The 57,671-nt window shown below is 62.3% G+C and carries 49 protein-coding genes and 1 tRNA gene (2 of these 50 running past the window's edge); 16 read left to right on the forward strand and 34 right to left on the reverse strand.

The window, feature by feature from the left end:
• On the reverse strand, positions 1–741 hold the 5' portion of the coding sequence (mshC, locus tag J2Y68_RS01365) for a cysteine--1-D-myo-inosityl 2-amino-2-deoxy-alpha-D-glucopyranoside ligase (protein ID WP_309988743.1). The gene continues 537 nt to the left of window position 1, outside the view; 741 of the gene's 1,278 nt are visible here — the first part of the coding sequence; it begins with the start codon at positions 739–741; the stop codon falls past the left edge of the window.
• Positions 742–756: 15 nt separating this feature from the next.
• A complete protein-coding gene (locus J2Y68_RS01370) occupies positions 757–1,590 on the reverse strand; it encodes an undecaprenyl-diphosphate phosphatase (RefSeq protein ID WP_309988744.1) in 834 nt (277 codons plus the stop codon).
• Positions 1,591–1,642: 52 nt separating this feature from the next.
• Between J2Y68_RS01370 and J2Y68_RS01375 the strand changes: the two genes are divergently transcribed.
• Together J2Y68_RS01375 and J2Y68_RS01380 are read left to right on the forward strand one after the other, a co-directional pair.
• Positions 1,643–2,575: an aldo/keto reductase gene (locus tag J2Y68_RS01375; protein ID WP_309988745.1), complete on the forward strand. Its 933-nt coding sequence runs from the start codon at positions 1,643–1,645 to the stop codon at positions 2,573–2,575.
• A gap of 126 nt (positions 2,576–2,701) precedes the next feature.
• A complete protein-coding gene (locus tag J2Y68_RS01380) occupies positions 2,702–4,027 on the forward strand; it encodes a hypothetical protein (protein WP_309988747.1) in 1,326 nt (441 codons plus the stop codon).
• Between the two features lie 13 nt (positions 4,028–4,040).
• Here the strand turns inward: J2Y68_RS01380 and rfbA are convergent, their stop codons facing one another.
• Entirely contained in the window at positions 4,041–4,907 is an 867-nt protein-coding gene (gene rfbA / locus J2Y68_RS01385) for a glucose-1-phosphate thymidylyltransferase RfbA (protein WP_309988750.1), read from the reverse strand.
• A gap of 52 nt (positions 4,908–4,959) precedes the next feature.
• Here rfbA and rfbB point away from each other — a divergent pair, with 52 nt between their 5' ends.
• Positions 4,960–5,958: a dTDP-glucose 4,6-dehydratase gene (gene rfbB, locus J2Y68_RS01390; RefSeq protein ID WP_309988753.1), complete on the forward strand. Its 999-nt coding sequence runs from the start codon at positions 4,960–4,962 to the stop codon at positions 5,956–5,958.
• Positions 5,959–5,960: 2 nt separating this feature from the next.
• Positions 5,961–7,373, forward strand: coding sequence for a bifunctional dTDP-4-dehydrorhamnose 3,5-epimerase family protein/NAD(P)-dependent oxidoreductase (locus tag J2Y68_RS01395; RefSeq protein ID WP_309988756.1), 1,413 nt, complete (start codon positions 5,961–5,963; stop codon positions 7,371–7,373).
• Here the strand turns inward: J2Y68_RS01395 and J2Y68_RS01400 are convergent.
• On the reverse strand, positions 7,365–8,225 hold the full coding sequence (locus J2Y68_RS01400; RefSeq protein WP_309988759.1) for a glycosyltransferase: 861 nt from the start codon (positions 8,223–8,225) through the stop codon (positions 7,365–7,367). The two genes, J2Y68_RS01395 and J2Y68_RS01400, sit on opposite strands and share 9 nt — an antisense overlap.
• A gap of 288 nt (positions 8,226–8,513) precedes the next feature.
• Between J2Y68_RS01400 and J2Y68_RS01405 the strand changes: the two genes are divergently transcribed.
• Positions 8,514–11,174, forward strand: coding sequence for a WecB/TagA/CpsF family glycosyltransferase (locus J2Y68_RS01405; protein WP_309988762.1), 2,661 nt, complete (start codon positions 8,514–8,516; stop codon positions 11,172–11,174).
• A gap of 17 nt (positions 11,175–11,191) precedes the next feature.
• Here J2Y68_RS01405 and J2Y68_RS01410 read toward each other — a convergent pair whose 3' ends face one another.
• The 13 genes from J2Y68_RS01410 to J2Y68_RS01470 form a co-directional block, all read right to left on the reverse strand.
• A complete protein-coding gene (locus tag J2Y68_RS01410) occupies positions 11,192–12,346 on the reverse strand; it encodes a glycosyltransferase family 4 protein (protein ID WP_309988765.1) in 1,155 nt (384 codons plus the stop codon).
• Positions 12,343–13,743 (reverse strand): O-antigen ligase family protein, encoded by a 1,401-nt coding sequence (locus tag J2Y68_RS01415; protein WP_309988768.1) that lies wholly within the window; start codon positions 13,741–13,743, stop codon positions 12,343–12,345. The genes J2Y68_RS01410 and J2Y68_RS01415 overlap by 4 nt, the downstream gene beginning before the upstream one ends.
• Positions 13,697–14,410: a hypothetical protein gene (locus tag J2Y68_RS01420; protein ID WP_309988771.1), complete on the reverse strand. Its 714-nt coding sequence runs from the start codon at positions 14,408–14,410 to the stop codon at positions 13,697–13,699. The genes J2Y68_RS01415 and J2Y68_RS01420 overlap by 47 nt, the downstream gene beginning before the upstream one ends.
• Entirely contained in the window at positions 14,407–15,177 is a 771-nt protein-coding gene (locus J2Y68_RS01425) for a hypothetical protein (RefSeq protein ID WP_309988773.1), read from the reverse strand. The genes J2Y68_RS01420 and J2Y68_RS01425 overlap by 4 nt, the downstream gene beginning before the upstream one ends.
• 38 nt (positions 15,178–15,215) lie before the next feature.
• Positions 15,216–17,276: a glycosyltransferase gene (locus J2Y68_RS01430; RefSeq protein WP_309988776.1), complete on the reverse strand. Its 2,061-nt coding sequence runs from the start codon at positions 17,274–17,276 to the stop codon at positions 15,216–15,218.
• Positions 17,273–18,541: a glycosyltransferase family 4 protein gene (locus tag J2Y68_RS01435; protein ID WP_309988777.1), complete on the reverse strand. Its 1,269-nt coding sequence runs from the start codon at positions 18,539–18,541 to the stop codon at positions 17,273–17,275. The genes J2Y68_RS01430 and J2Y68_RS01435 overlap by 4 nt, the downstream gene beginning before the upstream one ends.
• Entirely contained in the window at positions 18,538–19,941 is a 1,404-nt protein-coding gene (locus J2Y68_RS01440) for an oligosaccharide flippase family protein (RefSeq protein WP_309988780.1), read from the reverse strand. The genes J2Y68_RS01435 and J2Y68_RS01440 overlap by 4 nt, the downstream gene beginning before the upstream one ends.
• Positions 19,942–19,994: 53 nt before the next feature.
• Positions 19,995–20,657 carry an acetyltransferase gene (locus J2Y68_RS01445; RefSeq protein ID WP_309988782.1) on the reverse strand — a complete coding sequence of 221 codons (663 nt, stop codon included), beginning with the start codon at positions 20,655–20,657 and terminating at the stop codon, positions 19,995–19,997.
• Positions 20,654–21,820, reverse strand: coding sequence for a DegT/DnrJ/EryC1/StrS family aminotransferase (locus J2Y68_RS01450; RefSeq protein WP_309988784.1), 1,167 nt, complete (start codon positions 21,818–21,820; stop codon positions 20,654–20,656). The genes J2Y68_RS01445 and J2Y68_RS01450 overlap by 4 nt, the downstream gene beginning before the upstream one ends.
• Positions 21,817–22,836 carry an NAD-dependent epimerase/dehydratase family protein gene (locus tag J2Y68_RS01455; RefSeq protein WP_309988786.1) on the reverse strand — a complete coding sequence of 340 codons (1,020 nt, stop codon included), beginning with the start codon at positions 22,834–22,836 and terminating at the stop codon, positions 21,817–21,819. The genes J2Y68_RS01450 and J2Y68_RS01455 overlap by 4 nt, the downstream gene beginning before the upstream one ends.
• The gene (locus tag J2Y68_RS01460; protein WP_309988788.1) at positions 22,833–23,942 is read right to left on the reverse strand and encodes a Gfo/Idh/MocA family protein; all 1,110 of its coding nucleotides are present in this window, start codon (positions 23,940–23,942) and stop codon (positions 22,833–22,835) included. The genes J2Y68_RS01455 and J2Y68_RS01460 overlap by 4 nt, the downstream gene beginning before the upstream one ends.
• Positions 23,943–23,999: 57 nt before the next feature.
• Positions 24,000–25,679, reverse strand: coding sequence for a sugar transferase (locus J2Y68_RS01465; protein ID WP_309988790.1), 1,680 nt, complete (start codon positions 25,677–25,679; stop codon positions 24,000–24,002).
• Between the two features lie 270 nt (positions 25,680–25,949).
• Entirely contained in the window at positions 25,950–26,207 is a 258-nt protein-coding gene (locus J2Y68_RS01470; protein WP_211712681.1) for a hypothetical protein, read from the reverse strand.
• A 39-nt stretch (positions 26,208–26,246) separates the two neighbouring features.
• On the opposite strand from J2Y68_RS01470, the gene J2Y68_RS01475 reads away from it, so the two are divergent.
• Positions 26,247–26,480: a DUF5703 family protein gene (locus J2Y68_RS01475; RefSeq protein WP_017200923.1), complete on the forward strand. Its 234-nt coding sequence runs from the start codon at positions 26,247–26,249 to the stop codon at positions 26,478–26,480.
• Positions 26,481–26,499: 19 nt separating this feature from the next.
• On the opposite strand, the gene J2Y68_RS01480 is transcribed toward J2Y68_RS01475, so the two are convergent.
• Together J2Y68_RS01480 and J2Y68_RS01485 are read right to left on the reverse strand one after the other, a co-directional pair.
• Positions 26,500–27,660, reverse strand: a complete 1,161-nt coding sequence (locus J2Y68_RS01480; RefSeq protein WP_309988794.1) for an acyl-CoA dehydrogenase family protein — start codon at positions 27,658–27,660, stop codon at positions 26,500–26,502.
• 27 nt (positions 27,661–27,687) lie between these two features.
• Positions 27,688–28,992, reverse strand: coding sequence for a M20/M25/M40 family metallo-hydrolase (locus tag J2Y68_RS01485; protein ID WP_309988795.1), 1,305 nt, complete (start codon positions 28,990–28,992; stop codon positions 27,688–27,690).
• 264 nt (positions 28,993–29,256) lie between these two features.
• On the opposite strand from J2Y68_RS01485, the gene J2Y68_RS01490 reads away from it, so the two are divergent.
• Both J2Y68_RS01490 and J2Y68_RS01495 read left to right on the forward strand, forming a co-directional pair.
• Positions 29,257–29,342: transfer RNA gene (locus J2Y68_RS01490), tRNA-Leu, on the forward strand.
• Positions 29,343–29,459: 117 nt separating this feature from the next.
• On the forward strand, positions 29,460–30,431 hold the full coding sequence (locus tag J2Y68_RS01495; RefSeq protein WP_309988797.1) for an alpha/beta hydrolase: 972 nt from the start codon (positions 29,460–29,462) through the stop codon (positions 30,429–30,431).
• 85 nt (positions 30,432–30,516) lie between these two features.
• Here the strand turns inward: J2Y68_RS01495 and J2Y68_RS01500 are convergent, their stop codons facing one another.
• The 3 genes from J2Y68_RS01500 to J2Y68_RS01510 are packed head-to-tail and all read right to left on the reverse strand — an operon-like array spanning position 30,517 to position 34,141.
• Complete coding sequence (locus tag J2Y68_RS01500; protein ID WP_309988800.1) at positions 30,517–31,443, reverse strand: MaoC family dehydratase; 927 nt, start codon at positions 31,441–31,443, stop codon at positions 30,517–30,519.
• Complete coding sequence (locus J2Y68_RS01505; RefSeq protein WP_309988803.1) at positions 31,440–32,780, reverse strand: 3-oxoacyl-ACP reductase; 1,341 nt, start codon at positions 32,778–32,780, stop codon at positions 31,440–31,442. Before J2Y68_RS01505 ends, J2Y68_RS01500 begins: the two co-directional genes overlap by 4 nt.
• 8 nt (positions 32,781–32,788) lie before the next feature.
• On the reverse strand, positions 32,789–34,141 hold the full coding sequence (locus J2Y68_RS01510) for an acetyl-CoA C-acetyltransferase (protein ID WP_309988806.1): 1,353 nt from the start codon (positions 34,139–34,141) through the stop codon (positions 32,789–32,791).
• On the opposite strand from J2Y68_RS01510, the gene J2Y68_RS01515 reads away from it, so the two are divergent.
• A complete protein-coding gene (locus J2Y68_RS01515) occupies positions 34,140–34,904 on the forward strand; it encodes a TetR/AcrR family transcriptional regulator (RefSeq protein WP_309988808.1) in 765 nt (254 codons plus the stop codon). The two genes, J2Y68_RS01510 and J2Y68_RS01515, sit on opposite strands and share 2 nt — an antisense overlap.
• Positions 34,905–34,950: 46 nt before the next feature.
• Positions 34,951–37,053: an acyl-CoA dehydrogenase family protein gene (locus tag J2Y68_RS01520; protein ID WP_309988812.1), complete on the forward strand. Its 2,103-nt coding sequence runs from the start codon at positions 34,951–34,953 to the stop codon at positions 37,051–37,053.
• 118 nt (positions 37,054–37,171) lie between these two features.
• On the opposite strand, the gene glgA is transcribed toward J2Y68_RS01520, so the two are convergent.
• On the reverse strand, positions 37,172–38,368 hold the full coding sequence (gene glgA / locus J2Y68_RS01525) for a glycogen synthase (protein ID WP_309988815.1): 1,197 nt from the start codon (positions 38,366–38,368) through the stop codon (positions 37,172–37,174).
• Between the two features lie 93 nt (positions 38,369–38,461).
• On the opposite strand from glgA, the gene glgC reads away from it, so the two are divergent.
• Together glgC and J2Y68_RS01535 are read left to right on the forward strand one after the other, a co-directional pair.
• Positions 38,462–39,874, forward strand: a complete 1,413-nt coding sequence (gene glgC, locus J2Y68_RS01530) for a glucose-1-phosphate adenylyltransferase (protein WP_309988816.1) — start codon at positions 38,462–38,464, stop codon at positions 39,872–39,874.
• A 67-nt stretch (positions 39,875–39,941) separates the two neighbouring features.
• Positions 39,942–41,393 (forward strand): SDR family NAD(P)-dependent oxidoreductase, encoded by a 1,452-nt coding sequence (locus tag J2Y68_RS01535; protein WP_309988818.1) that lies wholly within the window; start codon positions 39,942–39,944, stop codon positions 41,391–41,393.
• 66 nt (positions 41,394–41,459) lie between these two features.
• Here J2Y68_RS01535 and J2Y68_RS01540 read toward each other — a convergent pair whose 3' ends face one another.
• Genes J2Y68_RS01540 through J2Y68_RS01550 form a run of 3 tightly spaced genes read right to left on the reverse strand, consistent with a single transcriptional unit; the run spans position 41,460 to position 44,848 of the window.
• Positions 41,460–42,311: a transglutaminase family protein gene (locus J2Y68_RS01540; protein WP_211712669.1), complete on the reverse strand. Its 852-nt coding sequence runs from the start codon at positions 42,309–42,311 to the stop codon at positions 41,460–41,462.
• A complete protein-coding gene (locus J2Y68_RS01545; protein ID WP_211712668.1) occupies positions 42,308–43,234 on the reverse strand; it encodes an alpha-E domain-containing protein in 927 nt (308 codons plus the stop codon). The genes J2Y68_RS01540 and J2Y68_RS01545 overlap by 4 nt, the downstream gene beginning before the upstream one ends.
• 57 nt (positions 43,235–43,291) lie before the next feature.
• Positions 43,292–44,848 (reverse strand): circularly permuted type 2 ATP-grasp protein, encoded by a 1,557-nt coding sequence (locus J2Y68_RS01550; RefSeq protein ID WP_309988824.1) that lies wholly within the window; start codon positions 44,846–44,848, stop codon positions 43,292–43,294.
• Between the two features lie 111 nt (positions 44,849–44,959).
• On the opposite strand from J2Y68_RS01550, the gene J2Y68_RS01555 reads away from it, so the two are divergent.
• Positions 44,960–46,009 (forward strand): YeiH family protein, encoded by a 1,050-nt coding sequence (locus tag J2Y68_RS01555; protein ID WP_309988828.1) that lies wholly within the window; start codon positions 44,960–44,962, stop codon positions 46,007–46,009.
• Between the two features lie 4 nt (positions 46,010–46,013).
• Positions 46,014–48,620, forward strand: coding sequence for an aminopeptidase N (gene pepN / locus J2Y68_RS01560; protein WP_309988831.1), 2,607 nt, complete (start codon positions 46,014–46,016; stop codon positions 48,618–48,620).
• A 21-nt stretch (positions 48,621–48,641) separates the two neighbouring features.
• Here the strand turns inward: pepN and J2Y68_RS01565 are convergent, their stop codons facing one another.
• From J2Y68_RS01565 to J2Y68_RS01585, 5 genes are all read right to left on the reverse strand, one after another.
• The gene (locus J2Y68_RS01565) at positions 48,642–49,742 is read right to left on the reverse strand and encodes a lipoate--protein ligase family protein (protein ID WP_309988834.1); all 1,101 of its coding nucleotides are present in this window, start codon (positions 49,740–49,742) and stop codon (positions 48,642–48,644) included.
• Between the two features lie 86 nt (positions 49,743–49,828).
• Positions 49,829–50,086, reverse strand: a complete 258-nt coding sequence (locus tag J2Y68_RS01570) for a type B 50S ribosomal protein L31 (RefSeq protein WP_017200906.1) — start codon at positions 50,084–50,086, stop codon at positions 49,829–49,831.
• Between the two features lie 141 nt (positions 50,087–50,227).
• Positions 50,228–51,037 carry a TrmH family RNA methyltransferase gene (locus tag J2Y68_RS01575; RefSeq protein ID WP_309988838.1) on the reverse strand — a complete coding sequence of 270 codons (810 nt, stop codon included), beginning with the start codon at positions 51,035–51,037 and terminating at the stop codon, positions 50,228–50,230.
• Between the two features lie 6 nt (positions 51,038–51,043).
• Positions 51,044–51,829, reverse strand: a complete 786-nt coding sequence (locus J2Y68_RS01580; RefSeq protein ID WP_309988840.1) for a sulfite exporter TauE/SafE family protein — start codon at positions 51,827–51,829, stop codon at positions 51,044–51,046.
• Positions 51,830–51,846: 17 nt separating this feature from the next.
• Positions 51,847–52,632: an ABC transporter ATP-binding protein gene (locus J2Y68_RS01585; protein WP_309988846.1), complete on the reverse strand. Its 786-nt coding sequence runs from the start codon at positions 52,630–52,632 to the stop codon at positions 51,847–51,849.
• A 111-nt stretch (positions 52,633–52,743) separates the two neighbouring features.
• Between J2Y68_RS01585 and serB the strand changes: the two genes are divergently transcribed.
• Together serB and J2Y68_RS01595 are read left to right on the forward strand one after the other, a co-directional pair.
• Positions 52,744–53,637, forward strand: coding sequence for a phosphoserine phosphatase SerB (serB, locus tag J2Y68_RS01590; protein WP_309988849.1), 894 nt, complete (start codon positions 52,744–52,746; stop codon positions 53,635–53,637).
• 213 nt (positions 53,638–53,850) lie between these two features.
• Complete coding sequence (locus J2Y68_RS01595; protein WP_309988852.1) at positions 53,851–54,501, forward strand: hypothetical protein; 651 nt, start codon at positions 53,851–53,853, stop codon at positions 54,499–54,501.
• An 83-nt stretch (positions 54,502–54,584) separates the two neighbouring features.
• On the opposite strand, the gene J2Y68_RS01600 is transcribed toward J2Y68_RS01595, so the two are convergent.
• The 3 genes from J2Y68_RS01600 to J2Y68_RS01610 all read right to left on the reverse strand — a co-directional run.
• The gene (locus tag J2Y68_RS01600; RefSeq protein ID WP_309988854.1) at positions 54,585–56,084 is read right to left on the reverse strand and encodes a sugar ABC transporter ATP-binding protein; all 1,500 of its coding nucleotides are present in this window, start codon (positions 56,082–56,084) and stop codon (positions 54,585–54,587) included.
• 277 nt (positions 56,085–56,361) lie between these two features.
• Complete coding sequence (locus tag J2Y68_RS01605; protein ID WP_211712658.1) at positions 56,362–57,114, reverse strand: SDR family oxidoreductase; 753 nt, start codon at positions 57,112–57,114, stop codon at positions 56,362–56,364.
• A 108-nt stretch (positions 57,115–57,222) separates the two neighbouring features.
• Positions 57,223–57,671, reverse strand: the 3' portion of a protein-coding gene (locus J2Y68_RS01610) for a beta-ketoacyl-ACP reductase (RefSeq protein ID WP_257368117.1). The gene runs 277 nt beyond the window's last position; 449 of the gene's 726 nt are visible here — the last part of the coding sequence; the start codon falls outside the window, past its right edge; it ends in the stop codon at positions 57,223–57,225.

Here is a 57,671-nt window from a genome sequence, read left to right on the forward strand (position 1 = left end):
TATCACCGTACATTCGATGTGCCAACCGGGTCGGCCGGCGCCGAGGCTCGCGCCGGGCCAACTTGGCTCGCCCTCGCGGGCCACACGCCAGAGGAGCGGGTCCAGCGCGTGGCGTTTGCCGGGCCGGGCCGGGTCGCCGCCGCGCTCCGCGAAGAGGGCCAGCATGTCGTTCTCGCCAAGTCCCGACACGTCGCCCAAGGTCCAGGCGTCTGTGGCATCGGACCGCTTCCCCGCCGTTTTGACGTCGTAATAGACATCGCCGTCAGGTTCCCCATCGGTGCCGGGGACACGATAGGCAACGCCGTCGGCTATGAGCTGCTCGATGGCCGGCACGATGTCCGGGATGGCTTCAACGGCGCCGATGTAGTGATCCGGTGCGAGGACGTTCAGTGCGTCCATGTCGGTCTGGAACAGTTCGATCTGGCTCTGGGCAAGGTCTTTCCAGTCAACGCCCGTGGCGTTGGCCCGCTCAAGCAGGGGGTCGTCGATGTCCGTGACGTTTTGCACGTAGGACACCTGGATTCCCGCATCGCGCCAAGCACGGTTCAGGAGATCGAAGGCAACGTAGCTCGAGGCGTGGCCCATGTGCGTGGCGTCGTAGGGCGTGATGCCGCAGACATACATGGATTGCTCCGGTTGCCGCTCTACCTCCACGACACGGCCCAAGGCAGTGTCGAAAAGGCGTAGTTGCGGCATGCTGCCGGGCAGCTCAGGAACAGGGCGGGAAGTCCACGATTTCACGACTCAACCTTAGTGCTAGGCACTGATGACACCGAAACCGAGCAGGACATACAAGGCCAGGCCGAGGAGTATCCGGTACCAAACGAAAAGCCGATAGCTCCTGGTCGACACAAATTTCAGGAACCACCCAATGATGACGTAGCCCACGACGAAGGCTATTACGGTGGCCAAAGCGATCTCGGGCAGGCCGTATGGTCCGGCCAAACCTTCTTTCGAGACCGTCTTGTACAGCTGGTAGAGGCCACTTCCGAACACGGCGGGGATGGCAAGCAGGAAGGAGTACCGGGCTGCGGCTTCACGCGTGTAGCCCATGAGCAGGCCTGCAGTGATGGTGCCGCCGGAACGGGAAACGCCGGGAATCAAGGCCATGGCCTGCGCGAACCCATACAGGATGCCGTGCTTGTAGCTCAGTTGCGTGAGGTCACGTTCCTGCCGACCGGTGGCGTCGGCAACGGCCAGGATCATGCCGAAGACGATCAGCATGGTGGCCACGATCCACATGCTGCGAAGTACCGATTCGATCTGGTCCTGGAACAGCAGGCCCAGGATAATGATCGGCAGGCTGCCCAGGATCACCAACCAACCCATGCGGGCATCGGGATCGTTGCGCGCCACTTTGCCGCTCATGGAGCCGAACCAAGCGCGGACGATCCGGACGATGTCACGCCAGAAGTACACAATGACGGCGGTTTCGGTTCCCAACTGCGTGATCGCAGTAAAAGCGGCGCCGGGGTCCGCGGCGCCCGGGAGGAATGATCCGACGATCCTCAGGTGCGCACTCGAGGAGATCGGGAGGAATTCGGTGAGGCCCTGCACGAGGCCCAGCAAGGCTGCTTCTATCCAGTTCACGTGAATAGACCCTACGTCATGAAGACTGGGAACTGCCCGTAAGCTAGCAGCTATGCAGCAGCGTTATGTCGGAAACAGCGGGTTTCGCGTGTCCTCATTGTCCCTCGGCACCATGTCCTGGGCCCAGGAAACTGATGAGCAGGACGCTGCCGAGGTCCTCCACGCGTTCGTTGCTGCAGGCGGCACCGTCATAGACACTGCAGCGTCCTACGGCCAGGGCCGGGCGGAAGCCATGGTCGGGTCCATGCTGGGCGATGTCGTGGCACGGTCTGAGGTGGTCTTATCCACGAAGGCGGGCGTGTCGTCCACGGAGTCCAGGCGCAGCGTCAATGCTTCACGCGGCGCAATGCTTTCGGCACTTGACGCCAGCTTGGCCAGGCTCGGAACCGACTACGTCGACATCTGGTTCGCCCATGAGTGGGATCCCAACGTTCCCTTGGAGGAGACCCTTTCCGCCCTGGAGCTGGCACAGCGGACCGGGCGGGCACGCTACGTGGGCATCTCCAACTACAACGGTTGGCAGACAGCGAAGGCCGCGGCCATTGCGGGGTTCACTTTGGTGGCCAATCAGTCTGAATATTCCTTGGTCCAGCGCAGGGTCGAGGACGAGCTCATTCCCGCGGTGGAGGATGCCGGGCTGGGAATCATGGCATGGGCACCGCTGGGACGGGGTGTCCTGAGCGGCAAGTACCGCGGACAAATTCCTGCCGACTCGCGTGCCGCCCAAAGCCGCCTCACGGCCTACGTTGAGCCATACCTGGAGCCTCGCGCGTCCAGGGTGGTTGAAGCTGTGGCCATGGCCGCACGCGGCCTGGGCAGATCTCCTATGGACGTCTCCTTGAGCTGGCTACTTTCCCGGCCCGGCGTTGCCACGGCCATCGTAGGCGCCAGGAACGCGGTCCAGCTCAAAGAGCTACTCGACGCCCAGTTGACGGTTTTGCCTGCCGAGATATCGCGCGCCCTTGAGGACGTTTCGGCGGCGTAGGAGCCCTGTCTTCGACAGCCCACCACTTCTGAACATTTCGTGCCGAATCGGTTTCGACTCCTGGATGTTGATGTCATCCTGTACTCATTCACCGTTCCATCGGCAATCAGCGGAATCGAGGAACCAATGAGTCGGTCCCGTTACTTCCCCCTCACAATGGCCGCTGTCCTTGTGAGCATGACCGGATGTACAGGTGGCACCGACCGTGCGGGCCGTGATCCCGTCCCCGAGGTTTCGGAGTCAGTCCTTCCATCCGCGGCCCAGTCTCCGGACGCCAGTGACCTGGGAGGGCTTGAAAGAATACCCTGGGATGGCGGACCAGCCTTCTATAAGAAATTCACCAAAGCTGATGCCGCCGGGTGGGATGATCCGGCTTTCTTCCCGATCGGCGTTTGGTATGCGTCCGCCAACGATCCGCAGATGAAATTCGATAAAGCCCATGGCATCAATTTCTATGTTCAATCCAACCCGGATGTGGATTACAAGGTTTTCGACGATAATGGCATGTTCTCTCTGATGAAAGTGAAGAATGCGCCCGAGAATTGGGCCCAGCTGCCCGGGAACTACGTCGATGATGAAGTAGACGGCAGATTCGAATGGGACGCCGGAATAACCCACATGACACAGACCATTGCCGGCTTGAGGTCCGTCGAAGAGGGGCGCTTCACCTACGCCAACTGGACGCCGTCCCTCATCAGCTATGACGCGCCGATGGAAATAACGAAGCGGTATTGGGACACGGTGGACGTTTCCTCTACATCGAATTACTACTACGCCAGTGCCTGCCGGGACTGGCGGTTGCGGACGCCAAGCGGATATAGCCCGACGACGACGGCAACATGCCAGAGCTCTTCTGCTTACGCCAAGGCCATGCAGGTCATGCAGGAGGTCAATACGGCCAGGGGCGTGCAGTCCCCCATTTGGATGCTTCCGACGGTCCTGAGTCCAGAAGGTGAAAGCGACCTGGCGGACCAAATGACGCCGGAGCGGGTCAAAGCGCAAGTGTGGGCCATGCTCATCCACGATTCACGCGGAATTGTATGGTTTACACAGGCACCCGGCGGGGGCGCCGACAATCCCTGTATGTCGGGAGATGCTTTGGCAGACGTACGGATTTCGAATCGCGATTGTGCCCGGGAGCAAGTGCAGGCGATGGCGGAAATCAACGCACAAGTGAAGGCCCTTGCCCCGGTCCTGAACACGCAAAGTTACGTATGGGACTTTGGTTCCGGACTGGATACGATGCTCAAGACCCACGACGGATCCGCCTACGTATTCGCCATGACCGAAGACGCCCAGACCGGCCAGCGGATACTCACCCTACCCCCCGGAATCAGGGGCCGCACGGTCGAAGTCCTTGACGAAAACCGCAGCCTTCCAGTGGTGGATGGAAAATTCGTGGACGACTTTCCGCAGGAATCGACCCATCACGTTTACAAAGTGGCCCTGTGACGGGGCCTGCGGCTCAGCGCCTGTCGAGAATGTCCAGCAGGTATCCGCCGTAGCCGCTCTTGGCTAACTTTGCCGCTTGCTGGCGAAGCTCATCATCGGTGAGGAAACCCATACGCCACGCCACTTCCTCGGGGGCGCCTATTTTTAGCCCTTGTCGGTTTTCGGTGGTGCGCACGTAATTAGAGGCATCGTTCAGGTCGGCGAAGGTACCGGTGTCCAGCCATGCCGTGCCGCGGGGGAACTTTTGGACGTGCAACCGGCCCAATTCCATGTATGTGCGGTTGATGTCGGTAATTTCGAGTTCCCCACGGGCTGACGGTTTGAGGTCCTTCGCCATGGCAACAACATCGTTGTCGTAGAAGTACAGTCCTGGAACGGCATAATTGCTTTTTGGCTGGATTGGTTTCTCTTCAATGGATACGGCGAGTCCGCCGTCGTCGAATTCAACCACGCCGTAAGCCGTCGGATCCTTGACCCAATAACCGAAGATAGCTCCGCCGTCGACGTCGGTATAGCGGCGGAACTGGTTACCCATTCCCGGGCCGTTGAAAATATTGTCGCCAAGGATAAGCGCCACTTTGCCGTTCCCGATGTGTTGCTCGCCGAGCACAAATGCTTGGGCCAACCCGTCCGGTGTCGGCTGTTGGGCATATGTCAGGCTAATTCCGAATTGGGAGCCATCGCCCAGCAGGTTCCTGAACTGGCTGGCGTCAGTGGGAGTGGTGATGATCAGGATCTCCCGTATTCCGGCCAGCATGAGGGTACATAACGGATAGTAGATCATCGGTTTATCAAAGACGGGCACCAGTTGCTTGCTGATGCCGAGGGTTATCGGATGAAGCCGGGAACCGGTACCGCCGGCCAAAATTATTCCCCTCATTGACTTCTCCCCTCTTGCTGCACGCGGCCCCTTTGACGGCTACGCTATGGCCATGCAGAGAATCCTTGTCACCGGCGGGGCCGGATTCATTGGATGCAACTTTGTCCACTACATCATGGGGCACACGTCGCTGCATGTCACGGTGCTGGACAAACTGACTTATGCGGGAAACCTGGATTCCCTCTCTGGCTTGCCGGCGGACCGGTTCTCATTCATCCACGGTGACATCTGCGACTCCGGCCTGGTGGAGCGGCTGACCGCGCAGGCCGATGCTGTGGTGCACTTTGCAGCTGAATCACACAATGACAATTCGCTAAAGGAGCCACGACCTTTTGTGGACACCAACTTGGTGGGCACGTTTACGCTGATCGAAGCAGCACGGCTTCACAGCACGCGGTTCCACCACATATCCACGGACGAGGTATACGGGGATCTGGCGTTGGATGAACCACGCAGGTTCACTGAGGAATCGGTGTACAAGCCCACCAGCCCGTATTCCGCCACGAAGGCCGGTTCCGACATGCTGGTCAGGGCCTGGGTGCGCTCCTTCGGGCTGAAAGCGACCATCAGCAACTGTTCGAACAACTACGGCCCCTACCAGCACGTCGAGAAATTCATTCCCCGGCAAATTACGAACGTCCTGGATGGCGTGCGGCCCAGGCTCTACGGACAAGGGCTTAACGTGCGGGACTGGATCCATGTTGAGGACCACTCTGCGGCAATACTGGCAATCCTTGAGCGCGGTGTCATCGGTGAGACGTACCTGATAGGAGCTGACGGGGAGCTCTCCAACAGGGCGGTCGTTGAAAGGCTGCTGAGGCATCTGGGACAGCCGGCCGACGCCTATGACCTTGTCACGGACCGTCCTGGCCACGATCTCAGATACGCCATTGACTCCAGCAAGCTGCGGAGTGAACTTGGCTGGCAACCCCGGTTCGTGGATTTCGATTCTGGTTTGGCGGCAACCGTGGCCTGGTACAGGGACAACGAGGATTGGTGGCGCCCGCAAAAGGCTGCGACGGAATCAAAGTACGCGAGCCAGGGACACTAACCATGACGGGGGCCCGGGAAATGAGCTTGCGATCAACACCAATACCTGGACTGGTGCTTCTGGACCTTCCGGTTCATGGAGATCAACGGGGCTGGTTCAAGGAGAACTGGCACAGAAGCAAGATGACGGCCCTGGGGCTCCCGGATTTTGGTCCCGTGCAGAACAACATCTCGTTTAACCAAGTCCGTGGAACCACCCGCGGCATCCATGCCGAACCGTGGGACAAGTTCATCTCCTTGGCTTCGGGCCGGATCTTCGGGGCATGGGTGGATCTGCGAAAAGGTCCGACATTTGGAGCTGTCTTCTGTGCCGAGTTGACCCCCGGGGAAGCCGTATTCGTACCCCGGGGCGTGGGCAATGCCTTTCAGACCCTGGAGGACAATACGGCATACGTCTACCTGGTCAACGACCATTGGAGCCCCGAGGCGCAGGCCGAATATACCTTCCTCAACCTTAGTGATAAAGATGTCGCTGTCCCGTGGCCGATTCCTCTTGAAGATGCCGTGGTGTCGGCGCAGGACAGGAACCATCCGGGCCTGTCCGAAGTAGCGGCCATGGGTCCGCGGTTGACCCTCGTTCTTGGAGCCAATGGCCAACTGGGCAGAGCCCTTCGGCATGAGTTCGATGGTGATCCGGCAGTACAGTTCGCTGACCGCACGGACTTCGATATTTCCGATCCCGAGTCATACGCGAAAATCGATTGGAAGAAGTACGGAACAATCATCAACGCTGCGGCTTTCACCGCGGTTGATGCCGCGGAAACGGAAACCGGCCGTGTGGCCTCCTGGAAAATCAACGCTGCCGCCGTGTCGCTCCTCGCTAAGATCTGCTTGGAACATTCGCTGACGTTGGTGCATATTTCCAGCGATTACGTTTTTGACGGTTCCGCGGCTGAGCACTTTGAGGACGAGCCGCCCAGTCCGGTCGGAGTTTACGGGCAGACCAAGGCCGCTGGGGACCTCGCCGTGTCCGCCTTGCAACGTCACTACACCGTCCGCAGCAGTTGGGTCGTGGGCGATGGCAGTAACTTCGTTCGAACGATGGCAGGATTGGCGGCTCGCTCTGTGTCACCGGCTGTGGTGGATGACCAGTGGGGCCGGCTGACGTTCGCTACGGACATCGCTGCCGCGATTCGGTATCTGCTGGAGACCGGGGCGGCGTACGGAACGTACAACCTCAGCTGCGATGGCGAGCCCAGGACCTGGGCTGACGTTGCAAGAGACGTCTATCAGCTGTGCGGGGCCGACCCAGGGACCATTCGACCCGTCAGCACCTCTGACTACGCTAAACCGGGCAGCGCACCACGGCCAAGGAACAGCGTTCTCAACCTGTCAAAAATCAAGGCCGCGGGATTTGCGCCTTCATCATACGAACATCGGCTGAAAGAATATCTGCAGGACAGCCAATTACTTTGATACCGGCTTTCCCGCTGTCCGGGCGGCCAGTGCCTTGGCTAATTGGCCCACCCGGGAGGGTTTACGGGCGAATCTCCAGAGAATGCGGACAATTCCCAATGCTTGGTCGGCCGCTACTCCCAAGCCCGGCCCATCTACGTCCAAAGCTGCCGCAAAGTGCGGAGCAACACGTCCAGGCGTGGTCCGAAGACCAACGATTTCGTTCAGCACATTGCCACCGTGGACCACCTGCAGCCACATGGGATGGGTCGTTCTTACGTTCAGCACTGGTGCGTAGGCGTCAATTCGGTAGTGATGCTCAACGAAAACCGTGACGGGCGGACCATTTAAGGGGGTTTCAATCAGGCTTGCGAACGGGTTCTTTGTATAGGGCCGCAGGTAGAGCTTGTTATCGGCGTATTGGGCCCCATTGACCAGGTTTATAAACATCAGGCTCTGGCCATCGAAACATTTTTGAATGGTCTCGATAAAGTCATTCGCCACAGCATCGTCATTGTCGACACGCGTTGTTATTACAGATTGCGTTGTACAGAGAGAGTCGATAGTCCTGCTCAGGAAGTCCTGGGAGAACGGGCCCTCGACGTAGACGGGCATGAAGAGGCCGACGGATAGTGCGCTGATCTTTTCCTTGAACCATGCGGGAGACAACGAATCAAGGAAGACCAGCCACGTGAAGTTCCTTTTTGTCTGGTTCCTGAAGCTGGGTGCGCAGTACTTTTCGAAGAGGTGAAGCCGTTCGGACAGCCAAGCATTGGTCGGTTCGGCCTTGTGATAGAAGCTCCTGACATTGAAACGGGTCAGGACAAAATGTGTAGCCCTGCCCTCCAATAATCCGGCGCCGTCACTGTCCATGGCTGTCCTCCGCGCAGTCCCACCCGTCCCGTCCGGGTTGTCTAACGGCATCTTCCCCCGGGCCCTGTTCGGCGCGCAATAGGCGGCCCCGGTGACTGCACGGGCTTTGCTCTGGAATACGCGGCCCTAAGGTCCTAAAGTGGTCCTACGGGTCCTTGGTGAACGAGGCCGGGAGACAACCAAGTAAATAGCACGGAGACGGGTTAAGCGTCTTCTGCGCGGTGCTTCAGGTGGTGCAGCGACCTGAATCACCGGCTTTTCTTGCGTTGTAACTACCTTGGAGCCCACATGCTGCTGGACGATTCGTCTCCCACCCCTCCGGAACAAGAGAGCCTGGTTCAACTTGGCGGCGTCCCCGTAAGACTTCTTGGCTATGGAACTGCCGTTCAGGAGATCATGCGCCGGGCCTTGGTGCCGGCCATCCGCCCACTTGGAGTTTGCTCAGCGAACCTGGACCATATCCGCCACTTTGGCAGCGGAAGCCCCAGGCAGGGCACTCTGGAGCAGGCAGCGTCCGTTGAATGGATGACGCTGCTGGACGGGGCTCCACTGGTAGCCCAAACCCGCCGCCTGACGGGCGCATCATGGCCCCGTTTGGCCGGCAGCGACCTGATAGGCCCTGTTCTTCGTGAAGCCGAGCGACTTGGTGTGAGTGTGGGCTTCCTCGGTGGTTCGAAGCAGGTACAGGAGCTCTTGCGGCGCAGGCTTTCGCGGGAGCGGCCGGAGTTGCGTGTGGCCGGCTATTGGGCGCCGGACCGTTCCACCATTACGGACGGCAAGTCCTCCCTGGAATTGGCCGCAAACATAGCTGAAAGTGCTCCGGACATCCTGGTCATTGGCTTGGGAAAACCACGCCAGGAGCTTTGGGCAAACGAGTATGGGCACCTGACAGGAGCGAAGGTTCTTCTGGCCTTCGGCGCGGTAGTTGACTTTCTTGCCGGGCGAATCCAGCGCGCCCCCTCATGGATGAGCGAAAAGGGTTTGGAATGGGCGTGGCGGCTCCTGAAAGAACCCCGCAGGCTGGGGCGCCGCTATCTCCTTGAAGGACCCGGGGCCTACGTGAGGTTGCGATCCAACAGCTCCCAGCTTGCCGCGCAACCGGGGAAGGCCGGTACCTTGGTTTCGCGCTCCGTGAGGACGTCGGCAGCATCGCCGTCGGGTGGAACAGCAGGCCGCTTCCTGGCGCCCGAATGCCCTGCCGACATTGCGGTGGTGATTGTTACCTATGACAATGCCGACGACGTCGATCCGCTCATTTCCGGGTTGCGGGCGGAGGCGCGCACCTTGGCGCTGAAGGTTGTCGTGGCGGACAATTCACCCGATGACTCAACGCGTGCCCGGCTATCACGCCACGCGGACGTGCTCACGGTCAACACGGGCGGCAACCTCGGATATGCGGGAGGTATCAACCAAGCCCTGCGCCTGGCCGGGGATGCAGGAGCGTTCCTGATCCTGAACCCCGACCTGCGGGTTGAACCTGGCGCCATTGCCGCAATGTGGCATCGAATGATGAAAACCGGGTGCGGGATGGTGGTCCCTGTACTGCTTGACCCCGACGGCAGTGTCTATCCTTCACTGCGGCGTGAACCCACCGTCACCCGCGCACTGGGTGATGCCGCCATGGGAAGCCGGCTTCCAGCCCGTCCTGGTTGGCTATCGGAGATCGACTTTCGGGCCGAAAGCTACCTGCACCCCCACCTGGTGGAGTGGGCCACCGGAGCTGCGATGCTGATCAGCCCCGACGCCCTGCGGGCTACAGGCGAATGGGATGAGCGGTTCTTCCTGTATTCAGAAGAGACCGACTACTGCCACCGGCTGCGGGCTGGCGGTTTCTCCATCTGGTTCGAGCCTGCGGCGAGAATGTGGCATGAGCGCGGGGGCTCGGGACAATCGGCTGAACTCATGTCCCTCATGGCGGTGAACCGTGTCCGTTATGCTCGGAAACACATGGGTGCCCCTCGCGCAGCGCTCCTGAGGGCAGCCGTGCTGGCAGGCGAGGTGGCGCGCCTTCCAAAGCCTGGACACGGCCGAACGGCGTTGGCACTCATGAACCAGCGCCGATGGGTGGCACTCCCCCACGCAACACTCCCGGAGGTGCCTGCCTCGATCCTTGAAACCTTCCCTTCCGGCGCCGTCATCATCCCAGCGCACAACGAGGCCGCGGTCTTGGGAAGAACCCTCGACGCGTTGGGGCCTGTGGCTTCTGCGCCAAACGTAGATGTCATTGTTGCCTGCAACGGTTGTACGGATGGCACCGAAGCCATTGCTTCGCGTTACCCCGGAGTTCAGGTGGTGCGGGTGGAGCAGGCCTCCAAAACGGCAGCACTGAACGCCGCTGATCGGGTCACGGACCGTTGGCCGCGAATATACCTTGATGCGGACATCGAACTGGGTCCGGACGCCGTGCGTGCCGTGTTTGATTCTTTGAACACCGGTCCCTACCTCGCAGCACGGCCAGCGTATCGGTACGACACCGCAGGAGCTTCCGGATCGGTCAAGGCGTACTACCGTGCCCGGACCCGGATTCCCGCCAATTCGCAGGGTTTGTGGGGTGCCGGTGTGTTTGCCCTGACAGCCGCGGGTCATGCGCGTTTGCAGGAGTTCCCTGCCCTGACGGGCGATGATCTGTATGTGGACAGGCTGTTCGGCCCGGAGGAGAAGGCCGTGCTTCCGGCACCCGCAGTGGTGGTCAGGACTCCGCGATCCAGTGGTGCACTGCTGGCAGTCTTGAGCCGTACGTATCGCGGCAATGCCGAACAGAGTGGTAAGTCCCCTGTGGGCGCGTCGACCCGCCGAACACTCCGGGAACTGGCGCGCACCGTGCGGGGACCGATCAGTGCCTTGGATGCTGGGGTTTACGCAGCATTCGCCGTCACGGGGCGGTTCAAGGTCAATCGTGGCGGCGTCGGAAACAGTGCGTGGGAACGCGACGAAACCAGTCGGCGGTGACGGGACCGTCGAAGAACCTACAACGGAGAAACCGGCGCCCTGGAGACAACCTTGCGGAAGCGACGACGTTTGACGGGCCGGGCGGCAAGCGTAGCAACGTTGTCCCTGACCCTGTCGACGAATGATTCCAGACTGTGGTGTGCTTCAACATAGCTACGGGCCCTGCGGCCCAGCTCTTCCGCGTACTCGGGATCGTTTCTCAACGCGTCTAAACGCTCCCTGAGTGATTTTGCGTCTCCTGCGGGTACGAAGAGCCCGTTTTGGCCGTCGTTCACCACGTCGACCTGGCCACGCGTTTGCGTCGCGACCACCGGACGCCCCATCGCCATGCCCTCAAGGATGACGTTGACGCCGGCGTCGATGTCGGTCGGCAGCAACGGAACAACAACCACTTGTGCGGCTGCGTAGGCTTCACGAAGCTCCAACGACGTCAAGGGACGGACGTCGAAGTTGTCCGGCCAACCTGATTCATCCCGCACGTCCGTGGTGACGATCTTGTACCCGTCGAGCGCGACAACCAATGATGCTGCAATGCGGACCGTCGCGTCCATGTCTTTGGCAGCTTCGGCCAGCGTACGAAAGTCCCGTTCGGTGGAACCAGCCGAGAAAATGATGGTCCGCGGCGATTCCCGTGGCGAAAAGAATTCCAGGTCTACCGGATGGCGGACAAGTTCAACGTCACCGGCACCAAAACCGATATCCCTGATGGCGACATCCCTTTGGACTGAGCTCCAGGTGACGAGTCGGTCCACGCCGTTTCGACAGAACCGAAGCGGCCACCGCACTGCCGGCTTGGAGAGCCAGAACATCATCGCCAGGTGGGGTGTCCTTATACGAAGCAGTGCGAACATCGCTGCGACGGCAACGGAGTGCCTTTCTGACCAGGTAATAACGACGTCGTATGAGCGGCTCAAGACGGTCGCTTCGATCGCCTGGGCAGCGAAGGCGGGGATGTGTTTGTAGAGCCGTGAACGGAAGCCAGTCACCCTCTCAAGGGCATTTTCGTCCAGGACATCACAGTTGAGGACTTGCTCGAACAGAAGGCTGCGGGGTTCGGTACCCATGCGCTCCCGAAGCTCACGCTCGGCGGGTGTCATGGTGGATCGCCCCCGCGTTTTTACCAGCAATGTCCTCGGCAGGGTCAGGGTTGGATCCTCGGATGACGGCGTCACGGTGACTCACTTTCGCGAAACGATCCCGGGTGATGGAACAGTGGGCGCCGTCCCGTTGACGGAGCCAGAAGCAATGGACCTTGTTCTTCCTGGGTTATCCGCCATAGCGCCCCTGCAACGCCAAGCATGAAGAACAACATGGCTGCTGCCATTGGAAAGGAAAGCCCGTCGAAGAAGCCGAAAGTGACGGCGATGGCTGCTACAGACGCGAGAATAGCTTGGCTGAGTTGGCGCATGGTGTCATCGGTCGAACATGCCCGGGAACGCCAGGCGCAGGAAATTCCTGTGACGACCAGGGCTATGAACAGCATGAGCCCTATGACTCCCAGCTCGACCAGCAGCCCCAAATATTGGTTGTCGACGATCACATATTCGGGCAGGAAGGTCCCGAAACCGCGTCCGATGATGGGGTTGTTTGCGAGCATGCCAAGAGCGGTCGAGTAACCGTTGGTCCGGGAGGTGATGCTGGAATCGTCGGCTCCGACCGTGAAAAGACCCCGAAGCGTGCCGAGCATGCCTGGCGTCACAAGGGACACAAGGACCAGAAGTCCGGCGATTGCCACATAAGCGCGCCGCCGCGTTGCTTTCGGCCAGACCGGAATCAAAACAAAAAAGGCGATGGCGACGGCGATCAGTGCTGATCGGGAAACGGACAACACAGAGGCGAGGGTAATGGCCCCAACCGGCAGCCAACGGGTCAGCCACGCCTTACGCTTCGAAGTCAGCGCCAAAGTCAGCGCCATGGGGAATGAACTTGTCAGCACTACACCATATTCGAGCGGGTGGGCTGCCATCCCTGCCGCCCTGACATACCCGGCCCTGAGATCTATGTTCGAAAAATCGGCGGTGGCCGTCATGCCGGGGATGCTAATGCTGTCAACCCAAGAGTTTCCGGTGATGAATTGCAGCAATCCCAAGGCTGCGGTGAACGTGCCAACGAGAACCACCCTCCGCATCACGGTGAGCAGTTCATGGCGGTTCCTTACTCCGTCATGGATCAGCAGGAGGATTCCCGCCCATGCGCAGAGCCTGATCAGTCCCGCGTCAGCTGGGCTGGACTCTTTATCGGGCAAACCGTGAAGCATCGCAATGGCGTAACTGGCACCGGCCGCGGCCAGAAAGACTGCGAGCGCTATGCGGAGTGGCCGTCGGGTTTCCGGAGTGGGGCTTGTTCGCTGGACGTGGTGGAGTATCCACCAGATGAGCGCGATCAAGCCGACAATTATTGTTGGGCGGCCCACACTTCCGAGGGCCGATATGGTGAGGTTCGAAGGCACGGCACAGGTTGCGACGAGGAAGATGGTCACAAGGGTCACCACTTGGGACGTGGCTTTGGACGGCTTCCCCGATTCATCTGGCAGGTGTGGCAGGATGCCGCCTTGTGGCAGGTTTCGCATCGTGTCGGATCACCTCCTCCGTGGTGCCGCGCCGCCGGGTGAGACGTCGATCGACGGTGTAGGTAACCGCCAGAGCTGCGCCAGCAAACAGGGTCAACCAGATTGCGGCGCCCTTGAGGCGGTCCACCTGCGTTCCTCCGCCAAAGATGATCTCCGGACTCGAAGGCGTAGACACTGTGAAGATGAGCCGTGAGTCAACGTGCATCTCCTTCTGGAGTGCACCGCATGCGGCATTGATGCGGTCGATGACGGCGGAGAGGACGCGGTTGACGTTCTCCGCGCTCGAGTCCACGACCTGTACCAGGAGGACAGGCCGGGTGAAGCTTTTGGCCCACTGGCCCCCGGCGTTGGGGAGGGTCACTGAGTAGCCCTGCTTGACGCCGGCTCCGTATAAGGTGCCGCGTGCCAGCACGAGGTCGACGGAGTCGGAATCGGCGTTGACGCGGCGTTCGACGAGGGCTGCGAAGGGGACGAGCACTGCGTTGTCTCCCCCGGGTATCCAGTAGGCGGGGTCGCTGTTGGGGGCTACGAATGACACTTCGGTTTGGGCCCAATACACGGGCTCTTGTGCGCGGATCGCCCCCAGCCCTGCGAGACCGAGGAGAATGACGGCGAAGGCAACGTACCATCGCTTCCTCAGGAGGCGCAGCAATGTTTGGGAGGTCATGTCGACGTCGGCATTTGTGAGCTGGGTACCGGTGGTTTGAGTTCGTCCTGGTCAAGGTATCCGTCACGTTGAGGGTTGCCCTTGGCGTGCCTGGTCCGTGCGGTGGTGTCGGCGCCTATGACAGGGATGGCTCCTGGACGGGCCGTGATCCGCCGGGGCCGGAAGCCCTTGATCGGACGTTGGCTTTGGGTTGGTGCTTCAGGCCTTGTTTTGCGTGTGGCCCGGGTCTTAAGGAGACTGTCGACGAGCACCACCAGGACCAGGGTGAGGCCTACACCGCCCGCGGCTGAGATCAGGAGAATCTGCGTCCTGGCTTTGGTCTCAGGGGTTGCTTTGCCGTCGACCAGCAGCGTCATGGTGGAGATCCTGGACGTTTCCGGAACGTTGAGGGCTTCCTGCATTTGCCCTAGGAGGGTGGGAGCCGTTTTCATGACTGCTTGGGTGGTGCCCAGCGAGTCGTTGGGATCCGGTGAGGTGGCCGTGATGAGGAGGATGGCGCCGCTGGTGCCTTTGTCGGTTTCTGCGGTGTAGGTGGCGTTGGGGAAGTCGGCGGCTATCTGCTTTCTGACCTCTTCGGATGACAGCCGGCGCGTGAGGATATCGAGGGCCTCCCCCATGCCGCCCAGGTTCAAGTATGGGTTTCCGTCTTCGCCGACGCTGTGGGCTGAGGGCATGATGACCAGGCTTGCTTGGCTTTTGTATTTTTCCGGTGTTGTTTGCTGGACCAGGTAGCAAAAAGCGACTGTCAGAAGTAGTCCCAGCAACACGAGGTACCACCTTCGCCCCAAGCTTCTCAGTATTGTTCCTATTTGCATCGCTGGATCTCCCGTCGGCCGTGTCCAAGAAAAAGTTTCACCTTGTCGATTCCCGCCGTGCCGAGGATCTTGATGACGGCGGCCTTGGTGCCGGCTCGAAGGAGCTCCCGGGACATCCTCCATGAGTTCGCCACGAGGACGTCGAGGATGAAATCGCGGATGCTGACGGGTTTGATATCGGTGAGCATCCCGGGGAACCGCTGTTGATAGGGCGCTGGGTCGACCAGGCGCCCGCGGACGCGGTTGCTGACGTTGTCCCCGTGGATGACCTGCAGCCACGCGGCGGGTCCTCCGCTGTTTGCCGTGCCCATGTTTTCGCCGAGGCGGTCATGCCAGGCGGCCCAGCATGTGGTTGGGCTGGACCAGGGGGCCTTGACTGAGCAGAAGGCGTTTCGTGGGTCGCGTCGGAGGTACACGGAATTGTCGGTTCTCACGAGGCCGGTTGTCAGGTAGATGGCCGTGGGCACCGCTTCGCATGCAACGTCCTGTACACGGGCCGCGAAGTCTGAGGCAAGGCCGTCATCGTTGTCCAGGTTTGTCGTCAGTAGTGTTTGCGCTCTCGCTCCCGTGACTTGTTTGATGTCCGTGATGAGTTCATGGGCCGGGACTTCGTCTCGGAAGAGGGGGGTAAAGACGTCGTCGTGGTTGACCGTCCCTATCCATTGCTTTAGCCATTCGGGGCTTTCGGGGTCGAAGTAGACAATCCAGTGGAAGTTCTTTCGGGTTTGTGCGCGCATTGACGGGAGGCAGAACCTCTCGAACAGGCCCACCCGGTGGCGCAGCCAGCCGTCCTTGGCGCGGACCAGGCTTTCGAAACCTGCGGATGGAAGATTGAAGCGTGTGAGGAAAACGTGGTCGGGTGCGCCGTCCTGGTTGTCCGCCGCGGGGGCAGTGAATTGATCAGCTTGTGGGGGGCTTTGGAGCGCTTGCCCTTGGGCGGCGGGGCGGCGCAGCAGTGTGAGTGCCTGTGCTGCGCGCGCGTCCCAGCTGTGCGGACGGACTGAGTCCACGATGTCTTGTCGTCGGGCGCGGGTGAGGTTTTGCTGCAGCAAGTCAAGGATCGTCGAGGAAAATTGTTCGGGTGTACGGGCCAAGGTGATTGCCGGGGATCCGATCCAGCGTGAGGCCGGCAGATCGGTGGCCACCACGGGGAGTCCGGCGGAGAGGTACTCGAGGGTCTTCAAGGGGAAGCTTGAGCGGTTGAACTCGGTGTCAGCGTACGGCGTGATACCCACTGACACGGCTTGCAGGAGGGCGGCGGCTTGGTCGGGCGGCATGGCTCCCCGCCAATCCACGGTGGGCCTGGCCAGCAGGGCATCCATCCGGGACCGGAATACGGGGTCGCCTTCGGCCCTGGGGCCAATGACCAGCAGCGGAACCCCCGTGGACGCGACGGATTCGAGGATGTTCAGGTCCAGCCGTTCATTGAGTTGCCCAAGGAGTGCCACGACGGGTTGGCGTACCGCTGAGCCGAACATATCCAGCGGGCTGCAGCCATTGGCCAGCACTTCAACGGGCTTGCCCGAAAGGGTGGAGACCTTGTCAGCCAGGTGTGGTGAGACTGCAGAGATGACGTCTGCCGTGGCTGCGTTTGAAAGGAAGATCCGACGTAAGAACGTGGGTGAAAAGCCCATCAATGCCGAGCCTGCGAACCAGTCATCCGTGACGTGGAGGAGCCGGATCCCGCCTGGGTGGGTTGGGAACAACATGATGGGCGAGGCATTGATGACGCCGGCGACGGGCAGCGCTGCGTTCGTGATGGCGGAATTGATGCAGTGCTTGGCGATGATGTCCGTCGAGTGGCGTACCACAGGTTTGCTCACCCCCGGCAATGCTGGAATACGCAGCCTGGCAATGTGTGGGTCCACTTCCTCTGTTTTGCCCCGGAGGCTTTGGACGAGGTTCTGCTTGACGTCGGGGTACCGGGAAAAGGGTACGGGGTGGTCGACCCAGAGCACGTGATGGGACTTGGCCAGGGACAGGGCCAGCATCTTGTCGGTTCCCGGGAGGCTGTCCCAGCGGGTGCCGGACATATACACGATGGATTTCATGGGGTTCTCACAGTGGAGGTCGCAGCAGGCATCCGGGCGGCAACGGGGTTTGCGTTGAAGTCCTCGGCTGCACTCTGTCCGAAGAGGCGGTGATACCTTCGCCGTCCTACGTGGGCAATGTACCGGCCGGCGGCTGTTGCCTCGGCCAGCAGCGATAGTGGCATGTGGGCGCGATCCTGCAGAATGTCGCGGTAGAAGGCTTCCTGGACCCGCGCGGCGGACTGAAGCGAGAATCGCTGTTCAACAACCTGCCGCCCAAAGGCACCAAGTGATTCCCGCAAGGGCCCATCGTCCAGGAGGTGGGTCAGAATGTCCGTCAGGTCTGCCAACCCGTCGGCTGGGCCCCGGCCAACTCCATACCATCCTTGCCACAGAAACTCAGGAAGTGTCTCTGGAGTAAGCACCTTCCAGAAACCCCGTTCCCCTTGAACAACCAGCGGTTTACCGAACGACATCCCGCGTAGGGCCGAGCCTCCCATGCCCAGGACAATGTCCGCAGCCGCGTACGCCCCGCGCGGGTCCGTCAATTCCCCGGTCAGCAGCACCACCGCGCGCCCCAGGGATTCGTTGATGGCTGAAGCTTTCGCCGCCGCGGCGGCCATGCCGGGGCCGTCACCGACAACGACAAGCCGTACCTTGCTGCGCGGCGCAACGGCCGCGACCGCGTCCATTGAGGACAGGATCCCTTCGAGCTTCAACTCTTTGGCCAGGCGCGAGACGCACACTACGTTCCGGACGTCGTCTTCCAGCCCGAACTGCCGCCGGAAACGGCGACCATTCGAGACAGCCTCAACGTTGTTGGCCTCGACATCCACCGGGGGTTCGACCAACAGCAAACGCTGACGTCCGAAGTCGGCTTCGGTTTGGAAGATCTGGGCCGTGCCCACAACCAGGGGCATCGACTTCGGTATGAAGGGAGCCACCGACATGGACATGACAGTTGCTGCGCTGCAACTGGCGCCGCCCAAGCGCGAGGCCAGTAGGCATTCAAGTGCCGGCGGCCACTCATAGCCGTGAAGCAGGTCCAGTCCCCTGCTTCGTACCAGGCCAACCAAGGCCCGCACGACGGAGGGTGAAGGGCGTTTACGGGGAGAGGGAGCTCCGATGAACTCCAGGCCGGCTCTTTTCACCATGTCAGCAAGAGGACCCGGCTGTCCGAATACCACCACTTCATGACCGAGGTCGCGAACTGCCGAACTAAGTTCAATGGCGTTCAGTTGGCTTCCGCCGATCCGTAAGTCATGTGGATACACCAGGATTTTCATGTTTGCTCCTGTTCCCCTCGCAAGAGCCGGAGGGCGGCGATATCTCCACGCCGCAGGAAAACGGTCAGCACCATGGCGGCCAGCCCAACCAGCACGCTTCCAATGAGGGCCATCAGGTGTTCGCCTGCATACGTTGCCAGCACCCAGCTGATGGCCCCGGCCGCCAGGGAAACAGCCAAGGAAACCGCTAGGTGGCCAAGGATCATGCGCAGGGTCAGGCCTGCGCGGCCAAGCGCCCTCAGGTACAGCGGAGACGTCACCACAAGGGCCACCAGCAGGGGGGCCGCTGCCGCTCCGGCCAGGCCACCAAAGTGCGCCCCCAGGAGCAGGGCGGGGACCAAAGCACCGAGTGAGAAGACCTGGACATGCAGAATGGATATGGATTGCTTCAGGACTACCAGGTAGTCATAAAAAAGCTCGTGGAGCACCTTGCAGACGGCCACCGGTGCCAGCCATGCCAGCGCCACGGCCGCCGCTGCCCAATTTTCGCCGTAAAGCACCGTGACAACGGGTAGGGCGCTGGCAGCAAGAACACACGAGACCGGCAACATAACAGCAGACACCACACCGAGAATCCTCAGCATCGAACGTCGCATGTCTTCCGGCGAGCCCTGCAACCGGGAAAATATTGCCGGCGCCACGCTGCGAAGCGGCTGAGAGAGCAAACTGGCCGGCCACCCCGCCATATTGGTCGCCATCACGTACAGGCCAAGTGTGACAGGTCCAAGCATCCGTCCGACAACTAGCTGATCAACATAGCCCACCGCGAACACCACGGCGCTCGCCCCGGCCAAGGGCAGCCCGAAGAAGAGCAGCGCCCTTGCGGACGTCGCAGAGAAACCAAAACGGTACGGCAACGGCGAATAGGCAAGGAACAGGGCCGCGGCAACAAGGCTGGCCAAAACCCTGCCAACGGCCAGGCTCATCGCCCCCATTCCCCCGATCACAAGAATCAGGGAGGCACCTGCCCCAAGCCATACGTTGACTTGGTCGATGACCATGCGCTGGCCTTGCCGGAAGTTCCGTTGGAGGAGGGCAGCGGGCGTGGCTACCAGGCCGTTGAGCACGATGCAGAGACCAAGCGCCCGGACCACATCTGTTGCGGCCTCGTTTCCCATGGCGGCTGTGAAGGCCGGTGCAACCGCATAGGAGATGCCGAACAGGAGGACGCTGCACACGGTGGAGATCGTGGTGACAGTGGGTGCTATGTCCTTCGGATCGCCCGGCCACCGCACAATGGCGAGGCTGACACCCAACTCGTTGAAGCTCAGGACCGCTACAAGGGCAATGAATGCCACCGCGTAGGTTCCGAATTCTTCGGGTCCGAGCAGGCGCGCGAGTGCAATGCCAATGCCGATGGTACCGAGCTTGGTGATGAAGGCGTTGACGACGCTTATCACAAACGCCCGGCTGGGTGTCGGTGGCCTCTTTACTGGCAAGGAAATCCGGACGGTCACTGGGCCCCCTCCAGCGCTGGAGAGTTGCCCCGCCGGATGACCCGGGCCGGGACACCCGCCCACGTCTCGTCATCAGGCACGTCGGTGAGGACCGCCGCGCCCATGCCGATGGTGGCTTTCGCGCCAATGGAACGGCGCTCGCGGACACTGGCGTTCATTCCTATGTAGGCGGCGCGGCCAATGCTGACGTTCCCACCGAGCGAAACCCCGGAAGCGAACGTCGCGAAGTCGCCAATGATGTCGTCGTGGGTGAAGGTAACCCCGGGCATGGCGACTACATGGCTGCCGATAGTGACGGAGGCTGTCATGCTGACGTGGGCCAGGAGGATACTGCCTGCGCCGATCACACACCCTTCCGGGACATTGACTGTGGGATCGATTGCGGTGGCGTAACGGTCTTCTGCGAGCCCCAAGGACCGTAACCGCATCACTACGCTCTCGCGGCCGGCTCCTGATCCGATACAGACCAGCAACAGCGCATGTGGGAACAGCAGGGCGTCCCTGACGGGCCCGAGTACATGGGCGCCGTCGACCACGCGCCCGAGTTTGTCCTCGTCGTCGTCGAGGATGCCGACGACGTCGAACGGCCCGCTGCTCCTGACCATCGCCAGGACTTCGCGGGCGAGTCCGCTGGCGGCAATAAGAAGGAGCTCGCTCATCGTCCTTGTCCTGCCACGCGGAGTACGGAATCGATCACGCGGACTTGGTCGTGGAGGGCCAGCTGGTGGTACACCGGGAGGATCAGAGTGTGGTCGGTCAACCATTCCGTGGCCGGAAGCGCCGCGTGGCCTGTGTCCTTTCCGGCGTAGGCCGGTTGGCGATGGGCTGCCATGATGCCGCGCCGTGCGGAGATGCCGTCTTCGGCGAGTCGGGTCATGAGGGCATCCCTCCCCAACGGAAATGCAGGACCGATTTCCAGCCAGCAGGATTGGAAGTTGCTGGTGCCGTATCCGGGGTCGCTGACCAGCCTGAGACCTTCGACGCCGGCAAACGCATTCGCGTAGGTGGCGGCCAGTTCACGACGCCGCTGGACAGCCTCATGGAGGCGCCCCAGTTGGACCAGTCCGACGGCGGCCTGAAGGTCGGTCATGCGGTAGTTAAAACCGACTTCGAGGTACTCTTCGGCGGGGGCGAGGATGCTGGCGTGCCGGTCGGTGGCCGAAACGCTCATGGCGTGTTCCCGGAGGCGCCGTGCCCGGTCGGCGAAGTCCTGGCGCGGAGTGGAGAGCATTCCACCTTCACCGGTGGTGAGGATCTTGCGGGGATGGAAGGACCACGCGGCCACCTCGGCCCCGGCGCCTACCGGACGGCTGCGATAGCGGGAGCCGATGGCGCAGGCCGCGTCTTCGACCACGATGATGCCGCGGCCATCGCAGAGGGACCTGATGGGATCCAAGTCAACCGGAACCCCGCCCTGGTCTACGGCGATGACGGCCTTGGTGGCCGGTGTGAGGGCCTTCTCGACCGTCTCTGCGGTCAGGCAGCCCGTCTGGATATCGACGTCGGCGAACACGGGACGCGCCCCCATGTAGGTAGGTGCGTTGGCGGTGGCAATGAAAGAGAAAGACGGGACCACCACATCGTCTCCCGGGCCGACGCCGGCGACGGCGAGCGCCAGGTGAAGGGCCGAGGTGCAGCTGGAGGTTGCCACCGCATGACGGGATTCCTGTTCCACTGCGAACGCTTCTTCGAACTGGCGAACCTTGGGGCCTTGTGCGACCCAACCCGAAGCGATCACGTCGGCCACGGCTTGGGCTTCCTCTTCGCCCAGCCAGGGTTTCATGACGTCGATGCGGCCCAAGCGTGTCTCGGAGATGGTCATCGCGCACCAACTGCCGGCGCCCCAGGGCGGTCCACCAGCCGGGCTGCTGCAATCTCGTCGCGGAGGGGACGCCACCAGGAGACCAGCGACCGCAGCCCGTCTTCCAGGCCGACCGCTGCTTCGAAGCCGAGGTCTTCCCGGGCAGCGGTGACGTCCGCCAGGCGCCGGGCAACCCCATTCACTGCGCGTTCCGGGCCGTGTTCAAGGTGCAGTGGGGATTCCATGACCGTCAGCAGGGTTTGAGCCAGTTCGGCCAGGCTGGTTTCGGTGCCGCTGGCCACGTTGTAGGCCCCTTCGCGCACGTCGCTGACGGCTGCCAGGACGTTGGCCCTGGCCACGTCCGCGGTGTGGACGAAGTCCATTGTTTGCTCTCCGCTGCCGAAGATCATGGGTGGCTGGCCATCGACGATCCGTTCCATCCAGCGCACCAGCACTTCGGTGTAGAGCCCGTGCACGTCCATGCGGGGTCCGTAGACGTTGAAGTAGCGCAGGATGACGTAGTCCAGGCCCGACATGGCGCGGAAGCTCCTGGCCATCCCCTCGTTGAAGGATTTTGCGGCTCCGTAGAAGGTGTCGTTGTTGTGGTGGTGGTGGTTTTCCTTGGTGGGGAACTGCTCGGCCATTCCGTAAACAGAGGCGCTGGACGCCGAGATGAGCTTGTCCACTTTGTGTTCTACGGCTGCCTCGTACACGTTGAACGTGCCATCCACCAACACTTCGAGGGCGAGCCGGGGTTCTTCCGCGCATTGGGTGATGCGGATGGCCGCCTGGTGGAAGACCAGGTCCTTGCCGTGGGTGAGGTCGTGGACGAGATCCCTGTCCCGCAGGTCGCCTTCGACGAGTTGGACGCGTTCGGTGGCCAGTGCGCCGTCCAGGTTGGCCCGGCGTCCCCGGACCAGGTTGTCCAGGACGTCCACATGCGCCGCACCGGCGTCGAGCAGTTGGTCCACCAGAGTGGATCCGATGGTTCCGGCGCCTCCGGTGACCAGCACGTTGGCGCCCAGTAGCTTCTTCATCGTGCGACCTGGAGATTTACCTCGTTGCCGGCTACCACTGTTGCCTGGCCATCGGTACCCAGGCTCTGGGTCACGGCCTCAAGGACGGACAGGACCCGCAGCCCGGATTCGCCGCTGGTGCGGGGCCGGGTGTGGTTTCGGATGGAGGTGGCCAGTTCCGCTACTACTTGGCCGAGAGGTTCGCGTTCCTGCAGCGCCGGGGACCACGTGTCGCCCAAGCGGTAGGAAATCGCTGAGGCCTTCTTATCGGCCGCTGATCTGGGTTGCTGGTCCAGGCTGACTCCGCGGTCGTAGACACTGAGCCGTTGCTGCGGGTTCAGGTCGTCCCACACGAGGGTCCTCTTCGACCCTCCGATGATCATTTGGCGGATTTTGGTGGGACTGAGCCAGTTCACGTGGATGTGCACGATCGCATCGTTGGGCAGGCCGAAGGTCAGATGTCCCACGCAGTCCCGGCCGGTGCCGAGGGGATCCGCGCCGTGGGCCGAGATTTCCGTGGGATGAAGCCCGCCGGGGAGCACAAAGTCGAGGATTGAGAGGTCGTGGGGTGCCAGATCCCAGAAGACATTGACGTCCGGTTGGACGAGTCCCAGGTTGATGCGGACTGAGTCAACGTACAGGATGTCGCCCAGCACTCCGCTGGAGACCAGTTCCTGGATCTTGAGGACTGCCGGGGTGAAGCAGTAGGTGTGGTCGGCCATCAGGACCAGCCCGCGGGCGTTGGCTTCTTCCACCATTTCCAGTCCCTTGGCACGGCTGTCCGCGAGCGGCTTTTCCACGAGCACGTGCTTTCCTGCGCGCAGGGCCGTCATCACCACGCCGTGATGGGTGTGCGCCGGTGTGGCGACGGCGATCGCGTCCAGGTTGTAGGTGTCCAGCAGTTCGTCCAAGGACTCGACGACGGCCACCCCGCCCACCGAGCCGGCGAGTTTCAGGCCGCGTTCGACGTCGAGGTCGCAGATGGCAACGAGGTCCCAGTCGGGGCTCGCTTTGAGGTTCCTGGCGAGGTTCGGCCCCCAATAGCCTGCTCCCACCACCGCGACGCGGAGCCTTGGCCGCAGCTCATGGCCGTTCAGTTGTCCTGATGGAATAGTTCGTATGCTCATTTCCCACTCAACTTCTGTGCTGGTAGCCCGGTTTTTGGTCGGTACTGCAGGTCGTCGCTAATAGGCGCCGGATGCCCGGGTCATCGCCCGGAAGGTTCGCCACATGATCATCAGGTCACCGGCCAGGGACCAGTTCTCCACGTAGTAGAGATCCAGCCGGACCGCTTCATCCCAGGGAAGGTCGGAGCGCCCGTTGATTTGCCACAGGCCGGTGATGCCCGGTTTGATCAGCAGGCGCCGGTGCGTGTGTTGTTCGTAGGCGCTGACCTCGCGGGACAGCGGTGGACGGGGCCCCACGAGGCTCATATCGCCCACCAGGACATTCCAGAATTGCGGCAGTTCGTCGAGGGAGTATTTGCGCATCCACCGACCACACCGTGTGATCCGTGGGTCCCCCCGGATCTTGAACAGGACTCCCGCGCCTTCGTCCTGGCTGCCTAGCGCTGCCAGTTGGGATTCGGCGTCGACCACCATGGAACGGAACTTCAGCATCCTGAACGTCGTGCCCTTCTTGCCGATCCGCTCTTGCCGGAAAAGGATGGGGCCTGGACTGTCCGCTCGCACTATTCCGGCCAGGACAAGCAACACCGGCGCCAAGGCGACCAAGGCTGCAGCTGAGACGACGATGTCCATGAGGCGCTTGAGCGTGTGCTTGCCCCCGGAGTAATGCGGGATATCGACGTGCATCAGTGGAAGTCCCTCGACGGGCCGCCAGTGGATGCGTGGACCGGCGACGTTGGTCAGGGTTGCGGCGAGGACGAGTTCCGCGGAGTTTTCCTCCAACCGCCATCCGAGTTCCTGGATGAATTGGTTGCCACCGGGAACGGGGCCGGCCACAATTACTGCGTTCGCGCCTGTCTGCCGGACGGTGTGTGCGATCCCGTACAGGGATGACAGGACCGGAACCCGCTGGTGGTCTACTACCAGGACCGCTCCGCGCCGTGCGCCCGGAAGGCAGGCCCCCACAATGTCGTAAACGGCACCGGATTTCCTGTTGACTTGCTTGACCACGTAGCGGACGTCCTGCGGCTCCCCAACAACCAGGGCGCGCGAGAGGCAGCGTCCCCGGGACTTTTCCTGGCTCAGCCACCGGCGGAAACCCCACCTGCTGCCTGTCAGCGATATCAGGCCAAGCGGCAGGGACACCAGGACGAAGGAACTGACAGCCTCAAGGCGGAAAACTACCGCCACGATGGCAAGGAAACCGAAGACGCGGATGCTCGCTGAGAAGACCCGCTTGTATTCCTCGGGGCCCACGCCCAAGACTTTGGGATCCCGGGTCCTGTAGACCTCCAGTGCTGCCAGCCAAGCGAAGCCCAGCATCCCGCCCAGCACCAGGTGGTTTGCCTGCGCCGGGGTGTCGGCGGTGAACGGCCATCCCTCCGTATCCACCAGGAACCCGACGGTGACGGCCGCCGCAACCAACATGGTGTCAGCCAGTCGGAGGCTGGTGGTCAGCCGGTGCGTCCATGTCAGGCGGTCTTTGGGCGGTGCGGTAACCCGGGAGCGCCGGTGGGTGACTGGCGGCACAAGGTCCAGGGTGACATCCGGCCTCGGCGCCGCCAGTCCCGCCTTTTCAGTCCGTTGTGCAGCAACGGACTTGTCAATCCAGGGAGACGCCGGCGGATTGACATCGGCAGTGGCAGGTTCCGTTGGAAAGACTGATCCCACGGTGGCATGGTTCGGACCCGTGGGTGCCGCTACCTTGCCTAGACGCAAGACTGGAACTTTCACCATGTCAGCCTTCTTCGCAGACCTGCCATTGCCTACATATCAGTGAAGCCTCGGCCGTCAGGGGGCGCACCAGTAGTCGGTACTCAAGTTTGCGCAGCGTTACCCATTGCCCCTACGTGCAAGTACCTAGCTGGCACCGGCAGGACTACGTGGCCCGGCCACTGGCCAGCGCGCAAAAAAGCCCGGAATCGCGGGCGTCAAAAGCAATGGAGCGAGGAAAAATGGGCACAAAAAACCGGCCACCCGAAAGTGGCCGGTGTAAGGGGAAGAGTCCTAGTCCTCCACTATTTCCAAGTCTTCATCGAGTGCCTCGTCGTCGTCCTCATCCTCGTCGTCGAAGACCTGGAGCGGAGTAACCTCGGAGAAAGCCTCGTAGAGTGCGTCCTCATAGACCTCGAAAGCGTCGGCAACCGCGAAGAACGCGGCCTCGACATTGGGGTCCCCTTCGCCCCGCCGGGCGGATGCTGCGGCCAGGTGCTCTTCCAAGGCGGCGGTCAGTGATTGAAGCGCGACACGCGGATCGATGCTCATGACTTCACGTTAGCCGGAAAAAGACGAAAATGGAGAGGGATGAGAGAACAATTTCCGGGCAGCTCCGTGGAGCGCCAACGAGACTACGCACGCCAGTACGAGTACCTCGTATTGACGGTGGGACCTGACGATTCGCTGCCTGAAGCCCGTCGAAGGCTTGCCGAGCATTCGGAGTACGGCAAATGGGAACTTGAACGCAGCGTCCTGTACCTGGGCGGTGGCCGCCGTTTCTGGCTGCGGCGAAAAGTCTATTCCGTACAGCGGACCGTCTAGGCGCCACCGCCCAGGGAGGCTACTTCTCCAAGGGCCCGAGCCATGCGTTGGCCACTGTGTTGTGCGCGGATTCGTCGTTGGAAGGGTGAAAGATGCCCGCCAGCACATCCCGGTACAGCCGCTCCATTTCAGAACCCCTGAAATAGCTCGAACCGCCTGTTACCCGGATTGCCAGGTCCACGACGTGGCGTGCGTTCTCCGTCGCCCTGGACTTGATCCCAACAAGTTTGGGGAACCATTGCGCGCCATGATCCACGAGGTTGTCGACGTCCCGGGCAACCGTCGCTATTTGTGGTTGGATTCCATCCATGGCCAAAGCGGCATCTGCTACCTTCCAACGGATGTCGGGGTCCTGGGCGAGGCTGCGGCCGCCATTCTTGGCCGAAACACGGCGTTTGACGTTCTCGACGCCCAGGAGGAACGCACGCTCTGCCACGCCTGTGTAGACGGCGGCGAGAAGCGTTTCAAAGCAGGCGAAGATGGCGAAAATCAGCAGGTCCTGGTTAGGGCCCACCGGCAGTTTGCGGAAGATCCGGTCCGGAGGAACCACGGCACCATGCAGCAGGGTGGTGTTCGAGGCGCTGGCCCGCATTCCCAAAGTGTCCCAGTCACTTAGCGTTTCGTGGCCGGGTTCGTCGCGGCGAATGAAGCCGAACACCAGCTCCCCTGCCCCGTCCCTGGCGGCGGCGTCCTTACCGAACGTCCCCAGGCGTGTCCAACCGCGGGAAAGGCTGGTGAAGATTTTCCGGCCCGTAAAACGGTAACCACCATCAGGCAGGGATTCGGCTACCGTGCCCGAATCGAAAAGCATGGAGTCGTTGCCCGCCTCCGAAATGCCGAACGCAAAGACCTCCCCCTTACCGGCCTCCTTCAGGACGAAGTCCAACGAATCGTCGCCCCTGGCCGCCATCACCCGCGCGACGCCGGTCCACACCAGGTGCATGTTGACGGCCAGCGCCGTAGCGGGGGCGGCCGTGGCGAGACGTTGCTGCAAAGCCGCTACCGCTTCGAGACCGAGCCCCAAACCGCCGTCGGCCTCCGGCACGAAAAGCTTGAGGTACCCCGCGTTGGCCAACTCCTCCAGGTCTTCGTGGAAAAAGCTGTTGTCGCGGTCATACCCTGCGGCCCGGCCGCGCAGGCGCTCGAGCAGGGCGTCGGGCAGGATTTCTTCGGAAACCATCCAAGTGCCTCCTTCTGGTGGTGGCGTCTAGTAGTTGCTCAGTAGCTTGTTCAGGACGCGGGCGCCGAATTGGAGGGACTCGGCCGGAACACGCTCATCGACCCCGTGGAACATGCCGGTGAAGTCGAGCTCATCCGGAAGCATCAGCGGAGCGAATCCGTAGCCGGTGATGCCGATCTTGCTCAACGACTTGTTATCGGTGCCCCCGGACAGGGTGTACGGGAGGACCTTTGCCCCGGGATCTTCTGAATGCAGGGCGTCGATCATGGAGTCCACCAGGTTCCCGGCGAAGGGTACCTCCAGGGACACGTCCTTATTGACGTAACTGATCTCGATGCCGTCCCCGGCGAGCTCCTTGATGGTCTCGAAAACCAGCTCCTGCTGGCCAGGCAGGGTGCGGCAGTCAACGAATGCTTCCGCCGACTCCGGGATGACGTTGTGCTTGTAGCCCGACCGAAGGAGTGTGGGGTTGGACGTGTTCTGCAGGGTGGCTCCAACGAACCTGGCCACGGTGCCGAGCTCCTTCAGGAGGATGTCCGGGTTGTCGGCGTCGAATTCGACGCCGGTCAGTTCCGTCACGCCGTCCAGGAACTGGCGGGTGGTGGGGGTCAGTTCCACGGGCCACTTGTACTCGCCGATCCGGGTCACGGCAGCAGCGAGCCGGGTGACCGCGTTATCGGTGTTGATCTGGGAGCCGTGGCCGGCACGGCCATGGGCCACCAACCGCAGCCAGGAGAGACCCTTTTCAGCGGTCTGCAGCAGGTAGGTGCGCTGCCCGCCGATCGTGGCGGAAAAACCACCCACTTCGGAGATGGCCTCCGTGGCGCCATCGAAAAGGTCGCGCCGGTGTTCCACGGCGTAGCGGGCACCGTACGTGCCGCCGGCTTCCTCATCGGCAAAGAAGGCGAAGATGATGTCCCGCTTGGGTTTACGGCCGGTCCTGGCGAAGTCGCGCATGACCGACAGGATCATGGCGTCCATGTCCTTCATGTCCACAGCGCCGCGGCCCCAAACCAGCCCGTCCTTCAGTTCTCCGCTGAAAGGATCAACACTCCATTGGTCCTTCAGGGCCGGAACGACGTCCAGGTGCCCGTGCACCACCAGGGCGTCAGCCGAGGGGTCTTCTCCGGCCAGGCGGGTCACCACATTGGCCCGTCCCGGGGCGGACTCGAAGATTTCAGCCTCGAGGCCAACCTCGGTGATGAGCCCGGCAGTGTATTCGGCCGCTGCGCGCTCCCCCGGGCCGGTGTCGTCGCCGAAGTTCGAGGAGTCAATGCGGATGAGCTCCTGGCAGATCCGGACTACTTCGTCTTCGGGGCGGATGACAGACATGGAAACTCTCCTTGCGTGGCTGGGCTGCAGGTTCCGGCGACGCGCGTTGCGGCTTCCGCAGCCCGTCCCGTGTCCCATCAGCCTACTCACCAGCAGCCGCCCCAGTCAGGAATTCGTTGCGCCCCGGGTCGCAGGGCGACCAGGGAAGGCGCCCTGACCAGCCCCGATTTTTCCGTTACCCCAAACCGTGTTAGAGTTTTTCTCGCTGCTTCGGAGGAAAGTAAAGCACCGGAAGGTGCTCAATCACTTCTCTGAACACCACCTGCGCGGGTGGCGGAATGGCAGACGCGCTAGCTTGAGGTGCTAGTCCTCGAAAGGGGGTGGGGGTTCAAGTCCCCCTCCGCGCACCAACACAAGGCCTGGAATCAATGGATTCCGGGCCTTGTTTGTTTTGCCGGGAAGACACCTCCGCAAATACAATGCGAGTTTGATCACAAGTGTTTCTTCCCGGCCCACCTAAGGAAACCATGGACAGCTCAGAAGACATCCTCGGCGCTGAGTACTCGGCACGGACCCTGGCGCTCCAGCCGGATGCCGAGGGTGAGGTGGTAGCTACACTCGTGTCCCGGAAGGCGCCGGCGGCCAACGGCCGGGCGGTGCTGTACGTCCACGGGTTCGTGGATTACTTCTTCCAGGTTCACCTTGCCGATGAGTGGATTAATGCCGGGTACGACTTTTACGCCCTGGACCTCCGGAAATACGGGCGTTCCCTCCGCCCCCACCAGACGCCCAACTACATCGAGTCTCTGGAAAGCTATGACGAAGAGCTGGATGAGGCTGCCCGGATCATCAAGGAAGAGGACGGACACGACGTCCTGGTTGTCCTTGGCCACTCGACGGGTGGTTTGGTGACCAGCCTGTGGGCACACCGGCGGCGCTTCGATGGCATCGTGGACGCTTTGGTCCTCAACAGCCCATGGTTCGACCTCAATAAGCCCTTCTTCCAGCGCACGGTGGGGACCGCCGTCGTCGAACGTCTGGCGAACTACCAGCCGCGGCGCCAGGTGGGCGTACTGGGTGAGCACTACGGCCGCAGCCTGCACGCAACCACCGGGGGTGCCTGGGATTTCAACCTTTCATGGAAGCCGCTCGAAGGGTTTCCGGTGCTGGCCGGCTGGCTTCGCGCCATCCGGCGCGGGCACGCCCAGCTCGCCAAAGGGCTCGATATCCGCTGCCCGGTCCTGGTGTGTGCATCGACCGCCAGTGCGGCAGTGACAGCACCAATGGAGACCATCAATTCCTACGACATCGTCCTGGACGTCCGGCACATCGCTGATCGCAGTACCAGGCTTGGCCGACTGGTGACATTGGCAAGGATCGACGGCGGCATCCACGACCTGGCGCTTTCGGCCGAACCTGCGCGGAGCCGGTTTTTCGAGGAAGTTTTTCGCTGGGCAGGCGCCTACGTGCCGGAGAGCGCTACCAGCAACAACCCGTGACCCGGGCTGGAGGCCTTTACAAAACCGAGTACGAAAAAGGCGGCGGTCACCCCAGGGGTGACCGCCGCCGTCGTCTCCATCATGCCTAGGCCAGGGCGGAGACTGTCCCTGTGAAATGCCGACGGCCGCTTCGAGGGTTCCACGCCACGTAATCCGAGCGCTGCCAGCCGCCCGACTCCGATTGGACCGTGGTGATGTCCAACGCGACCCGCGCCGGAAGGAACACCGGAGCCTCGAAGGCGACGTCCCAGGCGAACGAGTCCGCTTTCACCGCTCCAACGTCCGCCAACGCGCGGGAGGCCAGGTACATGCCGTGGGCTATGGAGCCACGCAAGCCCAGCGCCTTGGCCGACAGGACGCTCAGGTGGATCGGATTGAAGTCGCCGGATACCGTGGCATAGCTCCGCCCGGTGTCCAAGCCAAGTTGCCAGAGCGCCGTAGGGTCCGGCGGGGAAAAGTCGCCGGTCCCAACGGCGCCGTTGGATGCTCCCGGCTTGTCGATGCCCGGCAGGAAGCTGCCCTTGGCGAGATAGGTCGAGATACCGCGCCAAAGCAATTCGCCGGTGGCATTGGAACGTACCTCGGCCGCAATGTCCACCTGGGTCCCGGCCCTGTGCCCGGACAGGTTTTCTGCCCAGGAAAGGATGTTCAGGGACTCGGAGAATTCGATGGGAACCCTCTGCTCCACCTTGTTCTTCAGATGGATCATCCCCAGGAGGGGCAAAGGAAAATCGTCCCGGTTCATGACACTCATGGACACGGGGAACGCCAGGGCATGAACGTATCCGGCGGGCAGGGTATCGCTGGCGCTCTCGCCTACCAGATGCTGGTAGGCGGTGAGGTTTCCGACGTCGGCATGGACGTTCCGCACCTCATGGCTGACAGCGGGCAATTGCCTTTCCCCGCCCGCGGCCCCCAAAACGCGGCGCCGCGCTGCTGTTGCTGCCGCGTTGACGTACAACTTGGACAGTGAGGGAAGCTCCCCAAGAACCACCGGCTGCAGGGTGCTCATGCTCCCACCAGTTGTTGGCCACAGACCCGCAATACCCCGCCGGTGATTCCGCCGGCGGCGTCACTGGCCAGGAACGCTATGGCCTCGGCGACGTCCTGGGGTTGGCCGCCTTGCTTGAGGGAATTGAGCCTGCGGGCCGCCTCGCGGATGGCGAACGGCATCTTGGCTGTCATCTCCGTTTCAATGAAGCCCGGGGCAACTGCGTTGATGGTTCCACCGAATGGTTCCATGTGTGCCGCGGTGGACCTCACCATGCCGATCACACCGCCCTTTGACGCGCCGTAGTTGGTCTGTCCGCGGTTGCCGGCGATGCCGCTGGTGGAGGCGACCGAGACGATACGGGGCGAGTCTTTGAAATGTTCCGAGGCCAGCAAGGCTTCGTTGATCCGGAGTTGGGCCGCAATGTTGACCGCGATAACTGAGCGCCAGCGGCCCTCATCCATGTTGGCCAGCAGCCTGTCCCGGGTGATCCCCGCGTTGTGGACAACGATATCGAGCCGTCCGTGGCGTTCCACGGCGTGCTCAATGATGCGATGGCCGGCGTCGTCGCGGCTGATGTCCAGCTGCAGGGCGGTCCCCCGGACCTCGTTGGCGACCCTCGCCAGGTGGTCACCGGCGGCGGGAATGTCCACAGCGACTACGGTGGCACCGTCACGGTGAAGCGTCCGGGCAATGGCCGCTCCGATGCCACGCGCGGCGCCGGTCACCACGGCAACTTTGCCGGCCAGCGGCTTCTCCGGATCGCCCGGCATGAGGCCCCTGGTGGAGCTGACCGTCAGGAACTGTCCGTCAACGTAGGCCGAGCGTCCCGACAGGAAGAACCGCAGGGCCCCCAGTGCCGAGGGACTGGTGGTCGCAAGGTCGTCGTCCAGGAGAATGCCGTTGGCGGTTGCCCCTGCCCGAAGCTCCTTGGCCAGTGAGCGCAGCAAGCCATCGATGCCCTGTCGTGCAGCTGCGGAGGCCGGAGATTGGGCGGAGTCCGCGGTCCGCGAGATGGTGACTACCCTCGCGTTGACGGCCAGGTCCCGCAGCGAAGCCCCGGCAGTGAGCACGGGCTTTCCCAGATCGTCGGGGTGCTGCACGGCATCGAGGACCAGGACGATCGCACCCAGTTTTTCCTTGGGCAGCGCGTTCCGACGTACATCCAGGCCCCAGCCCAGCAGGGTTGTGGCGATGTCATCGGCGCCCGCGCTGTCCCCACTGACCAGTACAGGGCCGGTGACCAACGGTGCGCCGGGGCGATACCGTCGAAGTTCCACAGGCTGTGGCAAGCCGAGCCTTTTCGCAAGGTCCTTGCCGAGCCCCTGGCTGACCAACTGTGTGTATTTATCTGCCAAGACTCCCCCTACGCTGCTTCCAGTATGGCGACGACGCCCTGCCCGCCGGCGGCGCACACGGAAATGAGGCCGCGCGCGGGTCGCCCGTTGACGCTGCCCTTCTCATGCAGCATCTTCGCTAGAGATGCCACGATCCTCCCACCCGTTGCGGCAAAGGGATGTCCTGCGGCCAGCGAAGATCCGTTGACGTTGAGCTTCGCGCGGTCCACCTTGCCCAGCGCACCGTCGAGGCCCAGCCGGGTCCGGCCGAATTCTTCGTCTTCCCACGCGGCCAGGGTGCTCAGGACGGTGCCGGCGAAAGCCTCATGGATCTCGAAGAAGTCGATGTCTTCAAGGGTCAGTCCATGGCGGGCCAGCAGACGCGGAACAGCGAAGACTGGCGCCATGAGCAGGCCGTCCTTGCCGTGGACGAAGTCGACGGCGGCTGCCTCACCGTCCAGGACGGTGGCCAGCTTGGGCAGGCCGTGGGTATCGGCCCATTGCGGGGTTGCCAGCAGGACGGTGGAAGCGCCGTCGGTCAACGGAGTGGAGTTGCCCGCAGTCATGGTTGCCTCGGCGCCAAGGTTCTTGCCGAAGACCGGCTTCAGCGTGGACAGCTTCTCCAACGTGGTGTCGGCGCGGAGGTTGGAGTCGCGGTTGAGTCCGCGGTAGGGAGTGATGAGGTCATCAAAGAAGCCCCGCTCGTAGGCGGCCGCCAGGTTGCGGTGGCTGTTGAAGGCCAGTTCATCCTGCGCCTCACGGGTGATCTTCCACTGAGCGGTGGTGAGGGCCTGGTGCTCCCCCATGGAAAGGCCTGTCCGTGGTTCTCCGGTGTTCGGGGCGTCGGGGGCCAGGTCCTTGGGCCTGATGCGGCTGAGGATCTTCACTTTCTGCACCGTGGTCTTGGCGCGATTCAGGTCCAGCAAGATCTCGCGGAGACCTTCGCTCACGGCGATGGGCGCATCCGATGCTGAATCAACGCCGCCGGCGATCGCCGAATCGATTTGGCCCAGCTTGATCTTGTTGGCCAGTCCAAGGACTGTCTCCAGTCCGGTCGCACAGGCCTGCTGAAGGTCATAGGCCGGCGTCTCGGGCGAAAGGGCCGAGCCGAGGACGGCTTCGCGGGTGAGGTTGAAATCCCTTGAGTGCTTGAGCACCGCACCGGCCGCGACTTCGCCGATGCGCTCGTCCTGCAGGCCGAACCGTGCGATCAGCCCCTCGAGGGAGGCGGTCAGCATGTCCTGGTTGGAGGACTTGGCGTAGGCGCCACCGGTCCGGGCGAAGGGGATGCGGTTGCCGCCGACAATGACGGCAGCGCGGTTTGCCGTGGGCGTAGCGGTTTGTTCCCGGGTGGCGTCCGGGTTCAAGTCTGTTGCAGCCATGCTGGTCTCCTTCGATCAATGCGGGTTACTGATACCCAGCGTACCTGATACGCTGGGTATCGTGAACAGTAGCCACGAAGAACCCCCCGTCTCAGCCGCGCCCCCGCGGGCCGGTGCCGCCGGAGCGGTTGACGGCCGGGCTGCCCGCTGGCAATCACACCGGGAAGAACGCCGCCGTGAACTCATCAAGGAGGCACGGAGGGCTGTGCACAAGCTGGGCAGTGACTCCTCCATGGAGGACATCGCAAGCGCAGCCGGCACATCGAAATCCGTTTTCTACCGCTATTTCGGTGACAAGGCAGGGCTCCAGCAGGCAATGGGCGAAGTGGTCCTGGGACAAATGCAGCGTCGCATGCAGGAAGCAGCCCAACAGGCCCAGACCCCCCGCGAAGGTTTGCTGGCCATGGTGTCCGCCTATCTTCAAATGGCCGAATCCAGTCCCAATGTCTACGCCTTCATTACCAGGCTCTCTCCAGGCGAGGCATCCTCGCAGGACGCCATCGCGGCATCCGGTGCACTGGGCAACTTCTTCGAACAGATCACCGGGATGATCGCCACACCCATGCGTGAATACCTTGGCGACCAACACGAATCGGTGATCGTCTACTGGCCCACAGCCGCAATCGGTCTCGTCAGGAATGCCGGTGAGATGTGGTTGGGAAGCCCCGCGGACAGCGCGAAACCCGATCAGGCAACCATGGCGGGGCAGATCACCGATTGGCTTTGCCTGGGCATTGCCCCGGCACTCAAGACCACCACCTGACACCAGCAATGACTCATCAGTTGTCGGAACCAAAGAAGGAAGCAACATGACTGAAGTAGTGGACAAGGCCTCATCAGCCCAGAAATCCTCCGGCCGCGACGACGCCGCCACCGCTGCCACTGAACCCGTGGTGGACGTCGCCGCGCTCGGGGAGCAGCTCCTTGGCAAATGGGCCCATATCCGCCATGAGGCCCGCAAAGTGGCAGGGAACCCGGCGGTGCAAAAGATTGAAGGGCTGCACCACACTGAGCATCGCGCCCGCGTCTTTGAACAATTAAAATTCCTGGTGGACAACAACACCGTCCACCGCGCCTTCCCTACCCGCCTGGGCGGCTCTGACGACCACGGCGGCAACATTGCAGGCTTCGAGGAAATCGTCACCGCCGATCCCTCCCTGCAGATCAAAGCCGGCGTGCAGTGGGGCCTCTTCGGCTCCGCCGTGATGCACCTCGGCACCGCGGAACACCAGGACAAGTGGCTCCCCGGCATCATGAGCCTGGAGATACCCGGCTGCTTCGCCATGACGGAAACAGGCCATGGCTCGGACGTTGCCAGCATTGCCACCACCGCCACTTACGACGAAGCAAGCCAGGAATTCGTCATCAACACGCCCTTCCGTGCGGCTTGGAAGGACTACATCGGCAACGCCGCCACCGACGGCCTTGCCGCCGTCGTTTTCGCCCAGCTGATCACCAGGAAGGTCAACCATGGCGTCCACGCTTTCTACGTGGAACTGCGCGACCCGGCGACCAAGGAATTCCTGCCCGGTATCGGCGGCGAGGACGACGGCATCAAGGGTGGCCTGAACGGCATCGACAACGGCCGGCTGCACTTCACCGACGTACGGATTCCCCGAACCAACCTGTTGAACCGGTACGGCGACGTGGCCGCGGACGGCACTTACACCTCCACTATCGAGAGCCCGGGGCGTCGCTTCTTCACCATGTTGGGCACCTTGGTCCAAGGACGCGTTTCGCTGGACGGCGCTGCGGTTGCGGCAAGCAAGCTCGCGCTCAAGACAGCGATCCAGTACGCCACTGAGCGCCGCCAGTTCAATGCCTCCTCCGCCACGGACGAGGAAGTGCTGTTGGACTACCAGCGGCACCAGCGCCGCCTGTTCACCAGGCTGGCCACAACGTACGCGGCCAGCTTCGCGCACGAACAGCTGCTGCAGAAATTCGACGACGTCTTCTCCGGGGCGCACGACACCGATGCTGACCGGCAGGACCTGGAAACGCTTGCCGCCGCACTCAAGCCGCTCAGCACCTGGCATGCCCTGGACACGCTGCAGGAGTGCCGTGAAGCATGTGGCGGTGCCGGCTTCCTGATCGAGAACCGCTTTGCTTCCCTGCGCGCGGACCTGGACGTGTATGTCACGTTCGAGGGCGACAACACCGTCCTGCTGCAACTGGTGGCAAAGCGCCTGTTGGCTGATTACGCCAAGGAATTCCGCAGTGCTGACTTCGGCGTCCTTGCCCGCTACGTGGTGGATCAGGCAGCTGGGGTGGCCCTGCACAGGACGGGCTTGCGGCAGGTTGCCCAGTTCGTTGCAGACACTGGCTCGGTGCAGAAGGCTGCTCTGGCTTTGCGGGACGAAGAAGGCCAGCGGACACTGCTCGCCGATCGGGTCCAGTCCATGGTGGCTGAGGTGGGTGCCGCGCTGAAGGGTGCCAACAAGCTTCCCCAGCACCAGGCCGCGGCGCTGTTCAACCAGCACCAGCACGAACTCATCGAAGCGGCGCAAGCACACGCTGAACTCCTGCAGTGGGAAGCTTTCACCGAGGCCCTCCCCCACGTTGCCGACGAGGGAACCAAGCGCGTCCTGACCTGGCTGCGGGACCTGTTCGGCTTGTCGCTGATCGAGAAGCACCTCTCCTGGTACCTCATGAACGGCCGGCTGTCCATGCAGCGTGGACGGACCGTGGGCACTTACATCAACCGCCTGCTGGTCAAGATCCGCCCCCACGCACTGGACCTCGTTGATGCCTTCGGATACGGTCCCGAACACCTGCGCGCTGCCATCGCCACCGGTGCCGAAGCTACCCGGCAGGACCAGGCCCGCGATCATTTCCGCGAGCAGCGTGCCAGCGGCACCGCTCCGGCTGACGAGAAAGCCCTGCTTGCCCTGAAGGCAGCCAAAGCCCGTTAGCAGTACTCCGTTGACAGGCCGTGAACAGTTGCGGAACCTTTGTTAACGCCCGACGGCGCCGTCCCCACCAAAGGGGGCGGCGCCGTCGTGGTTTGGACTGCTGGTTGGACGCTGTGCCTCAGTGCAGGACCGAGCGGTACACCTCAAGGGTCGTTTCGGTGATGGACTCCCAGGAGAAGTGCTCCTCCGCCCTGCGCCGTCCCGCAATACCCATTTCACGGGCACGGGCCGGGTCAGCGACCACCTGGTTCAAGGCTGCAGCGAAATCGCTGACGAACTTTTCCGGATCCAGAGGAGTGCCGGTGCCGTCGGTGACCTGTTCCAGCTGGACCAGCAGGCCGGTTTCCCCGTGCTGGACCACCTCGGGGATGCCGCCGGTTGCGCTGGCCACCACGGCTGCGCCGCAGGCCATGGCCTCAAGGTTCACGATGCCCAGGGGCTCGTAGATCGAAGGGCATGCGAAGGCGGTGGCATGGCTGAGGACCTGGATCAGTTCCCGCCGCGGGAGCATCCGCTCAATCAGGACCACGCCTTCGCGTTTGGTCTGAAGCTCCTCAATCAGGCGGGCAGTTTCCGCAGCCAGCTCCGGGGTGTCCGCGGCACCGAGGCACAGCACCAGCTGGACATCGTCCGGCAAGCTCGATGCGGCGCGAAGCAGGTAGGGAACACCCTTCTGGCGCGTATTGCGCCCCACGAACACGACGCTCGGTTTGGCAGGATCGATCCCCAGGGCGCGGATCGCATCGTCTTCTTCGTCACGCTCCCACAGCGAGACGTCGATGCCGTTATGGACCACGCGGACCTTGTCAGGATCCACATTGGGGTAGCTGCGAAGGATGTCCTGGCGCATGCCGTCGGAAACGGCGATGATGGCCGCGGCGGCCTCGTAAGCGGTCTTTTCCACCCAAGAGGACAACGCATAGCCGCCCCCTAGCTGCTCAGCCTTCCACGGCCGGAGCGGCTCCAGGCTGTGGGCGCTGAGGACATGCGGAATGCCGTGGAGCAGCGAAGCGAGGTGGCCGGCCATGTTGGCGTACCAGGTGTGCGAGTGGACGAGGTCCGCTCCCGCAATGTCCGGAACGATCCTTAGGTCCACGCCCAGGGTCTGAATCGCAGCGTTGGCGTCGCCAAGGTCTTCGGGTGTCGCGTAGGACGCCACCGTCGCCCCATGGTAGTCGGCATCACGGGGCGCGCCGAACGCCCGGACGTGAAGGTCGACGTGCTTTGCCAGCACCCGGCTGAGCTCGGCAACGTGGACACCGGCACCGCCATAAATTTCCGGAGGGAATTCTTTAGTCACAATGTCTATTCGCACGCTAACCAACGTAGTCGTTCCGGCGTATGTGTTCTAGTGTGAAAGAGTCCGGAAAATCGGACTTTTGGGGGCTACGAAGACGTACGGGGAGCAGTGACCATGGCGTTGAAGAAAGTTTTGGCAATCGTATTGGCAGGCGGAGAGGGCAACCGACTCATGCCGCTGACGGCGGACCGGGCCAAGCCTGCGGTTCCGTTTGCCGGCGGCTACCGGCTAATTGACTTTGCACTATCCAATCTCGTCAACTCGGGATATTTGAAAATTGTTGTGCTGACGCAGTACAAATCCCATAGCCTTGACCGCCACATCTCGGAAACCTGGCGCATGTCCACGCAGTTGGGCCGCTACGTGGCGTCCGTTCCGGCGCAGCAGCGCGTGGGCAAGAGCTGGTTCCTTGGCAGCGCCAACGCCATCTACCAATCGCTGAACCTCATCCATGACGACGCCCCGGACATCGTGGTAGTGGTCGGCGCTGACCACGTATACCGCATGGACTTCTCCCAAATGGTGGAGCAGCACATCGCCAGCGGAGCCAAGGCCACTGTGGCCGCGGTCCGTCAGCCGCTGAACATGGCCAACCAGTTCGGCGTCATCGAGGTGGACCAGAACGATCCCCAGAAGATCGCCGCCTTCGTGGAGAAGCCTGCCAGCACCCCCGGGCTCGCAGCCGACCCCACGCAGTTCCTGGCCTCCATGGGTAACTACGTCTTCGACGCCGATGCGTTGGTTGAGGCCTTGCACGTTGACGCGGAGCGGCTCGACACCAAACACGACATGGGCGGCGACATCATTCCCTATTTCGTGGATCAGGGCGAAGCCGGCGTGTACGACTTCACCCTTAATGACATCCCCGGTGCTACGGAACGGGATCGTACCTATTGGCGCGACGTCGGTACCATCGACTCGTTCTACGACGCCCACATGGACCTCATCTCCCCTGTCCCCGTCTTCAACCTGTACAACTCCGAATGGCCCATTTACACCCGCCAGAGCATTTCCCCGCCCGCAAAGTTCGTTCGGGGCGAAAACAACACGGTGGGCACTGCCCTCGATTCCATCGTGGCCAGCGGCGTCGTCATTTCCGGTGGCATCGTTGAGGGATCCGTCCTCTCCAACGACGCGTACGTGGCGGCAGGAAGCCGCGTCCAGGACTCCGTCCTCATGGACAAGGTCCGTGTGGGTGAAGGTGCCGTGATCAAGCGCGCCATCCTGGATAAGAACGTCAAGGTCCCCGCTGGTGCTGCCATTGGCTTGGACCCCGAGCTGGACAGGGCCCGCGGGTACAAAGTCACGGAGTCCGGCATCACGGTCCTCGCCAAGGGCCAGGTGGTCCCGGAGCCAGGCGAAGCGGAACTCGCACTTTCCGCCCAGCATCGCCGCAGCCTTCCGGAAGCCGTCAAGGCAGCCACCCACCACGATCCCGATATCCGAGACTCCGCTGAAAAGGTGGCCGCCGGAATACAGGCCCGCGTGGCGGACGCTGCTTCCCAGGGAGCCGCGCACTAACCCGCTGGCCGTACGCTGACAGAACCCGAGGCAGGCCGGAGGCTCCCAAGGCTGTAAAATCAGGTCAATGAGCTCCACCGATCTGACGCCTGAAGAGATCCAGGCCTGCCTCAAGGTTCTGACAACGATCCACGTCTACGACGAAGAGCACCCGGACTACGTTGCTGTCCGGCGTGCCACCGGCAAGATGTTCAAGGCCGTCAAGCGCCACCGTCGCGTCACCAAGCGCGACTCCATCGCCGAAGCTGACCGTGCCGTTATTGCCCTGACAGCAACGGCCGCCCCGGACCGGATCGACGACGAAACCCGGGGCAACAAGCTTGCACCCTCGGCCACAGGCGAGATCGCCGGCCACCTCATCCGTTCACGCCCGTGCTATATCTGCAAAACGCACTACACCCAGGTGGATGCTTTCTACCACCAGTTGTGCCCGGAATGCGCTGCGTTCAGCCACAGCAAGCGCGATGCCCGCACCGACCTCACTGGCCGAAGGGCGTTGCTTACCGGCGGCCGCGCGAAGATTGGCATGTACATTGCCCTGCGCCTTCTTCGGGATGGCGCGCACACCACCATCACCACACGCTTCCCCAAGGACGCAGCCCGCCGCTTTGCTGCGATGGAGGACAGCTCTGAATGGCTGCACCGCCTTCGCATTGTCGGCATTGACCTCCGCGACCCGGCGCAGGTCATGGCGCTGACGGATTCGCTTGATGAGGCCGGCCCGTTGGACATCATCATCAACAACGCCGCCCAGACCGTGCGACGCTCAGGCAATGCCTACAAACCGTTGGTGGACGCCGAGGACGAGCCGTTGCCGGCCGCCCTGGAAGTGGCCAATGGTGGCCCTGAGTTGGTGACGTTCGGCCATGCGCATGACAAGCACCCGCTGGCCCTGGCAAGCAGCGTCACGGAACACCCGGTGCTGGCTGGAGACGCGATCACGTCCCTGGCGCTCTCCACCGGTTCGGCGTCACTGGAGCGTATCGAATCGGGAACGGCCATTGATGCCGGCGGACTTGTTCCGGACTTGGCCGCGATCAACAGCTGGACCCAGGTAGTGGACGAGGTGGATCCCCTTGAGATGCTCGAGGTCCAGTTGTGCAACGTCACTGCTCCCTTCCTGCTGGTCAGCCGGCTGCGTGGGGCGATGAAGCGTTCGACGGCGCATCGCAAATACATCGTGAACGTTTCGGCAATGGAAGGGCAGTTCTCGCGTGCCTACAAGGGCCCCGGGCACCCCCACACCAACATGGCCAAGGCCGCGTTGAACATGATGACCCGAACCAGTGCCCAGGAGATGCTGGACTCCGATGGCATCCTCATGACCGCCGTGGACACGGGCTGGATTACGGATGAACGTCCGCATTTCACCAAGGTCAGGCTCATGGAAGAAGGCTTCCATGCTCCCCTGGACCTGGTGGACGGTGCCGCGCGTGTGTACGACCCCATCGTGATGGGCGAAAAGGGCGAGGACCAGTACGGTGTGTTCCTCAAGGACTACAAACCGTCCCCTTGGTAGAGAAGTGTGAGTACAGCAAAGGCCCTTAAGTGTTCGTCTTAAGGGCCTTTGCTGTACATAAAACTCCTACGCGAGGCGGGTGATCTCCACCGAGACCGAAAGGCCCGAGCCTCCGCCACCTGACAGGATGCCCTTCAGCGGAGGCACATCGCGATAGTCGCGTCCCCTCGCTACGGTCACATGGTAATCACCGGCAGGCTTGTGGTTGGTCGGGTCCCAACTGCGCCATTCGCCGTCCCACCACTCCAACCAGGCGTGTGACTGCCCGGCCACTGTTTCGCCGATATCCGCCGAGGACCGCGGGTGGATGTAGCCGGAAACGTAGCGTGCCGGAATCCCGCTGCAGCGCAGGGCTCCGATGGCAAGATGCGCCAGGTCCTGGCACACGCCCTGGCGCTGGGACCACGCCTGCTCGGCATTCGTCGTCACGCCGGTGGTGCCCTTCATGTACGTCATTTCACCAGCCATCCAGGCGAACACGGCCAGGGCCGCCTCGTGTGGGTTTTTACCTTCGACAATGCCGGGAACAATGTCCAGCACTTCTTCGCCGGGGCCGCTCAGCCGGGACTGGGGCAGCCAGTCACTGAATTCGTCCTGGATCTTGTCCGAGGCGATGACGTCCCAGCCGACAATGTCGTCCTCCGTTGCCACCCGTTCCGTACGGTGCACTTCCACCGTGGCAGTTGCAAGCACTTCGAGGCTCTCGTGCGGCATCTGCATATCGAACGCCGTGACCCGGGTGCCCCAATAGTCACGGTAGGTGCTGACGGAGGCCTGGTTCGGCGACACTTTGAGGGACGCCTCCAGGACCACCTGCTGGCCGTCCGTCAAGGGGGTCATCCGGGCCTCGTTGTAGGACAGGGTCACGCGGCGGTTGTACTTGTAGGCCGTCTTGTGGACGATGCTCAGCCGGGTCATGAAACTTCTCCCACCCAGGCATGCTCATCAGCCTGATTGAAGTACTTACGGGAAATGGCATCCGACGCCTGTGTCACAGCCTTCTGCACACGTTCCATGTGCTCGGGCAATTCAGACATGAGGTCATCGGTGCGGTGGAACTCAAGGAACGTCCGGGCCTGGCCCACGATCCGCCGGGCATCGTTGATGAAGCCCACTCGTTGCGCTGACGGATCCAGTTTTGCCAGGCAATCGTCGGCGTCGCGCAGGGCGTAAACGATCGAGCGCGGGAAGAGCCGGTCCAGGAGCAGGAATTCGGCCGCATGCTGGTCTCCGAAGGCCGCCCGCCGGGTGCGGATGAAGGATTCGTAGGCACCGGCACAGCGCAGCATGTTGACCCAGGACATGCCGGCCGACTGGACATCACGGGTGGACAGCATGCGGGCGGTCATGTCGGCCCTCTCAAGGGAGCGCCCGAGCACCATGAACAGCCAGCTTTCGTCGTGGCTGACAGTCGTGTCGGCCAGGCCGCGCACCATGGCGGTCCGCTCCAGCACCCAGTTGCAGAAACGGTATGTTCCTACGACATCCTTTCGGTGCTGGTTAAGGCCGTAGTACGTCGTGTTGAGGCTTTCCCACAGCGATTGGGAGACGGTTTCCCGGGCACGCCGCGCATTCTCACGGGCTGCCCCGAGGGAGCCGGCGATCGAGGAGGCGCTCTGCTTGTCGTAGGCCAGGGCATGGAGCAGCTCAGGCAGGCCGAAGTCCTCGCTTTGGGGCTTGGCACCCATGACGGCGAGCAGTTCCCGCGCGACGCTCCGCTGCTCCTCGAGGGGCAGGTGGTTCAGGCGCTCCAGGTGCACGTCAAGGATCCTGGCAGTACCGTCGGCGCGTTCTACGTAGCGTCCGATCCAAAAGAGTGACTCAGCAATACGGCTCAGCATGGAACTGTGCCTCCTTCACGTGGTGCCTGCAGGAGTTCAAGTGGTTGGTGGCGGGGTTCACTGCTGCTGCTCCGTCTGCCGGTCGCGCCAGTTGCTTTCCACAGGCCACACGGAAACCTGTTCGCGTACTGTCACGGACTGGCGTGGAATGAACTCGGCCGGCAACTCGGGTGAATTGGCCAGAACCCAGGTGTCCTTGGAGCCGCCACCCTGGCTGGAGTTCACGATCAGGGACCCCTCCTTCAGAGCAACCCGGGTCAGGCCGCCGGGCAGAACCCAAACGTCATCGCCGTCGTTCACGGCAAATGGCCGCAGGTCCACGTGGCGGGGACCGAACTTGTCGCCGGAAAGCGTCGGCACGGTGGAGAGCTGCAGGACAGGCTGGGCGATCCACCCGCGCGGGTCTGCGATGACGCGCTTGCGCAGGGCATCGAGCTCGTCTTTAGTGGCGTCGGGTCCAATGACCAGGCCCTTGCCACCGGAACCGTCAACCGGCTTGACCACCAGTTCGTCGAGGCGGTCCAGAACATGCTCCCTGGCTTCCTTTTCCTCGAGCCGGAAAGTATCGACGTTGGCGATGATCGGCTCTTCGTGGAGGTAGTACCGGATCAGGTCAGGCACGTAACTGTACACGAGCTTGTCATCGGCTACGCCGTTACCCACCGCGTTGGCGATGGTCACCCCGCCGGCGCGGGCAGCGTTGACCAATCCGGGGCAGCCGAGCATGGAATCGGAGCGGAACTGGAGGGGGTCAAGGAAGTCGTCGTCGATGCGCTTGTAGATCACGTCCACCCGCTGCTCGCCTGCCGTGGTCCGCATGTACACGCGATTGCCACGGCAGATGAGGTCGCGTCCTTCCACCAGCTCCACGCCCATCAAGCCTGCGAGGAGTGTGTGCTCGAAGTAGGCGCTGTTGAAAACGCCAGGGGTCAGGACAACCACGGTGGGATCGTCGACGCCGGCTGGTGCTGTTTTGCGCAGGGCCGAAAGCAGTCGTCGGGGATATTCCTCCACGGGCCGGATGTGCTGCTGGCCGAACGCTTCAGGTAGGCCCTTGGCCATGGCCCGTCGGTTTTCCAGGACGTAGCTCACGCCCGACGGGACGCGGACGTTGTCCTCCAGCACGCGGAATGTTCCGGCAGCATCACGGACGACGTCGATGCCCGAGACGTGCACACGGACGCCCCCGGACGGTTCGAATCCGTGGACCGCCCGGTGGAAGTGCGCGCTGGTGGTGACGAGCTGCCGTGGGATCACGCCATCGGCCACCACCGCCATGCGTCCGTAGACGTCGTTGAGGAATGCTTCAAGGGCCTTGACGCGCTGGGCTACACCGCGCTCCAGGACGTCCCATTCGTCGGCCGGGATGACACGGGGAACAATATCGAGCGGGAAGGGCCGCTCCTCCCCCGCATAGTCGAAGGTCACTCCGCGGTCCAGGAAGGTGCGGGCCATGGAGTCCGCCCTGGCGGTGACATCCGCCAGGGAAAGCTCGCGCAGGGCACCGGAAACCTGACCGTAGGATTTTCTGGCTACGTGGCCCGGGGCAAACATCTCGTCGTAGGCGCCACTGCGGGCGGCGGCCTCGGAGTAATCCTGGAATAGGTCAGACATGGGAATTAGACAATCACCTTTTCGAGTCGAGCGCATTTCGCGTTGATTGTGTCGCTGTTTCCGGGAACCCCCGGTTCGCCTTTCCGTGCCCCCATCCGGCAGGGTTGAGGCATGCCCTTCAAGAGTCCCGCTTCCCAGCTGTCCCGGTTGGGGCCGGGGTTGGTCCTGTGCTTCGCCGCAACGGGCCTTGCCTTCACCATCCACGCGGTCTTGCCAGCTGTTCCAGCAATGACTCTCGCTGTTGCCTTGGGCTTGCTCTCAGCAAATATACCGGGCACCTCTGTCCTCACTGCAGGGCGCGCCCGCCCGGGCCTGGACTTCGCCGGAAAGCACCTCATGCGGGCCGGCATCGTGCTGCTGGGCCTCAAGGTCAGCATTCAGGACGTGCTGGGACTGGGCTGGTTGTCCCTGATCCTGATAGCCGGTGTGGTGCTGGTCAGCTTTGTGGGTACCTATGGGCTGGCTCGCTTGCTGCGCCTTCCCGGCGAGACTGCCCTGCTGATCGCCACGGGCTTTTCCATCTGCGGCGCCTCGGCTATTGGCGCGATGGCTGCTGTGCGGCGCATCAGGCATCAGGACACGGTGCTCCCGGTGGCGCTCGTGACGCTGTGCGGCACCCTTGCCATTGGCGTGTTGCCCCTCCTCATGCACCCCCTGAACCTGAACCCGGAACAGTTCGGGGCATGGACCGGCGCTTCCGTGCACGATGTGGGCCAGGTGGTGGCCACGGCGCAAACTGCGGGGACGGCGGCCCTGGCGATCGCCGTCGTCGTGAAATTGACGCGGGTGGTCCTGCTGGCTCCGGTAGTGGCGGCGGCGGGACTGCACCAGCGCATCGACCACGTGCGGAAGCGCGCCAACGGTGCCGGGCACCAGAACGCCGGGAGCGAGGGAAAGTTTCCGCCCATCGTTCCGTTGTTCGTGGTCGGGTTCCTTCTGATGGTGGCCGTCCGGTCCATGGGCTGGGCTCCCCCGGCCGGGCTGGAGGTGGCCGCCCTGGTGCAGGACATCCTGCTGGCATCGGCGCTTTTCGGATTGGGATCCGCGGTACGCGTCCGGACGCTGATACACACCGGTGGACGTGCGGTGGTGGTGGCCCTGGGCTCTTGGCTGATCATCGCATCGCTGGGCCTGGTAGCTGCCTGGATCATGATTAGATAGCCGTGTGTCGAATCACAATCTGTCGCGCGATGAAGCCGCCTCCCGTTCAGCCCTGATCACCACCCACAGCTACGACGTCACCCTCGATGTCCGCGACGCGGCAGATCCCGCAGTCGCCGGCTACCCGAGCACCAGCACCATCACGTTCTCCGCCGAGCCCGGCTCTGCCACGTTCCTGGATTTCATCAGTGGCGGCGTGCAGTCGGTGGTGCTGAACGGCCGGGCCTTGGACATCGACGCGGTGGTGGACCGGGACCGGGTCATCCTGGAAGACCTCGCGGCCGACAACCAGGTGACGGTGGCCGGAACAGCGCTCTACAGCCGTTCCGGGGAAGGAATGCACCGCTTCGTGGACCCTGCTGACGGGCAGTGCTACCTATACACCCAGTACGAACCAGCAGACAGCCGCCGCGTCTTCGCCAACTTCGAACAGCCCGACCTCAAAGCCGAATTCACCTTCCGCGTTATCGCCCCAGCAGGCTGGGAGGTCGCGTCCAATGGGGCGGAGACCGCGCGAACGCCGTTGACGGATGACCCCAAAGCCGTCCAATGGGACTTCGAAACCACCAAGCGGATGTCCACCTACATCACCACCGTGCTTGCCGGGCCCTACTTCAAAGCGACGGACCATTGGGGAGCAACGCTCGACGGCGGCACCCGGCTTGAGGTGCCGCTGGCACTCTACTGCCGCGCCTCTTTGGCGGGCGCTTTCGATGCCGACGAACTGTTCCGCTTGACCAAGAACGGGCTGGAGTTCTTTAACGCACTCTTCGACTATCCCTACCCTTGGGGCAAGTACGATCAGGCGTTCGTGCCCGAATACAACCTCGGGGCCATGGAAAATCCCGGACTGGTCACCTTCACAGAGAAGTATGTCTACGCCTCGCGGGCCACCGACGCCCAGTACCAGGGACGCGCCAACACCCTGATGCACGAGATGGCCCACATGTGGTTCGGTGACCTCGTCACCATGAACTGGTGGGACGACCTCTGGCTCAAGGAGTCATTCGCTGACTACATGGGAACGTTGGGCGTGGATCGCGCTACTGACTGGGAGTCGGCCTGGGTGAACTTCGCCAGCAAACGCAAGGCATGGGCGTACCTGCAGGACCAGTTGCCCACCACCCATCCGATCGTCGCCGACATTCCTGACCTTGAGGCGGCCAAGCAGAACTTCGACGGCATTACGTATGCAAAGGGCGCGTCGGTCCTGAAACAGTTGGTCGCCTACGTTGGCTTCGACGCCTTCATCGCCGGCTCACGGCAGTACTTCCGCGATCACGCCTACGGCAACACTTCCCTGAAGGACCTCCTGGAAGCCCTTGGTGCGGCATCGGGACGGGACTTGGCCGGTTGGGCACGTCAATGGCTGCAAACGTCCGGAATCTCCACCATCTCGGCCGAGATTGTCGAAGACGACGGATTACTGGGTGCGGTGACGCTTCGACAGGACGCGATCGACCCCATAACCGGGCACCAGGAACTCCGCCCCCACCGCATGCGGCTGGGCTTGTACGATCCCGACTCAAACGGTGTCCTTGTCAGGACCGAAAGCATCGAACTCGACGTGGACGGTCCTAGCACGCTGGTGGCCGAACTGAACGCGAAACCCCGGCCAGCCCTGCTGCTGGTTAACGATGACGACCTGAGCTATGCAAAGGTCAGGCTCGATCCTGGATCTGAACACACGGTCAGGACGTCGCTGGACAAGATCCATGACCCCATGGCGCGCGCGCTGTGCTGGACCGCTCTGTGGGATTCGGCGCGCGATGGCGTCACCCCCGGAGCCCGGTATGTTGCCGCAGTGGAACAGTTTGCCCCGGCCGAAGACGGCATCGGCGTCCTGCTCAACGTCCTGGGCAACGCTTCCACCGCCATTGGACGCTTTGTGCCCACTGCGACGCGGGATGGTGTCCGTAAGGACTTCCTGGCCGTCGCTGCCGCGCAGCTGAAGGCTGCGCCAGCGGGGTCGGATCAGCAACTTGCCTGGGCCAGGACACTCGCGGATGTCTCGCGGCATGGCGACACTGAGCTCTCCCTGCTGCGCAGCGTCCTTGACGGCAGCGTTGTCATTGACGGACTCGCAGTCGACGCAGAACTGCGCTGGAGCCTGTGGCAGGCCCTGGCAGCCCACGGACAGGCGTCGCAAGCTGAGCTCGACCGGGAGCTTGAAGCCGACAAGACAGCCTCAGGAAGGGAAGGCCATGCTCTTGCCTCTGCGGCCCGTCCCGACCCCTCGGTGAAGGCCGCAGCGTGGGACTCGGCAGTCCTCGGCACCGGACTCTCCAATGAAATCCTGAGCGCGACCATTGCGGGCTTCGCCACGGCCCCGGCTGCCCTGTTGGAACCCTACGTGGAACCGTATTTCGATTGCCTTGAAAAGGTGTGGGCAGAGCGAAGCATTGAAATTGCCGGAAGGATTGTCCGCGGACTGTTCCCGGCCGCCCAGGATCTTGGCGACGGCATGGAACCTGCCCGGCACCCGGTGGTGCTCCGCACCGACGAATGGCTGGCGGAACATGGTGACGCTCCGCGTGCGTTGCGGCGCATCATTATCGAACAGCGCAGCCACTTGTTGCGGGCGTTGACTGCTCAGGCAGCCAACGGTTAGGACTGGCCGGGAAAGACACTGTCAGGGAACGCGGTTCAGCCATTCGTCTGTGCCGAATTTCGCGTCGACCCGCTTTCCGGCCTCAGCAAGTTCCGCTTCACTGAGCCGGGACTCGACTGCACCATAGCGCTCCATAAAGACGTCCTGCATGGCCTTGAGGATTGCGGATCGGGCCAGGCCGGTCTGGCGACGCAGAGGGTCCACGCGCTTCTTGGCACTGCGGGTTCCCTTGTCCGATAGCTTCTCCTTGCCGATACGCAGGACGTCCACCATTTTGTCGGCGTCGATGTCGTAGCTCATGGTGACGTGATGGAGCATGCCGCCGTTGGCAAGCCGCTTCTGCGCCGCACCGCCGATCTTTCCCTGGTCCGTTGCGATGTCGTTGAGCGGGACGTAGAAAGCGTTGATCCCGAGCTTCTCCAGCGCGGCCATGACCCAGGAGTCCAGGAACGCATAGGAGTCCGCGAAACTGATTCCGTCCACCAGGGTCTGCGGCAGGTACAGCGAATACGTAATGCAGTTTCCGGCCTCCATGAACATGGCTCCCCCGCCGCTGATCCTGCGCACCACGGTGATGCCATGACGGGCCACTCCGTCTGGGTCCACTTCGTTCCGCACGGACTGGAAGCTGCCAATGACAACGGAGGGTTCTTCCCAGTCCCAAAACCGCAGCGTGGGGTTCCGCAGCCCCGCACCGACTTCCTCAGTGAGGACTTCGTCCAAGGCCACGTTGACCTCGGTTGGCAGGACAGTCGGCGGGATGACTTCCCAGTGGTGGTCGGACCAGCCCGTGGCCTTGGACAAAGCCCGTCGAACGGTTATGGCCACGGCTTCCGCGGAGAAGCCGAACAAAACGGCGCCCTCAGGCAGGTCCGCGGTTACTGCCGCGGCAATGTCTGCGGCTGTTGACTGATCCGGAAGTCCCGTCAACGCCCGGTTGATGTCCTGCAGGGCCTCATCGGGCTCCAGGAAGAAGTCTCCACTCAAGGAGACGTTCGCGAAGCGTCCGTTCGCCACTTCAAGGTCCACCACCACCAGTTTTCCGCCGGGAACCTTATATTCGCCGTGTAGGCGGGTGTCGTCGTCGTAATTCTGGGTTTCAGGAGTGGGCTGGGAAGTCATGCTGTCCATCTTGCCGGAAAACGCAAAAGCCCGCATTGCCGGAATTCCAGCAATACGGGCCTTTGTAAAGACTTGGGGTGAAGTGGTTACTTCTTGCCGCCGAAGCCCTTGAAGCGAGCGTTGAAGCGCTCGACGCGGCCAGCGGAGTCCATGATGCGCTGCTTGCCCGTGTAGAACGGGTGGGACTCCGAAGAGATTTCGACGTCGATAACCGGGTAGGTGTTACCGTCTTCCCACTCGATGGTCTTCGAGGAAGACACGGTGGACTTGGTCAGGAACTGCGTACCGGAGGCCAGGTCGTTGAAGACAACAGCTTCGTACTTCGGGTGGATATCAGACTTCATAATGGGACCTTTTGTTCACGCAACTGGATTTTGCCAGCTGCCAGGTATGAATGGAGGTGGTCCGTGACTGGAAAGTGAATATTCCAGCGGCTGGGCCAACAACCAATCATAGCGGAAACGTCCATGCCATACGAACCGGCTTTAGTCCCGCGGACGGAGTTCCCAGAACGCCACCGCCGAGGCCGCGGCTACGTTGAGTGAATCGACACCAGCCCGCATCGGGATCTTGACGGCGAGGTCGACGGCGGCGAGCGTGTCCTCGCTCATGCCAGCACCTTCGGTACCAAGGACCAGAGCAAGTTTGGGGATCTGCCGTGCGGCCAGATCGTCGAGGTCTACCGCATCCTCCGTCAGCTCCATGGCGGCCACCGTGAAGCCCTGTTCCTTCAGACGGGACAAGTCATCCGGCCAGCTTTCCAAGCGCGCCCACGGGACCTGGAAGACCGTGCCCATGCTGACGCGCACGCTGCGCCTGTACAGCGGATCACCGCACCTGGGCGAGACCAGGACGGCGTCGACACCCAGCGCCGCAGCGGAACGGAAGATGGCTCCTACGTTGGTGTGGTCCACGATGTCCTCCAGCACAGCAACCCGCTGTGCGTTCGCGAGGAGCACCTCCAGCGGAACGGGTGCCGGCCGGTGCATGGCTGCCATCGCTCCGCGGTGCAGGTGGAATCCGGTGATCTCTTCCAGCAGGGAAGCCTTACCGATAAACACCGGTACGTCGGGATATTGCTGGAAGACGTCGTCGAGGTCCGCCACCCACTTCTCGGCGAGGAAGAAGGAGCGGGGCTGGTGTCCAGCGGCCAGGGCCCGGCGGAGGACCCGGGAGGACTCGGCGATGTACATGCCTTCCTCCGGCTCGCGGAGTTTGCGAAGGTGGACATCGGTGAGGGTGGTGTAGTCCGTGACGCGTGGGTCGTCCGCGGACTCAAGGTGGTGGAAGGTCACGGGAGCTTATTTCAGCAGGTTGGCGATCATGAAGCCCAGTGCAACAATTCCGAGCGCGAAAATGACGGCCCGCAGGACTTTCGGGGAAAGCTTCCGCCCCACTTTCGAACCGATGAGGCCACCGATGGTGGAGCTCACGGCAATGAGGAGGACAAAGAACCACTCGATGCGGTCAAAGGCGAAAATCAGGTAGGAAACGGCGGCAACCATGTTGACGCCCAGCACCAGGATGTTCTTCATTGCATTCGCGTTTTGCATGGTTCCGGAGAGGAAGACCCCCAGGATTCCCACCAGGAGGATCCCCTGGGCTGCGACGAAGTAGCCTCCATAGACACCGGCAAGGTACACGAGGACCACCAGCAGGATGCCGTGGCTTCGATCGCGGATGGCATGCTCAGGGTTCTCTTCCCTGCTGCGCACCCAAGCCTGCAGTTTGGGCTGGAAGACCACCATCAGCAGGGCCACCACCAGCAACACGGGGGCAACGAAGTGGAACACCTTCTCCGGCAGGTGCAGCAGCAGCCAGGCTCCGGTGATACCGCCCAGCAAAGAGGCCGGCAACAGCTTCATCAGCTGCCTGCCGCGGCCGGCAAGTTCGCGCCGGTAGCCCCATGCGCCTGCGGCGTTGCCCGCCACCAGGCCCATCGCATTGCTCATGGAGGCAACAACAGGCGTCACGCCAATGGCGATGAGTACGGGGAAGGTCACCAACGTGCCGGAGCCGACCACCGCATTGATGGTTCCGGCCCACAAGCCCGCGAAGAAGACAAGGATGTCGTTAAAAATGTCCACAGTAATTTCGAGTCCGTCTATCGGCGGGCGACGGCCGTGTAGCGGCCAGCGTTTTCAGTCACGTTCAGGGCCAGTCCGAAGGTGTCGCTCAGGTGTTCGTCCGTCAGCACTTCCTTGATGGAACCTGCGGCCACAACGCCGCCTTCGCGCAGGAGCATGGCGTGGGTGAATCCGGGCGGTACTTCTTCAAGGTGGTGGGTCACCAGGACCATGGCGGGGGCATCCTCGTCGCTGGCGAGCTCGCCGAGCTTGTGGACGAGTTCTTCGCGGCCCCCCACATCCAGGCCGGCCGCCGGTTCGTCCAGGAGAAGCAGCTCGGGATCAGTCATGAGGGCCCGGGCGATCTGGACGCGCTTGCGCTCCCCCTCGGACAAGGTGGCAAAGGTGCGGTTAAGCAGCGGGCCCATCCCCCAGTCGTTAAGGAGGCTGAAGGCGCGACGTTCGTCGTCGCGTTCGTAACCTTCGCGCCACCGCCCGGTGACGCCATAGGCGGCCGTGACCACGACGTTCAGCACGTTCTCGTGTTCCGGAATCTGGGTTGCGAGTGCTGCCGACGACAAACCGATCCGGGGGCGCAGTTCAAAGACATCGACGCGGCCAAGGACTTCGTCGAGAATTCCGGCTTGGCCGCTGCTGGGATGCAGCCGCGCTGCAGCAATCTGGAGCAGGGTCGTCTTGCCGGCACCGTTGGGGCCCAGGATAACCCAGCGTTCGCCTTCGTTGACCTGCCAGTCCACCTTGTCCAGCAGGGTCTTCTTGCCTCGGACAACGCTGACGGAAGCCAATTCCAGAACATCACTCATAGCAGTAGACACTAGGACAAAAATCCACATGACTGATAACCGGTTGCGGCATGTGCTCAGTGACACGAAACGAATTCGGGTGCATGCGGCGCCCTCAGTAGGATTGGGGCCATGACTTCGAACTTGGCTGCGGTCAGCTACGGCGTGAACTTGACCCCCGAATCCCTCGACAACGTCCGGCACGCATTGGCCGGTGCCGGCGTCGCAGTGTCGTCGGAATCACACTCCGCGGATGAGCGCTTTGCAGTTCACACGGCGGAGCTCACACCTGCCACGGACGCGGCTCCGGACCTCGCCGGCGTTCGGCGCAAGGTAGCTGAGGCAGCACGCCCCGGAGTGGATACAGCCATTGTTCCCGAAGGGCTCCGGCAGGCCGCGCGCAAGCTCCTCATCATGGATGTCGACTCCACCTTGATCCAACAGGAAGTCATCGAGCTCCTGGCCGCGCACGCCGGCAAGCGGGAAGAAGTCGCTGCCGTCACCGAGGCGGCCATGCGGGGCGAACTCGACTTCGCCCAGAGCCTCCACGCCCGCGTTGCCGTACTCGCCGGGCTGCCGGCCGCCGTCGTCGATTCCGTCCGGGAAGAGGTTCGCCTCAGCCTCGGTGCCGGAGAACTGGTAGCAGCGTTCAAGGCGGCCGGCCACACTGTGGCCGTGGTGTCAGGTGGGTTCAACCAGATCCTGGGACCGATTGCGGAAGGGTTGGGCCTGGATTATTGGATCGCCAACGAGCTGGAAATTGTCGACGGCGCATTGACCGGCAAGGTACTCGGTGCCGTTATTGATCGTGCTGCCAAGGAGAAGTACCTGCGCGAATGGGCGGCTGCGGAGGGCATCAGCCTGGAGCACACCATTGCCGTGGGTGATGGTGCCAACGATCTGGACATGCTGGGTGCGGCCGGGATTGGCATTGCCTTCAATGCCAAGCCGGCTGTCCGTGCCGTTGCGGACGCCGCCGTCAACATGCCCTATCTGGATGCCGTCAGGCACATCGCCAACGTCTAGCCAGGCGTATTCCTCCCGGGCTTCTGTCCTAATGTGCCATGTCCCCGAAAGCGCATAAGTGGGGCTGCATCGTATTTCGTGACGGTAAATTATCGGTTATTTATCGAATTGTCATTCAATTGCTTTATATGGCATGCAGAAATATGCCTGGACATTTTCGTGTGTGAGGATGGGAACTTCAAAAGGTAATCCGTTATGCATTAGCGGTCCGGGATGAAGGAAGTGCAGGAGCAGGCGGTGGACCGTTCAGGGCGCACATGGAAATGGTGGAAACGCCATGACGGTCTGGATACGGCGGAATTGATGTATCTTTCCGCCGAAGAAACTCTGACACCCCTTCATGAAATCCTCGAGGTGGAACCCCACGGTGCCCAGCCCGCCGCTACGGAGGTGTTTGAGCCTGTATTTTCCAGCGGAACGCCTCTCTATCAGGAGACCCGAACCATCTACTTCACGGATTCCGGCCATGACGAAACAGAACAGGAAGAATCCATTATGAGCTCACTTGACGACGCCATAAAGCAACTGCTGTCCATAGAGGGCGCTACGGGTGCGGCCATCGTTGACTACTCAAGCGGGATGGCCCTGGCACAGGGCGGAAATCCCGGCTTCGACCTCGGAGTGGCCGCAGCTGGTAACTCCAACGTGGTCAGTTCCAAGCTGCGCACCATGGCGGACCTGAAGCTCGACAGCAACATCGAAGACATCCTCATCACCCTGGGTACCCAGTACCATCTGATCAACGTCCTGAACTCCGAAGGATCCAAAGGCCTCTTCGTGTATTTGGTGCTCGATCGCACCTACGCGAACCTGGCCCTGGCACGCCACAAGCTCAGCAGCATCTCCAAGGGCGTCAGCATCTAGGTCCTGCGTTTTCACGGAAAAGGACGGCCGCACCGCGACCGTCCTTTTCTTCGTCAGCAACGACCGTCGAGAAGCAGCTGGGGTCAGGTCCTCACCCGCCGCGCATCTCCGGTGCCTGACTCAAACTTCACGCCCAACATGTGATGGACCAGGACGTCCTCGTTCGTGTTGGCATTGGCCTCGATGGTGACGAGCTCCCCATCGCGCATCACCCCAATCCGGTGGCACCAGCTAACCAACTCCGACAAGTCCGACGACAATAGGATGATCGCAACGCCGAGCTCGCTAAGTTCGTTGAGCATCCTGTAAACGACTTCCTTGGCACCGATGTCGATGCCGCGACTGGGATGGCTGAGAATCAGCACATCACACCCGGCAGTCATCCATTTGGCCAGCTGTACCTTCTGCCGGTCACCTCCGGAAAGTGTGTTCAAGGCGCCATGGATGTTTGTGGTGTTGATGCGCATGCGGCGAACCACCTCAACCACGCTCCGCAACGCGGCGATCTCGTCCTCCAGGCCTCCGGTTGCTGCGCGCCCGTGCTGAAGCCCCTCCGTGATGCTCGCGTCGGGCGCCGACGATTCGGCCGTGTCTGACAAATAGCCGATTTTCAGTCTCGACGCGTCCTGGGTCCCGCGGATCTCAACGCGCTCACCCTGCACGCGGATCTCGCCGGACGTGCTCGGATGAACGCCAACCAGGGCCTCGATCAGCTGGTAGACGCCTGAGCGATGTGTTCCCACCAAGCCAAAGAACTCCCCTTTGGAGACGTCAAAGGACACTCCCCGAACAGCGTCACCCACGCTGAGGTCCACCACGCGCAAAGCCTCTTCTGCGTTGGTCCGGTCGGCGGGCCTGGCATTGCCTTCGAGCCGGTGTTGAAGCAGCAGGAACGCTAGCTCGTCGACGTCGGTCTGGCTGGCTTCCAGCACTTTGTGGACCCTTCCGTCCCTCAGTATGGCGATGCGGTGGGCGATGGAGCGGACCTCATCCAGGCGATGCGTGATGTAGATAATCGCACGGCCCTGCCTGGTCAGCATGCGCAGTACCTGATGCAGGACCGCAACATCGTGATCCGGAAGTGAAGCGGCAACCTCATCCATGATGACCAGTTGGGCTTCTTCGGCAACCATCCTGAGAACTTCCACGAGCGCCTGCTCGGCCCGGATCAGGGTGCCCACCTTGGCGTCCGGATCCATGGTGACACCTATGTCACGGATCAGTTCAGCTGCGCGGCCGCGGAGTTCCTCATGGGGCCTGCCGGCCTGGAAAGTACCGCGAAAGATTGCCTTCGCGATGGTCAGGTCCGGATCCAGCCGGAAGTTCTGAGGGATGAGCCCGACGCCGCAGGCTCGCGCTTCCTCTGTCGATTCGGGCCGATACTTCTCCCCCGCCAACATGATGTGGCCGGCATGGTGCTGATGGGATCCTGCCAGGACGCCCATGAGCGTTGTTTTTCCGGCACCGTTGGTCCCAATCATGCCGAGAATTTCGCCGCGATTCAGCGAAAGGCTGACGCCCTTGAGGATTTGCCGTTGTTCATAGGACGCATGGATGTCATCTGCATGCAGTAATAAGTCCAAAGAAACTCCTGTATGAGCCGCAACCTGTGAGTCGAGCGGTTTTGGGCGTGCGCATTGATGATGGGCCAGAAAGGTGGCACCTTGCAGAGTCAATCAGACGGGAGGGGTAAATGCAAAAGTAGAAACAAGAAACACTTGCCGCTATTTCGTGACGGAATTCTGATCAATATTTATGCAATTGTCATCAGGCAGAGTTTCTTCCCGCAAGCAGCTGCGGAGTTAAAGCGGAACGGCCCGGGACAATGTCCCGGGCCGTTCCGTGTGAAGCGGTGTACTGCTACTCGGCTGACTTGCTGAAGTAGTCCGAGCCTCCGACGTACTCAGTGTGTCCCGATTCGACGTCGGCGGTAACCATTTTGGCGACCTCGGCCGCGAACTCCTGCACGGAGTAGAGCTTTCCGGCTTCGGCGCGGCGAGCTTCGATGGCGCCCGGGTTGGAGCGGTCCAGCAGGGTGGCCGTCACTGTTCCTTCGATCATGTCACCTGAAACGACCACCAAGGAGATGCCCTTGTCTGCCAGGTTCGGCAGGAGGGCACGCAGGGCGTCCTCGCCGGCGCGCTTGCTCTTGGCGACGGGTTCGTATTCGGGCATGGTGGGCACGGTCTCCACAAAGTGGGCCTGATGGCTGGTCACGAAGACGACGCGCGAGCCCTCCGGCATCAGCGGCACGGCGGCGTTGAGCATGTTGACCTGGGCGTCGCGGTTCAGTTTGAGCGCGTACCCTTCCTCCATGCCGGACTCCATGCCGCCCGAAGCGTTGAGCACCAGGACGTCCAGCGAGCCGAACTCCTCCATGGCCGTGCTGGCCAGTGCGTGTACGCCTTCGTCAGTGGTGAGGTCCGCTCCTACAGCGGCCGCGCGGCCGCCCGCTGCCTGGATGTCAGCTACAACCTTGTTGGCGCGAGGTGCCTTTTGGCGGTAGTTGACGACGACGGCGGCACCCTCGCCGGCGAGGATCTTGGCAACTTCCGCGCCGATTCCACGGGATGACCCCGTGACGATCGCGGTCTTGTTATCCAGCGTTCCCATTCGTGCTCCTTTTGTTCACTTCATCCAAATTCCGTGGGCTCGGATTCCATCTTGCCAGTGGCAAGGACCAAATCCTTTGTCGTCCCCGGACAAAAACAGTCCTGCAGGCTAGTGGCCCATTCCCAGTCCGCCGTCGACCGGGATGACAGCGCCGGAGATGTAGGCGGCTTCGTCGCTGGCTACCCAGCGAACGACGTCGGCTACTTCGGATGCCTCCGCGAAGCGACCGGCCGGAACGTTGGCCAGATACGACTTCTGTGTTTCTTCGGGCAGTTCGGCAGTCATGTCCGTGTTGATGAATCCCGGAGCCACTACGTTCGCCGTGATCCCGCGGCTGCCGAGTTCACGGGTCAGTGACCGCGCGATGCCCACCATGCCGGCTTTGGAGGCGGAGTAGTTAATCTGGCCAGGTGCACCGTAGAGCCCGGACACCGACGAAATAAGGACCACGCGGCCTTTCCGCAGCCGGATCATGCCCTTGGACGCCCGCTTGATGACGCGGAATGCGCCCGTGAGGTTTGTGTCCAGGACCGACGTGAAGTCCTCCTCGCTCATGC

Origin of the sequence: Paenarthrobacter nitroguajacolicus (assembly GCF_031455195.1) — a bacterium.
GTDB classification, from domain to species: domain Bacteria; phylum Actinomycetota; class Actinomycetes; order Actinomycetales; family Micrococcaceae; genus Arthrobacter; species Arthrobacter nitroguajacolicus_D.

What these genes read in the sequence shown, in the direction of transcription:
- J2Y68_RS01375 (WP_309988745.1), top strand. Translation starts at nt 1,643, where the DNA reads ATGCAGCAGCGTTATGTCGGAAACAGCGGGTTTCGCGTGTCCTCATTG.
- J2Y68_RS01380 (WP_309988747.1), top strand. Translation starts at nt 2,702, where the DNA reads ATGAGTCGGTCCCGTTACTTCCCCCTCACAATGGCCGCTGTCCTTGTG.
- rfbA (WP_309988750.1), bottom strand. Translation starts at nt 4,907, where the DNA reads ATGAGGGGAATAATTTTGGCCGGCGGTACCGGTTCCCGGCTTCATCCG.
- rfbB (WP_309988753.1), top strand. Translation starts at nt 4,960, where the DNA reads ATGCAGAGAATCCTTGTCACCGGCGGGGCCGGATTCATTGGATGCAAC.
- J2Y68_RS01395 (WP_309988756.1), top strand. Translation starts at nt 5,961, where the DNA reads ATGACGGGGGCCCGGGAAATGAGCTTGCGATCAACACCAATACCTGGA.
- J2Y68_RS01400 (WP_309988759.1), bottom strand. Translation starts at nt 8,225, where the DNA reads ATGGACAGTGACGGCGCCGGATTATTGGAGGGCAGGGCTACACATTTT.
- J2Y68_RS01405 (WP_309988762.1), top strand. Translation starts at nt 8,514, where the DNA reads ATGCTGCTGGACGATTCGTCTCCCACCCCTCCGGAACAAGAGAGCCTG.
- J2Y68_RS01415 (WP_309988768.1), bottom strand. Translation starts at nt 13,743, where the DNA reads ATGCGAAACCTGCCACAAGGCGGCATCCTGCCACACCTGCCAGATGAA.
- J2Y68_RS01420 (WP_309988771.1), bottom strand. Translation starts at nt 14,410, where the DNA reads ATGACCTCCCAAACATTGCTGCGCCTCCTGAGGAAGCGATGGTACGTT.
- J2Y68_RS01430 (WP_309988776.1), bottom strand. Translation starts at nt 17,276, where the DNA reads ATGAAATCCATCGTGTATATGTCCGGCACCCGCTGGGACAGCCTCCCG.
- J2Y68_RS01435 (WP_309988777.1), bottom strand. Translation starts at nt 18,541, where the DNA reads ATGAAAATCCTGGTGTATCCACATGACTTACGGATCGGCGGAAGCCAA.
- J2Y68_RS01445 (WP_309988782.1), bottom strand. Translation starts at nt 20,657, where the DNA reads ATGAGCGAGCTCCTTCTTATTGCCGCCAGCGGACTCGCCCGCGAAGTC.
- J2Y68_RS01450 (WP_309988784.1), bottom strand. Translation starts at nt 21,820, where the DNA reads ATGACCATCTCCGAGACACGCTTGGGCCGCATCGACGTCATGAAACCC.
- J2Y68_RS01455 (WP_309988786.1), bottom strand. Translation starts at nt 22,836, where the DNA reads ATGAAGAAGCTACTGGGCGCCAACGTGCTGGTCACCGGAGGCGCCGGA.
- J2Y68_RS01460 (WP_309988788.1), bottom strand. Translation starts at nt 23,942, where the DNA reads ATGAGCATACGAACTATTCCATCAGGACAACTGAACGGCCATGAGCTG.
- J2Y68_RS01465 (WP_309988790.1), bottom strand. Translation starts at nt 25,679, where the DNA reads ATGGTGAAAGTTCCAGTCTTGCGTCTAGGCAAGGTAGCGGCACCCACG.
- J2Y68_RS01470 (WP_211712681.1), bottom strand. Translation starts at nt 26,207, where the DNA reads ATGAGCATCGATCCGCGTGTCGCGCTTCAATCACTGACCGCCGCCTTG.
- J2Y68_RS01475 (WP_017200923.1), top strand. Translation starts at nt 26,247, where the DNA reads ATGAGAGAACAATTTCCGGGCAGCTCCGTGGAGCGCCAACGAGACTAC.
- J2Y68_RS01480 (WP_309988794.1), bottom strand. Translation starts at nt 27,660, where the DNA reads ATGGTTTCCGAAGAAATCCTGCCCGACGCCCTGCTCGAGCGCCTGCGC.
- J2Y68_RS01485 (WP_309988795.1), bottom strand. Translation starts at nt 28,992, where the DNA reads ATGTCTGTCATCCGCCCCGAAGACGAAGTAGTCCGGATCTGCCAGGAG.
- J2Y68_RS01495 (WP_309988797.1), top strand. Translation starts at nt 29,460, where the DNA reads ATGGACAGCTCAGAAGACATCCTCGGCGCTGAGTACTCGGCACGGACC.
- J2Y68_RS01500 (WP_309988800.1), bottom strand. Translation starts at nt 31,443, where the DNA reads ATGAGCACCCTGCAGCCGGTGGTTCTTGGGGAGCTTCCCTCACTGTCC.
- J2Y68_RS01515 (WP_309988808.1), top strand. Translation starts at nt 34,140, where the DNA reads ATGCTGGTCTCCTTCGATCAATGCGGGTTACTGATACCCAGCGTACCT.
- J2Y68_RS01510 (WP_309988806.1), bottom strand. Translation starts at nt 34,141, where the DNA reads ATGGCTGCAACAGACTTGAACCCGGACGCCACCCGGGAACAAACCGCT.
- J2Y68_RS01520 (WP_309988812.1), top strand. Translation starts at nt 34,951, where the DNA reads ATGACTGAAGTAGTGGACAAGGCCTCATCAGCCCAGAAATCCTCCGGC.
- J2Y68_RS01535 (WP_309988818.1), top strand. Translation starts at nt 39,942, where the DNA reads ATGAGCTCCACCGATCTGACGCCTGAAGAGATCCAGGCCTGCCTCAAG.
- J2Y68_RS01540 (WP_211712669.1), bottom strand. Translation starts at nt 42,311, where the DNA reads ATGACCCGGCTGAGCATCGTCCACAAGACGGCCTACAAGTACAACCGC.
- J2Y68_RS01545 (WP_211712668.1), bottom strand. Translation starts at nt 43,234, where the DNA reads ATGCTGAGCCGTATTGCTGAGTCACTCTTTTGGATCGGACGCTACGTA.
- J2Y68_RS01550 (WP_309988824.1), bottom strand. Translation starts at nt 44,848, where the DNA reads ATGTCTGACCTATTCCAGGATTACTCCGAGGCCGCCGCCCGCAGTGGC.
- J2Y68_RS01555 (WP_309988828.1), top strand. Translation starts at nt 44,960, where the DNA reads ATGCCCTTCAAGAGTCCCGCTTCCCAGCTGTCCCGGTTGGGGCCGGGG.
- J2Y68_RS01565 (WP_309988834.1), bottom strand. Translation starts at nt 49,742, where the DNA reads ATGACTTCCCAGCCCACTCCTGAAACCCAGAATTACGACGACGACACC.
- J2Y68_RS01570 (WP_017200906.1), bottom strand. Translation starts at nt 50,086, where the DNA reads ATGAAGTCTGATATCCACCCGAAGTACGAAGCTGTTGTCTTCAACGAC.
- J2Y68_RS01585 (WP_309988846.1), bottom strand. Translation starts at nt 52,632, where the DNA reads ATGAGTGATGTTCTGGAATTGGCTTCCGTCAGCGTTGTCCGAGGCAAG.
- serB (WP_309988849.1), top strand. Translation starts at nt 52,744, where the DNA reads ATGACTTCGAACTTGGCTGCGGTCAGCTACGGCGTGAACTTGACCCCC.
- J2Y68_RS01595 (WP_309988852.1), top strand. Translation starts at nt 53,851, where the DNA reads ATGAAGGAAGTGCAGGAGCAGGCGGTGGACCGTTCAGGGCGCACATGG.
- J2Y68_RS01605 (WP_211712658.1), bottom strand. Translation starts at nt 57,114, where the DNA reads ATGGGAACGCTGGATAACAAGACCGCGATCGTCACGGGGTCATCCCGT.